General features: G+C 73.0%; 52 protein-coding genes (2 of these 52 running past the window's edge). 26 read left to right on the top strand and 26 right to left on the bottom strand.

From position 1 onward, the window contains the following. A protein-coding gene (nagB, locus tag ACZ66Z_RS06755) for a glucosamine-6-phosphate deaminase (protein WP_469932919.1) crosses the window boundary here: on the bottom strand, window positions 1-608 show its 5' portion. It extends 178 nt beyond the left edge of the window; the window shows 608 of its 786 coding nt (coding positions 1-608); it begins with the start codon at window positions 606-608; its stop codon lies off the left edge, out of view. A 218-nt stretch (window positions 609-826) separates the two neighbouring features. Between nagB and ACZ66Z_RS06750 the strand changes: the two genes are divergently transcribed. Both ACZ66Z_RS06750 and ACZ66Z_RS06745 read left to right on the top strand, forming a co-directional pair. Further along, on the top strand, window positions 827-991 hold the full coding sequence (locus tag ACZ66Z_RS06750) for a hypothetical protein (RefSeq protein WP_469932918.1): 165 nt from the start codon (window positions 827-829) through the stop codon (window positions 989-991). Window positions 992-1410: 419 nt separating this feature from the next. Continuing rightward, a complete protein-coding gene (locus ACZ66Z_RS06745; RefSeq protein WP_469932917.1) occupies window positions 1411-2877 on the top strand; it encodes a sensor histidine kinase in 1467 nt (488 codons plus the stop codon). Window positions 2878-3020: 143 nt separating this feature from the next. On the opposite strand, the gene ACZ66Z_RS06740 is transcribed toward ACZ66Z_RS06745, so the two are convergent. Next, complete coding sequence (locus ACZ66Z_RS06740) at window positions 3021-3278, bottom strand: WhiB family transcriptional regulator (RefSeq protein WP_003953983.1); 258 nt, start codon at window positions 3276-3278, stop codon at window positions 3021-3023. Window positions 3279-3595: 317 nt separating this feature from the next. Further along, complete coding sequence (locus tag ACZ66Z_RS06735; RefSeq protein ID WP_469932916.1) at window positions 3596-4564, bottom strand: diacylglycerol/lipid kinase family protein; 969 nt, start codon at window positions 4562-4564, stop codon at window positions 3596-3598. Between the two features lie 112 nt (window positions 4565-4676). Here ACZ66Z_RS06735 and ACZ66Z_RS06730 point away from each other — a divergent pair, with 112 nt between their 5' ends. Continuing rightward, window positions 4677-5099: a hypothetical protein gene (locus ACZ66Z_RS06730; protein ID WP_469932915.1), complete on the top strand. Its 423-nt coding sequence runs from the start codon at window positions 4677-4679 to the stop codon at window positions 5097-5099. 4 nt (window positions 5100-5103) lie between these two features. Here the strand turns inward: ACZ66Z_RS06730 and ACZ66Z_RS06725 are convergent, their stop codons facing one another. The 3 genes from ACZ66Z_RS06725 to ACZ66Z_RS06715 form a co-directional block, all read right to left on the bottom strand. Next, on the bottom strand, window positions 5104-6045 hold the full coding sequence (locus tag ACZ66Z_RS06725) for an RNA polymerase sigma factor SigF (RefSeq protein WP_469932914.1): 942 nt from the start codon (window positions 6043-6045) through the stop codon (window positions 5104-5106). A gap of 77 nt (window positions 6046-6122) precedes the next feature. Next, window positions 6123-6536: an ATP-binding protein gene (locus ACZ66Z_RS06720; protein WP_030688746.1), complete on the bottom strand. Its 414-nt coding sequence runs from the start codon at window positions 6534-6536 to the stop codon at window positions 6123-6125. Between the two features lie 292 nt (window positions 6537-6828). Further along, complete coding sequence (locus tag ACZ66Z_RS06715) at window positions 6829-7089, bottom strand: UBP-type zinc finger domain-containing protein (protein WP_469932913.1); 261 nt, start codon at window positions 7087-7089, stop codon at window positions 6829-6831. 40 nt (window positions 7090-7129) lie between these two features. Here ACZ66Z_RS06715 and ACZ66Z_RS06710 point away from each other — a divergent pair, with 40 nt between their 5' ends. Further along, window positions 7130-8725, top strand: a complete 1596-nt coding sequence (locus ACZ66Z_RS06710; RefSeq protein WP_469932912.1) for a Na+/H+ antiporter — start codon at window positions 7130-7132, stop codon at window positions 8723-8725. Here ACZ66Z_RS06710 and ACZ66Z_RS06705 read toward each other — a convergent pair. Together ACZ66Z_RS06705 and ACZ66Z_RS06700 are read right to left on the bottom strand one after the other, a co-directional pair. Next, window positions 8722-9726 carry a 1-aminocyclopropane-1-carboxylate deaminase/D-cysteine desulfhydrase gene (locus tag ACZ66Z_RS06705; RefSeq protein WP_469932911.1) on the bottom strand — a complete coding sequence of 335 codons (1005 nt, stop codon included), beginning with the start codon at window positions 9724-9726 and terminating at the stop codon, window positions 8722-8724. The two genes, ACZ66Z_RS06710 and ACZ66Z_RS06705, sit on opposite strands and share 4 nt — an antisense overlap. Window positions 9727-9767: 41 nt before the next feature. Continuing rightward, complete coding sequence (locus tag ACZ66Z_RS06700) at window positions 9768-10358, bottom strand: N-acetylmuramoyl-L-alanine amidase (protein ID WP_469932910.1); 591 nt, start codon at window positions 10356-10358, stop codon at window positions 9768-9770. Window positions 10359-10611: 253 nt separating this feature from the next. Between ACZ66Z_RS06700 and ACZ66Z_RS06695 the strand changes: the two genes are divergently transcribed. After that, on the top strand, window positions 10612-12024 hold the full coding sequence (locus tag ACZ66Z_RS06695) for a family 2B encapsulin nanocompartment shell protein (protein ID WP_469932909.1): 1413 nt from the start codon (window positions 10612-10614) through the stop codon (window positions 12022-12024). Window positions 12025-12178: 154 nt separating this feature from the next. Beyond that, the gene (locus ACZ66Z_RS06690; RefSeq protein WP_469933192.1) at window positions 12179-13222 is read left to right on the top strand and encodes a family 2 encapsulin nanocompartment cargo protein polyprenyl transferase; all 1044 of its coding nucleotides are present in this window, start codon (window positions 12179-12181) and stop codon (window positions 13220-13222) included. Between the two features lie 10 nt (window positions 13223-13232). On the opposite strand, the gene ACZ66Z_RS06685 is transcribed toward ACZ66Z_RS06690, so the two are convergent. Next, on the bottom strand, window positions 13233-13808 hold the full coding sequence (locus ACZ66Z_RS06685) for a TetR/AcrR family transcriptional regulator (RefSeq protein WP_469932908.1): 576 nt from the start codon (window positions 13806-13808) through the stop codon (window positions 13233-13235). 102 nt (window positions 13809-13910) lie between these two features. Here ACZ66Z_RS06685 and ACZ66Z_RS06680 point away from each other — a divergent pair, with 102 nt between their 5' ends. From ACZ66Z_RS06680 to ACZ66Z_RS06670, 3 genes are read left to right on the top strand one after another with little or no spacing between them, the layout of a single operon-like run. Next, window positions 13911-14492 (top strand): dihydrofolate reductase family protein, encoded by a 582-nt coding sequence (locus tag ACZ66Z_RS06680; protein WP_469933191.1) that lies wholly within the window; start codon window positions 13911-13913, stop codon window positions 14490-14492. Window positions 14493-14534: 42 nt separating this feature from the next. Then, window positions 14535-14774 carry a hypothetical protein gene (locus ACZ66Z_RS06675; protein WP_469932907.1) on the top strand — a complete coding sequence of 80 codons (240 nt, stop codon included), beginning with the start codon at window positions 14535-14537 and terminating at the stop codon, window positions 14772-14774. 42 nt (window positions 14775-14816) lie between these two features. Next, window positions 14817-15233, top strand: a complete 417-nt coding sequence (locus ACZ66Z_RS06670; protein ID WP_469932906.1) for a DUF6304 family protein — start codon at window positions 14817-14819, stop codon at window positions 15231-15233. A 58-nt stretch (window positions 15234-15291) separates the two neighbouring features. Here the strand turns inward: ACZ66Z_RS06670 and snpA are convergent, their stop codons facing one another. Further along, the gene (snpA, locus tag ACZ66Z_RS06665; RefSeq protein WP_469932905.1) at window positions 15292-15954 is read right to left on the bottom strand and encodes a snapalysin; all 663 of its coding nucleotides are present in this window, start codon (window positions 15952-15954) and stop codon (window positions 15292-15294) included. Between the two features lie 185 nt (window positions 15955-16139). On the opposite strand from snpA, the gene ACZ66Z_RS06660 reads away from it, so the two are divergent. Both ACZ66Z_RS06660 and ACZ66Z_RS06655 read left to right on the top strand, forming a co-directional pair. Continuing rightward, the gene (locus ACZ66Z_RS06660) at window positions 16140-17108 is read left to right on the top strand and encodes a LysR family transcriptional regulator (protein WP_469932904.1); all 969 of its coding nucleotides are present in this window, start codon (window positions 16140-16142) and stop codon (window positions 17106-17108) included. Further along, complete coding sequence (locus tag ACZ66Z_RS06655) at window positions 17105-17575, top strand: GNAT family N-acetyltransferase (RefSeq protein ID WP_469932903.1); 471 nt, start codon at window positions 17105-17107, stop codon at window positions 17573-17575. Before ACZ66Z_RS06660 ends, ACZ66Z_RS06655 begins: the two co-directional genes overlap by 4 nt. 81 nt (window positions 17576-17656) lie before the next feature. Here the strand turns inward: ACZ66Z_RS06655 and sodN are convergent, their stop codons facing one another. Next, a complete protein-coding gene (gene sodN / locus ACZ66Z_RS06650) occupies window positions 17657-18052 on the bottom strand; it encodes a superoxide dismutase, Ni (RefSeq protein WP_030688769.1) in 396 nt (131 codons plus the stop codon). A gap of 162 nt (window positions 18053-18214) precedes the next feature. Here sodN and sodX point away from each other — a divergent pair, with 162 nt between their 5' ends. Next, the gene (gene sodX, locus ACZ66Z_RS06645) at window positions 18215-18640 is read left to right on the top strand and encodes a nickel-type superoxide dismutase maturation protease (protein WP_469932902.1); all 426 of its coding nucleotides are present in this window, start codon (window positions 18215-18217) and stop codon (window positions 18638-18640) included. Here the strand turns inward: sodX and ACZ66Z_RS06640 are convergent. Next, complete coding sequence (locus ACZ66Z_RS06640; RefSeq protein ID WP_469932901.1) at window positions 18553-19173, bottom strand: CGNR zinc finger domain-containing protein; 621 nt, start codon at window positions 19171-19173, stop codon at window positions 18553-18555. The genes sodX and ACZ66Z_RS06640 overlap by 88 nt on opposite strands. Before the next feature lie 94 nt (window positions 19174-19267). Here ACZ66Z_RS06640 and ACZ66Z_RS06635 point away from each other — a divergent pair, with 94 nt between their 5' ends. Beyond that, window positions 19268-20017, top strand: a complete 750-nt coding sequence (locus ACZ66Z_RS06635) for a class I SAM-dependent methyltransferase (RefSeq protein WP_469932900.1) — start codon at window positions 19268-19270, stop codon at window positions 20015-20017. A 74-nt stretch (window positions 20018-20091) separates the two neighbouring features. On the opposite strand, the gene ACZ66Z_RS06630 is transcribed toward ACZ66Z_RS06635, so the two are convergent. From ACZ66Z_RS06630 to ACZ66Z_RS06620, 3 genes are read right to left on the bottom strand one after another with little or no spacing between them, the layout of a single operon-like run. After that, complete coding sequence (locus ACZ66Z_RS06630; RefSeq protein WP_469932899.1) at window positions 20092-20859, bottom strand: amino acid ABC transporter ATP-binding protein; 768 nt, start codon at window positions 20857-20859, stop codon at window positions 20092-20094. Then, window positions 20856-21806: an amino acid ABC transporter permease gene (locus tag ACZ66Z_RS06625; protein ID WP_469932898.1), complete on the bottom strand. Its 951-nt coding sequence runs from the start codon at window positions 21804-21806 to the stop codon at window positions 20856-20858. The genes ACZ66Z_RS06630 and ACZ66Z_RS06625 overlap by 4 nt, the downstream gene beginning before the upstream one ends. Before the next feature lie 31 nt (window positions 21807-21837). Beyond that, window positions 21838-22803 carry an ABC transporter substrate-binding protein gene (locus ACZ66Z_RS06620; RefSeq protein WP_469932897.1) on the bottom strand — a complete coding sequence of 322 codons (966 nt, stop codon included), beginning with the start codon at window positions 22801-22803 and terminating at the stop codon, window positions 21838-21840. A gap of 536 nt (window positions 22804-23339) precedes the next feature. On the opposite strand from ACZ66Z_RS06620, the gene ACZ66Z_RS06615 reads away from it, so the two are divergent. The 3 genes from ACZ66Z_RS06615 (at window position 23340) to ACZ66Z_RS06605 (ending at window position 27389) form a co-directional block, all read left to right on the top strand. Continuing rightward, entirely contained in the window at window positions 23340-24551 is a 1212-nt protein-coding gene (locus tag ACZ66Z_RS06615; RefSeq protein WP_469932896.1) for an NAD(P)-dependent malic enzyme, read from the top strand. A 405-nt stretch (window positions 24552-24956) separates the two neighbouring features. Then, on the top strand, window positions 24957-25922 hold the full coding sequence (locus ACZ66Z_RS06610) for a zinc-binding dehydrogenase (RefSeq protein WP_030688786.1): 966 nt from the start codon (window positions 24957-24959) through the stop codon (window positions 25920-25922). Window positions 25923-26012: 90 nt separating this feature from the next. Beyond that, the gene (locus tag ACZ66Z_RS06605) at window positions 26013-27389 is read left to right on the top strand and encodes a cellulase family glycosylhydrolase (RefSeq protein WP_469932895.1); all 1377 of its coding nucleotides are present in this window, start codon (window positions 26013-26015) and stop codon (window positions 27387-27389) included. Window positions 27390-27481: 92 nt separating this feature from the next. Here ACZ66Z_RS06605 and ACZ66Z_RS06600 read toward each other — a convergent pair whose 3' ends face one another. After that, entirely contained in the window at window positions 27482-28396 is a 915-nt protein-coding gene (locus ACZ66Z_RS06600) for a PadR family transcriptional regulator (protein WP_469932894.1), read from the bottom strand. A 1-nt stretch (window position 28397) separates the two neighbouring features. Then, a complete protein-coding gene (locus tag ACZ66Z_RS06595) occupies window positions 28398-29273 on the bottom strand; it encodes a DUF4097 family beta strand repeat-containing protein (RefSeq protein ID WP_469932893.1) in 876 nt (291 codons plus the stop codon). Window positions 29274-29434: 161 nt separating this feature from the next. Here ACZ66Z_RS06595 and ACZ66Z_RS06590 point away from each other — a divergent pair, with 161 nt between their 5' ends. Then, window positions 29435-30250, top strand: coding sequence for a hypothetical protein (locus tag ACZ66Z_RS06590; RefSeq protein ID WP_469932892.1), 816 nt, complete (start codon window positions 29435-29437; stop codon window positions 30248-30250). 33 nt (window positions 30251-30283) lie between these two features. On the opposite strand, the gene ACZ66Z_RS06585 is transcribed toward ACZ66Z_RS06590, so the two are convergent. Continuing rightward, a complete protein-coding gene (locus tag ACZ66Z_RS06585; protein ID WP_024761804.1) occupies window positions 30284-30469 on the bottom strand; it encodes a DUF6104 family protein in 186 nt (61 codons plus the stop codon). A gap of 99 nt (window positions 30470-30568) precedes the next feature. On the opposite strand from ACZ66Z_RS06585, the gene ACZ66Z_RS06580 reads away from it, so the two are divergent. The 7 genes from ACZ66Z_RS06580 to fxsT all read left to right on the top strand — a co-directional run bounded on the left by ACZ66Z_RS06580 (window position 30569) and on the right by fxsT (window position 42096). Next, the gene (locus ACZ66Z_RS06580; protein WP_469932891.1) at window positions 30569-30976 is read left to right on the top strand and encodes a CU044_2847 family protein; all 408 of its coding nucleotides are present in this window, start codon (window positions 30569-30571) and stop codon (window positions 30974-30976) included. Next, window positions 30973-33018, top strand: a complete 2046-nt coding sequence (locus tag ACZ66Z_RS06575) for a VMAP-C domain-containing protein (RefSeq protein ID WP_469932890.1) — start codon at window positions 30973-30975, stop codon at window positions 33016-33018. Before ACZ66Z_RS06580 ends, ACZ66Z_RS06575 begins: the two co-directional genes overlap by 4 nt. 121 nt (window positions 33019-33139) lie before the next feature. Then, complete coding sequence (locus ACZ66Z_RS06570) at window positions 33140-34156, top strand: AAA family ATPase (protein WP_469932889.1); 1017 nt, start codon at window positions 33140-33142, stop codon at window positions 34154-34156. A gap of 7 nt (window positions 34157-34163) precedes the next feature. Beyond that, window positions 34164-37274: an SAV_2336 N-terminal domain-related protein gene (locus ACZ66Z_RS06565; RefSeq protein ID WP_469932888.1), complete on the top strand. Its 3111-nt coding sequence runs from the start codon at window positions 34164-34166 to the stop codon at window positions 37272-37274. 114 nt (window positions 37275-37388) lie between these two features. Next, the gene (locus ACZ66Z_RS06560; RefSeq protein WP_469932887.1) at window positions 37389-37586 is read left to right on the top strand and encodes a hypothetical protein; all 198 of its coding nucleotides are present in this window, start codon (window positions 37389-37391) and stop codon (window positions 37584-37586) included. A 111-nt stretch (window positions 37587-37697) separates the two neighbouring features. Further along, window positions 37698-39014 carry an aKG-HExxH-type peptide beta-hydroxylase gene (locus ACZ66Z_RS06555; RefSeq protein ID WP_469932886.1) on the top strand — a complete coding sequence of 439 codons (1317 nt, stop codon included), beginning with the start codon at window positions 37698-37700 and terminating at the stop codon, window positions 39012-39014. A gap of 58 nt (window positions 39015-39072) precedes the next feature. Continuing rightward, the gene (gene fxsT / locus ACZ66Z_RS06550; RefSeq protein WP_469932885.1) at window positions 39073-42096 is read left to right on the top strand and encodes an FxSxx-COOH system tetratricopeptide repeat protein; all 3024 of its coding nucleotides are present in this window, start codon (window positions 39073-39075) and stop codon (window positions 42094-42096) included. A gap of 69 nt (window positions 42097-42165) precedes the next feature. On the opposite strand, the gene ACZ66Z_RS06545 is transcribed toward fxsT, so the two are convergent. The 6 genes from ACZ66Z_RS06545 to ACZ66Z_RS06520 form a co-directional block, all read right to left on the bottom strand. Continuing rightward, window positions 42166-45981: a multifunctional oxoglutarate decarboxylase/oxoglutarate dehydrogenase thiamine pyrophosphate-binding subunit/dihydrolipoyllysine-residue succinyltransferase subunit gene (locus ACZ66Z_RS06545; protein WP_469932884.1), complete on the bottom strand. Its 3816-nt coding sequence runs from the start codon at window positions 45979-45981 to the stop codon at window positions 42166-42168. A gap of 331 nt (window positions 45982-46312) precedes the next feature. Further along, on the bottom strand, window positions 46313-47425 hold the full coding sequence (locus tag ACZ66Z_RS06540) for a HAMP domain-containing sensor histidine kinase (RefSeq protein WP_469932883.1): 1113 nt from the start codon (window positions 47423-47425) through the stop codon (window positions 46313-46315). After that, window positions 47422-48159: a response regulator transcription factor gene (locus tag ACZ66Z_RS06535; protein ID WP_030688813.1), complete on the bottom strand. Its 738-nt coding sequence runs from the start codon at window positions 48157-48159 to the stop codon at window positions 47422-47424. Before ACZ66Z_RS06535 ends, ACZ66Z_RS06540 begins: the two co-directional genes overlap by 4 nt. Before the next feature lie 82 nt (window positions 48160-48241). Then, window positions 48242-48913, bottom strand: coding sequence for a spermidine synthase family protein (locus ACZ66Z_RS06530; RefSeq protein WP_469932882.1), 672 nt, complete (start codon window positions 48911-48913; stop codon window positions 48242-48244). A 112-nt stretch (window positions 48914-49025) separates the two neighbouring features. Further along, on the bottom strand, window positions 49026-49556 hold the full coding sequence (locus ACZ66Z_RS06525) for a hypothetical protein (RefSeq protein ID WP_469932881.1): 531 nt from the start codon (window positions 49554-49556) through the stop codon (window positions 49026-49028). A 155-nt stretch (window positions 49557-49711) separates the two neighbouring features. Continuing rightward, a complete protein-coding gene (locus ACZ66Z_RS06520; RefSeq protein ID WP_469932880.1) occupies window positions 49712-50350 on the bottom strand; it encodes a GNAT family N-acetyltransferase in 639 nt (212 codons plus the stop codon). A gap of 131 nt (window positions 50351-50481) precedes the next feature. On the opposite strand from ACZ66Z_RS06520, the gene lon reads away from it, so the two are divergent. Both lon and ACZ66Z_RS06510 read left to right on the top strand, forming a co-directional pair. Next, window positions 50482-52893 carry an endopeptidase La gene (lon, locus tag ACZ66Z_RS06515; RefSeq protein WP_469932879.1) on the top strand — a complete coding sequence of 804 codons (2412 nt, stop codon included), beginning with the start codon at window positions 50482-50484 and terminating at the stop codon, window positions 52891-52893. A gap of 111 nt (window positions 52894-53004) precedes the next feature. Further along, window positions 53005-53592, top strand: a complete 588-nt coding sequence (locus tag ACZ66Z_RS06510; protein ID WP_469932878.1) for a DUF4240 domain-containing protein — start codon at window positions 53005-53007, stop codon at window positions 53590-53592. Window positions 53593-53618: 26 nt separating this feature from the next. On the opposite strand, the gene ACZ66Z_RS06505 is transcribed toward ACZ66Z_RS06510, so the two are convergent. Further along, complete coding sequence (locus tag ACZ66Z_RS06505; RefSeq protein ID WP_469932877.1) at window positions 53619-54530, bottom strand: lytic polysaccharide monooxygenase auxiliary activity family 9 protein; 912 nt, start codon at window positions 54528-54530, stop codon at window positions 53619-53621. 193 nt (window positions 54531-54723) lie between these two features. Beyond that, a protein-coding gene (locus tag ACZ66Z_RS06500; protein ID WP_469932876.1) for a lysozyme crosses the window boundary here: on the bottom strand, window positions 54724-55067 show its end. The gene runs 496 nt beyond the window's last position; only the last 344 of its 840 coding nucleotides appear in the window; its start codon lies beyond the right edge, outside the window; its stop codon occupies window positions 54724-54726.

Here is a 55067-nt window from a genome sequence, read left to right as displayed (position 1 = left end):
TTGCCCTCGCCGGTGGCGAGCAGCACCAGGTGGCGGGCCTCCAGGATGGTGCCGATGCCCTGGGTGATGACGTGGTGCGGCACCTGCTCGATGTCGTCGTCGAAGAAGCGGGCGTTGTCCACGCGGGTCTGCTCGGTGAGCGTCTTGATCCGGGTGCGGGAGGCGAGCGAGGAGCACGGCTCGTTGAAGCCGATGTGCCCGTCGGTGCCGATGCCGAGGATCTGCAGGTCCACGCCGCCGGCGTCGACCAGCGCCTTGTCGTAGGCCTCGCAGGCCGCCAGGACGTCCTCGGCGGAGCCGTCGGGACCCATGAAGGCCTCCGGGGAGAGCCCGAGCGGCTCGACGACCTGGCGGAGCACGGTGGAGCGGTACGACTCCGGGTGCCCCGCGGGCAGGCCGACGTACTCGTCCAGCTGGGCGATCCGCGCCCGGGAGGCGTCCACGGCGCCGGCGGACACCCGGGCGACGAGGGCGTCGTAGATCGGGATCGGGGTCGAGCCCGTGGCCACGCCGAGCAGCGCGTCGGGCTTGCGGCGCAGGAGGTCGGCGATGCCGTCCGCGATGAGCTCGCCGCCGGCCTCGGCGTCCTTGACGATGACAACTTCCACGCTGTGCCTGCCGATCTGGTGAGGGGCTGCTGAAAGGACCGTGTGGTATAGACCAATCTAAGGTCAAATCTAGCAGAGGGGAGGCCCTCTCCTCATGCCGTTCCGCCCCGCGGACGGCGCCGCCTCCATCGTCGACCGCACCCGCCCCACCAGCCACTCGAACCCCGCCCCGCCCCGCCCGGGCCTCCTCGATCGCGGCGGCCGCGTCCTTCGCCGCCGTGCTCTTCACGGAGCCCGGCCATCCGCTCGGCCGGCCGGTGATCTCCGCGGCCGTGAACCGCCCGACCCCGGAGGTCGAGGAGTCCCTGCGGACCCGCGACGGGGCGACGGCGGAGGAACTGGCCGCGGTGGCGGAAACGGCGATGCGCGCCTGGCCGGCCTGAGGGGACGCGGTCCGCCTGGGGAGACTCGGTCCGCCTGGGGAGACTCGGTCCGCCTGGGGGGGGCGCGGTCCGTCGGCGGACCGGGGGCGAGAGGCCCCGGAAAACCCGCGGGCCGCGGCGCCCGGCGGGACCCTCGGCCCGCCCGGCACCGCAGCCCGGAGTTGCCCGGCCGGGGGTGTGCGGTCCCTCGGCCGTGGGGGAGGTCTCGGCGCAGTCAGGGCAGAGAGCGCCGGGTACCTCGTTCCATCCTCCTGTGCGGGGAGGACGGAGGCTCTGTATTTTTCATTGTGGACTAGACCATTATTGTCTGTCCATCCACAGGAACACGGTCCTTCCCGGCCCATCCTCCAACACGGAGCCCCGCAGATCCAGGTTCACGGCCCCTGTAATTCCGCAGGTACGCTCGCACCGTGCCCTCCATGAACGACCTCGTCCGCCAGCACACCGCCCTGAGCGACTCCGACCTCGAGTGGCTCCATCTGCTGGTGTCGGAGTGGCAGCTGCTCTCCGACCTCTCCTTCGCCGACCTCGTGCTCTGGGTCCCCACCCTCGACGGCACGCGGTACGTCTCCGTCGCCCAGATGCGGCCCAACACCGGCCCGACCTCCTACCAGGACGACATGGTCGGCCACCTGGTTCCGCGCGGCCGCCGCCCGCTGCTCGACGCCGCCCTCGACGAGGGCCGGATCGTCCGCGAGGGCGACCCGGAGTGGCGCGAGGAGGTCCCGGTGCGGGTCGAGTCCATCCCCGTGCGCCGCGAGGGCCGGGTGCTCGGCGTCATCGCCCGCAACACCAACCTGCTGACCGTCCGCACCCCCTCCCGACTGGAGCTCACCTACCTCCAGTCGGCCTCCGACCTCGCCCAGATGATCGCCGCCGGAGCGTTCCCCTTCCCCGGCGAGCAGGTCGACATGGACTCCTCGCCGCGCGCCGGCGACGGTCTCGTCCGTCTCGACGCCGAGGGCGTCGTCCAGTACGCCTCGCCGAACGCCCTCTCCGCGTACCACCGGCTCGGCCTCGCCGCCGACCTGGTCGGCCAGGACCTCGGCCAGATCACCGCCGAACTCGCCCCCTCCCGGGGCCCGGTGGACGAAGCCCTGGTCAAGCTGGCCTCCGGCTACGCGCCCCGCGAGTTCGAGGTCGAGGGCAACGGCGGAGTGATCCAGCTGCGGGCGATCCCGCTCAAGCCCAAGGGAACCCGGATCGGTTCGCTCGTCCTGCTCCGGGACGTCACCGAACTGCGCCGCCGCGAGCGCGAGTTGATTACCAAGGACGCCACCATCCGGGAGATCCACCACCGGGTGAAGAACAACCTCCAGACGGTGGCCGCCCTGCTCCGCCTCCAGGCCCGCCGGATGGACTCCGACCGGGGCCGCGAGGCCCTCAACGAGGCCGTGCGGCGCGTCGGTTCGATCGCCATCGTCCATGAGACGCTGTCCCAGAACCTGGACGAGCGGGTGCAGTTCGACGAGATCGCCGACCGGGTCATCGCGATGGTCGCCGAGATCTCCCCGGGCAAGGTCAGCTGCCGGCGCAACGGCCGCTTCGGCATCCTCGACGCCGAGGTCGCCACCCCGCTCTCCATGGTCCTCACCGAGATCCTGCAGAACGCGCTCGAACACGCCTTCGCGCAGGGGGAGCGGGGCACGGTCGAGGTCAGTGCCGTGCGGGGCGAGACCCGGACGGACGCCCGGCTCCTGATCACGGTCCAGGACGACGGCTGCGGCCTGCCCGAGGGCTTCGACCCGCAGCGGGCCGGCAACCTCGGCCTGCAGATCGTACGGACCCTGGTGGAAGGGGAGTTGGGCGGTTCCTTCGACATGCTGCCGGGCGCCGGGCGCGGCACGAAGGTGGTCCTCGACATCCCCGTACAGCCGCAGAAATAAGGGGAGTTCACAGCAGCGAGCCCCGGACCGAAGGGAATCGGTCCGGGGCTCGAATGCTGTGGGTTACTGCTGCGCGCTGCGGCTCGGGGGCGGTGATTGCGTACGCGATGTACGCGCCGCGTGCCTCAGGCTGTGCAGGTGGCTCAGGCGCTGGCGTTACGCGCCCGGTTGCGAGCGGCACGGCGCTTCATCGCGCGGCGCTCGTCCTCGCTGAGGCCACCCCAGACGCCGGAGTCCTGGCCGGACTCGAGCGCCCACTGCAGGCACTGCTCCATGACGGGGCAGCGGCGGCAGACGGCCTTGGCTTCCTCGATCTGCAGCAGCGCAGGACCGGTGTTGCCGATGGGGAAGAACAGCTCGGGGTCTTCCTCACGACAAACGGCGTTGTGACGCCAGTCCATGGCTGCTACCTCTCTCGGTGTTACGTGCGAGTTGCTTGTGAATGTGAACGCTTTCACGAATCCCTCCGCAAGGGAAGGGCCGACTGCCAGGTGAACTGGTGTGGTCCTTGTGCTGAGGAGGGGTTCTGGCTCTCAGTGGAGGCCGGTGTTGCGGGCCGTCCCGATCGCCAAGAAGAGACTCCCAAACCCCAGGGGCGGATACAACCCCTTCCGGAAAGTTTTTTTTGATTCCTCGGTGTCGGCTAGGTCACAGCCGTACTTCTAAGGGGTGGATGCGCGCCTAAACGTTCGAGTGAAAGGACTTTGGGCCCTTCCACTCACACAATCACACGCAGTGCACGGCGTACGCCTGTGAACGTCACGCTCGTACGCAGTCCGAGGTGGTCTCCGTCCATCTGCAGAGGGAGGGGAACCTTCGAATGCAAGGTGAAGTCGGTCAGGTCGTGCAGAGATACGGCATGCCTGCCGCGCGGACCCCGGTCCGGGGTCGAGGTGAGCAGCTGGGCACCGTAACGGGCCACCGCCGGGGTGGAGAGCCGGCGCAGCCCGAGCACGTCCAGCGCGGTCTCGAAGGACGCCTCCGGGGACGCGTACACCGGGCGATTGCCCAGGTAGGTCCAGGGGGAGGTGTTGCAGATTATGGAGAGGACCAGGTCCTCGACCGGCTCCGCGCCGGGGCGCTCCAAGGTGATCGTGCCGTGCCGGCGGTTCGGCTCCCCCAGGAACTGGCGCACCACCTGGCGCAGGTAGAGGGCGTGCGTCGATCTCTTCCCGCGCTCGCGCTGCTGTTCGACCCGGCCGATGACGCTCGCGTCGAAACCGAGCCCGGCGCAGAAGGTGAACCAGCGTTCGGGCACCGCCTCGTCCTCGGTTCCCGGCGTCCCGGACGCCAGCCCGAGGCTCACCGTCCGTGACCGCCGCTCACGCAACGCGTCGAGCAGGGCGCCGGTCGCCTCGACGGCGTCGTTCGGCAGTCCGAGGGCGCGGGCGAAGACGTTGGTCGAGCCGCCGGGGACCACCGCGAGGCTCGGCAGCCGGTCCGGATCGGGCCCGTCGTGCAGGAGTCCGTTGACGACCTCGTTCACCGTGCCGTCGCCGCCGAGGGCCACGACCAGGTCGATGTTCCCGGCCTCGGCGGCCCGTCGGCCCAGGTCACGCGCGTGTCCGCGGTACTCGGTGGTGACCGCCTCCAGCTTCATCTCGCTTGCCAGCGCGTGGATGAGCACGTCACGGGTGCGGGCACTGGTGGTGGTGGCTGCCGGATTGACCACGAGAAGTGCGCGCATGAGCGCCAGCGTACCTACCCGGCGGTACCGGGCCCAGTCCAGCCCGATCCCCGGACGTCTCCGCCGGGATCCCGGACCCGGTTCTCCGGCCGCCCCCGTTACGCTGCCCTCCATGAGCAGTACGGAGCAGACCCCCCGCCCCGCCCGCCTGACCGCCGCCGCGGGCGTGGTCCTCGTCGAGGCCCTCGGGCTCCTCGCCGGAGGCGTCTACATGCTGGTGCGGGCCCTCCTCGACGGGGGCTCCGGCGGCGGTGACCCCACCAGCGGCGTGACCGGCGGCGTGACGGTGGTCGCACTCGGCCTGATCCCGCTCGCCGCCGCCCGCGGGCTGTGGCGGATGCGCTCCTGGAGCCGCGGCCCGGCCGTGATCACCCAGGTCCTCGCCCTGCCGGTCGCCTGGCAGATGCTCCGGACCGACGGCGTGATCCCCTACGGCATCGTCGTCGCGGCCCTCGCCGTGACCGGCCTCGTCCTCCTCCTGAACCCGGCCACGACCGAGGCGCTCGGCATCCGGCGCCCCGGCCAGGAGGCCTGACGGGCTACTCCTCCACCAGAAGCTTCTCCCGAAGCGACGCCAGGGTCCGAGCCAGCAGGCGAGAAACGTGCATCTGTGAAATGCCCACCTCCTGCGCGATCTGCGACTGGGTCATGTTCCCGAAGAAGCGAAGCAGCAGGATCCGCTTCTCCCGCGGCGGCAGGTCCTCCAGGAGCGGCTTGAGCGACTCCCGGTACTCGACCCCCTCCAGGGCCTCGTCCTCCGCGCCCAGCGTGTCCGCCACCGCCGGCGACTCGTCGTCCGTGTCCGGGACGTCCAGCGAGAGCGTCGAGTAGGCGTTGGCCGACTCCAGCCCCTCCAGGACCTCCTCCTCGGAGATCCCGAGCCGCTCCGCCAGCTCGTGCACCGTCGGCGAGCGGCCGTGCTGCTGGGAGAGCTCCGCCGTCGCCGTGGTCAGCGAGAGCCGCAGCTCCTGGAGCCGGCGCGGCACCCGGACCGCCCACCCCTTGTCACGGAAGTGGCGCTTGATCTCGCCGACGACCGTCGGCGTCGCGTACGTGGAGAACTCCACCCCGCGCTCCGGGTCGAACCGGTCGACCGACTTGATCAGACCGATCGTCGCCACCTGCGTCAGGTCGTCCAGCGGCTCGCCGCGGTTGCGGAAGCGCCGGGCCAGGTGCTCCACCAGAGGCAGGTGCATGCGTACCAGCCGGTTGCGCAGCTCCCCCTTCTCCGGGGAGCCCTCGGGCAGCTCGCGCAGCCGGACGAAGAGGGCGCGGGCGCCGCTCCGGTCGTGCGGGTCCGGGACGGCGCGGGCGTCCGGCCCCTCGTCGTCGCCGTCCTCGTCGTCGTCCTCGGCCTTCTCCGCCACCGGAGCCGCCCCGGCCGCCCCGGCCTCGTCGGGGGCCGGCGCCTCGGGACCCGCGGGGGCCTCGGAGACTCCCGGTGCCTCGGGAACCTCGGGGTGCTGCTCGTGCTCGCTCATCTGGTCCGCCTGCTCCGTAGCGACCCTGTTCGGCCGCGCCTGCTGCTCAGGGATGCCGGCCGTCGCGTCCCCGCTCCTCACGCCGGGCCTGGCCCCGCGCCGCGCTGTTTGTACAGGCTGATCGAGACCGTGCGGTCATCGGCCACCGACGACTCCACCTTTCCGGCCAGCGCCGACAGCACGGTCCACGCGAAGGTGTCCCGCTCGGGCGCCCGGCCGTCCGTCGTCGGGGCGGAGACCGTCACGTCGAGGGAGTCGTCGATCAGCCGGAAGACACAGCTGAGGACGGACCCCGGCACGGCCTGCTGGAGCAGGATGGCGCAGGCCTCGTCGACCGCGATCCGCAAGTCCTCGATCTCGTCGAGGGTGAAGTCCAAGCGCGCCGCGAGGCCGGCCGTGGCCGTACGCAGCACGGACAGATAGGCACCCGCAGCGGGCAGCCGGACTTCCACGAAGTCCTGGGTCCCGGGCTCGCCTGCGATCTGGGACACCCTCACCTCCAAGGTGGCACAAGCTCATTCGGGGTCCGGGGGGAGAGGCCCCCGGACCGGGCGGTACGCAGGGAGCCTGCGCGGTCCGCCGTGACGCTATCGCGATCCATCCTGCCGTGTCGCCGTGAGCCCCGGAGACCGACGGTCTCCTCGCCCCCGCACCGGCAGCCGCGGAGAATCCGCGGAGGGGTGACGTACCCAGCGTCCGGGCGGTCGAACCGTCCGTGACCGCACCGGCCGCGGGACGACCGCGCGTCCGTGACCGCCGGCCGCGGGGACGGCACGCCCGCCGTCAGACGATCGAGCCGTCGACGAAGCACCAGCGCCAGGACTCGCCCGGTTCGAAGGTCCGCATCACCGGGTGCCCGGTCGAGGAGAAGTGCCCCGTCGCGTGCTGCCCCGGCGAGGAGTCGCAGCAGCCCACGTGTCCGCAGCTCAGACAGAGCCGCAGCTGGACCGGGTGCGTGCCGTCCGCCAGGCACTCGGGACAGGTGTCGGCCAGCGGCACGGGCTCGGGGCGCGGCATTTCGGCCAGGTGGAGGCACTCACTCATGATGGCCAGGTTACGTTGCGGCAGGGGAACGGGGTCGGAGATGGACGCACTACAGCTGGTGGCACTGGTGGCGGTGAGCGCCGCCGTGGCCGGGTCCGCCCGCAGGACCCCGGTGCCCGCCCCGCTGCTGCTCGTCGCGGTCGGCCTCGCCGCCTCGTACGTCCCGGGGGTGCCCGACTACACCCTCGACCCGCACATCGTGCTCCCGCTGATCCTGCCCCCGCTCCTCTACACGGCCGCGGTCGACTCCTCGTACCTCGACCTGCGGGCCAACATCCGGCCCGTCGCGCTGCTCTCCGTCGGGTACGTCCTCTTCGCCACCGTGGCCGTGGGCTGGCTCGCCTACGTCCTCGTGCCCGATCTGCCGCTCACCGCCGCCCTGGTGCTCGGCGCCGTGATCGCCCCGCCGGACGCGGTCGCCGCCACCGCCATCGCCCGCAGGCTCGGGCTGCCGCACCGGATCACCACGATCCTCCAGGGCGAGTCCCTCGTGAACGACGCCACCGCGATCACCGCGTACAAGGTCGCCCTCGCGGCCGCCGTCGGCGAGGGGGTCAGCTGGGCCGGCGGCTTCGGGGAGTTCGCGCTCGCCGCGCTCGGTGGCATCGGCATCGGCCTGGTCCTGATGGTCCCGATCCACTGGCTCCGCACGCATCTGCGCGAGGCCCTCCTCCAGAACACCCTGTCCCTGCTCATCCCGTTCATCGCGTACGCCGCCGCCGAGGAGGTCGGCGCCTCCGGCGTCCTCGCGGTCGTCGTGGTCGGCCTCTTCCTCGGTCACAAGGCCTGGAAGGTCGACTTCGCGACCCGGCTCCAGGAGGAGGCCGTCTGGAAGATGGTCGCCTTCGTCCTGGAGTCCTCCGTCTTCGCCCTGATCGGCCTCCAGCTGCCGTACGTCGTCGAGGGACTCGGCCGGTACGGCATCGGGGAGGCGGCCCGGTACGCGGTCGGGGTCTTCGTCGCCGTGGTCGTCGTCCGGTTCGTCTGGGTCTACCCCGCGACCTTCCTGCCCCGCTGGACCTCCCCGCGCATCCGGGAGCGGGAGCCCGAGGTGGACTGGCGGGCGCCGCTCGTCGTCGGCTGGGCCGGCATGCGCGGCGTGGTCTCCCTGGCCATCGCCTTCTCCATCCCCGTCGTCGCCGACGGGGAGCGGTTCCCGGCCCGCAACCTCGTCCTCTTCCTCACCTTCACCACCGTGATCGGCACCCTCGTGGTGCAGGGCCTCACCCTGCCGCCGCTCATCCGGCTCCTGAAGCTCCCCGGACGCGACCGGTACGCCGAGACCCTGGCCGAGGCGCAGGCCCAGAGCGAGGCCTCGCGGGCCGCCGAGGAGCGCCTCGACGCGCTCCTCGCCGACGAGCGCAACACCCTGCCGAAGCCCCTCGCCGACCGGCTGCGCACGGTCCTGGAGCGGCGCCGCAACGCCGTGTGGGAACGGCTCGGCGCGGTCAACGCGATCACGGGGGAGACCGCGGACGACACCTACCGGCGGCTCTCGCGCGAGGTGATCGACGCGGAGCGCGAGGTCTTCGTCCAGCTGCGCGACGCCCGCCGGATCGACGACGAGATGATGCGCACCCTGCTCCGCCGCCTCGACCTGGAGGAGGCGGCGGCCTACCGGGAGGCGGACGACTAGGAGACCTCCGGCGCCCGGCCCCCCGGAGCCCCGGCGTCCCGCGGCCCGCCCCCCGGAGCCCCGGCGTCCCGCGGCCCGCCCCCCGGAGTCCCGGCGTCCCGTGCCCCGGCCTCCGGGGCGCCCGTGATCACCGCCGCCAGCCGGGTGCCCGCCGGGAAGGCGCCCTCCTCCGCGAGGGTCGTCAGGCCGTACAGCATTTTGGCTACATAGAGCCGCTCGATGGCGAGTTCATGCCGCTCCTCGAAGTCCTGTGCGAACGCCTCCAGGGCGGGGGACACGCGCGCGTAGCCCCCGCCGTGGAAGCGCTCGTCCAGGCTCCACTCCCCGCGCGGTCCGCCGAAGGCCGCCTCCTGGAGGGCACGGACCTCCCCGCCGAGGAAGCCGCCCTTGAGGACCGGGACGCCCAACGCCCTCTGCCCGGGTGAGAGCCCGGCCGCGAGCCCCGCCAGGGTGCCGCCCGTGCCGCAGGCGACCGCGACCGCGTCCGCCGCCCCGGCGAGCTCGCGACCCAGCTCCACGCACCCGTGGACGGCGAGCGCGTTGCTGCCGCCCTCCGGGACCACGTACGCGCCCGCGGGGGCCCGCTCCAGGAGCGCCGCGAGCGTGGCCGGGTCGTTCTTCGCGCGGTACGTGGCCCGGTCTACGAACTCGAGGCGCATCCCGTCCGCCGCGCACCGCGCGAGCGACGGGTTGAGCGGCCGCCCGGCCAGCTCGTCGCCGCGGACCACCCCGACCGTGGGGAAGCCGAGCAGCCGGCCGGCGGCGGCCGTCGCCCGCAGGTGGTTGGAGTACGCGCCGCCGAAGGTGAGGACGGGCCGGCCGGCCGCCTCGCGCAGGTTGAGCACGAGCTTGCGCCACTTGTTGCCCGGCAGGTCGGGGTGGATGAGGTCCTCGCGCTTCAGCAGCAGCGTGAGGCCGCGCCGGGCGAAGCGCCCGTCCTCCACCGGCTCCAGGGGCGAGGGGAGCCGGGGCCGCAGACGGGACGGGTCGAACGCGTTCACCCGGCCATTCTCGCCGCCCCTCGGCCGGGCCGGCCGGCGGGTCAGCGCAGCAGGTCGGCGATCCGCTCCCGCATGGACGCCATCGTGAACCCGCGCGGGTCCGACTTGCCCGGCTGCCACTCCAGGTGTCCGATGACCGAGCGGTGCGTCCAGCCGTGCGCCCGGCAGACGGCCGCCGCCGCCTTCGCGATGGCCTCCAGCTGGACCTTCGGCCATGGGTCCTCGCCGTCGCCGAGGTTCTCGCACTCGAAGCCGTAGAAGTGCCGGTTGCCGTCCGTGGTGGCCTCGTCGTCCGGCGGCAGCCGCCGCTCGGCGATGACCGCCCGGAGGACCTCGTCGTCACCGAGCCCCGCGTGGTTGGCCCGCCCGTAGCCGACGAGGTGGACCGTGCCGTCCTTGGCGATCACGCCGTGGCAGAGCGGCCCCGGGAGGCCCTCGTAGCCGTCCCGGCAGATCCGGACGGTGTTCGCGGTGCCGCGGGTCACGGTGTGGTGGATCATCACGCCGTGCACCGGCCCCCAGGGGCCCTTGTGGTTGCGGTTGTGGGTGGACCAGGCGCCGACCTGGACGACCGCGAGGCCCTCGCCGCGCAGTGCGCCGAGGAATCTGTTCGCGGACATGGGTGAGGCCATGACCGACTCCTTCCGGAGGACGGGGTGGACCTCCGGAGTACCGGAGTCCGTCGCTCCGCTGCCATCCGTTCGGACCGCGTGCGAACCGATCCGGACAGGACGTCAGGGGACGCGTGGGGCTGCGCTGTTCGGATGGAAATCGCGTGACATGCCCCGAAGATCGTCGAACAGTCCCACTCGAATGTGTAATGGCGCGGGCACGTTCCGTGCTGAAAGGCTTCTCCCGCAACTCAGTCATACGAGAGGGAGTTCCATGTCCGTTGGTTCGGTTGGCGACGAGGTCCGCGCGGATCAGGCCCCGCAGCAGAGTCTCGGCACCGCCGCCGCGCGGAACCTCGCCACGACCACCAAGTCGGCCCCGCAGATGCAGGAGATCACCTCCCGGTGGCTGCTGCGGACGCTGCCGTGGGTCCAGGTGCAGGGCGGCACGTACCGGGTGAACCGGAGGCTCAGCTACTCCGTGGGTGACGGCCGCGTCACCTTCGTCCAGACCGGTGAGCGCGTCGCGGTGATCCCCGCCGAACTCGGCGAACTCCCCGCGCTGCGCGGCTACGAGGACGAGGCCGCGCTGACCGAGCTCGCGGCCCGCTGCACCCAGCGGGAGTACGCGGCGGGCGAGACCATCGCCGTGGCGGGTGCCCCCACCGACCGGGTGCACCTCCTCGCGCACGGCCGCATCGAGCAGATCGGCGAGGGGCCCTACGGCGACGAGGCCGTGCTCGGCGTCCTCGCCGACGGCGCCTACCTCGGCGAGTCCGCGCTGATCGGCGAGGGCGCCACCTGGGACTGGACCGCCCGGGCCGCCACCTCCTGCACGATCCTGGAGCTCACCCGGGACGACGTGCGGAACCTCGCGGAGCGCGTCGGCTCGCTCGCCGACCACCTCGCGGGCGTGGCGGCGATGCCCGAGCAGCGCACCAACACGTACGGCGAGGCGGCCATCGACCTCTCCGCCGGCCACGTCGGCGAGGCGGTCGTCCCGCACACCTACGTCGACTACGAGGCCTCGCCCCGCGAGTACGAGCTGAGCGTCGCCCAGACCGTGCTGAAGGTCCACAGCCGCGTCGCCGACCTCTACAACCAGCCGATGAACCAGACCGAGCAGCAGCTGCGGCTCACGGTCGAGGCGCTCCGCGAGCGCCAGGAGTACGAGCTCGTCAACAACAAGGAGTTCGGCCTCCTCTCCAACTGCGACTACGGGCAGCGGCTCCAGCCGCACGACGGCGTCCCCGGCCCGGACGACCTGGACGAGCTGCTCTCCCGCCGCCGGGGCTCCAAGATGTTCCTCGCCCACCCCCGCGCCATCGCCGCCTTCGGCCGCGAGCTCAACAAGCGCGGACTCGTGCCCGAGACGATCGAGATCGCGGGCAACCGCATCCCGACCTGGCGCGGGGTGCCGATCTACCCGTGCAACAAGATCCCGGTCTCGGACGCCCGGACCACCTCGATCATCTGCATGCGCACCGGCGAGGCCGACCAGGGCGTCATCGGTCTGCACCAGACCGGCCTCCCCGACGAGATCGAGCCCAGCCTCTCCGTCCGCTTCATGGGCATCGACGAGCAGGCGATCATCTCCTACCTGGTCACGGCCTACTACTCGGCGGCGATCCTCGTCCCGGACGCCCTCGGCGTCCTGGAGAACGTCGAGGTCAGCCGCTGGCGCTGAGCCGGCGGCGCCCGGGGGCGGGGACCGAACCTCCCCGCCCCCGGGCGCACCCCGGCCCCGGGCGCACCCCGGCCCCGGGCACACCCCGGCCCCGCACGGCGAAGAGCCGTCGTGCGGAACCGCCGCGAAGGACGTGAAGGAAAAGACCGTGACCATGACCAGCACGGGCGCCGCCGCCGGCGGCCAGGGGGCCGTGACGCTCCTGGACCGGACGCGCACCGCCGTCCATCCCCAACTGCGCTCGACCGTCGAGTCCCTGCCGGGCTCCATACGGCGGGTGGCGATGTACCACTTCGGCTGGGAGCGCGCCGACGGCACCCCGGACGCGGGGCGGCAGGGCAAGGCGATCCGGCCCGCCCTGGTCCTCGCGGCGGCCCGCGCCCTCGGCGCCGACGAGACCCGGGCGGTGAAGGCCGCGGCGGCGGTGGAGCTCGCGCACAACTTCACCCTGCTCCACGACGACATCGTCGACGAGGACCCGACCCGGCGGCACCGGCCCACCGCCTGGACCGTCTTCGGCGTCCCCGACGCGCTCATGGCCGGCGACGCCATGAGCGCACTGGCCCTGCGGCTGCTCGCCGAGGATCCGCACCCGGCCTCCGCCGCGGCCTCCGCGCGCCTCGCCGCCTGCATCATCGAGCTCTGCGCGGGCCAGCAGGCCGACTGCGCCTTCGAGCAGCGCGACCCGCGCGAGGTCTCCCTCGACGAGTGCCTGGCCATGGCCACCGCCAAGACGGGCGCCCTGCTCGGCTGTTCCTGCGCCCTCGGCGCGCTCTATGCGGGCGCGGGAGAGGAGGAGGTCGCGGCGATGGACGCCTTCGGCCGGGAGGCCGGTCTCGCCTTCCAGCTGATCGACGACCTCATCGGCATCTGGGGCGACCCGGACCGCACGGGCAAGCCGGCCGGCGCCGACCTCGTCGCCCACAAGAAGTCGCTCCCCGTGGTGGCGGCGCTCACCTCCGGCACCCCGGCGGGGGAGGAGCTGGCCGAGCTGTACTCCCGGCCGGCCCTCGACGCGGTGGCGGTACGGGCGGCGGCGGACGCCGTCGAGCGGGCCGGTGGCCGTGACTGGGCGCAGGCCCAGGCGGCCGAGCGCATGGGCCGCGCCGTCGAGCACCTGGACCGGGCGGTGCCGGACCTGGCGGCGGCGGAGGACCTGCTCGCCCTCGCGGAGTTCGTCACGCGGCGTACGTCCTGACGGTCCGGCCTCACATGGCGGGGACGATCCGGGCGACCACGGTCTCGATCATGTCGTCCAGGTCCCGGTCGCCCAGGACCCCCGGGACCGTGAAGTGGTCGAGGAGCAGCCCGGTGAGGGCGAAGTACAGCAGCCGGACCGTGTCCGCGTCGCCGGGCATCCCGGCGGCGAGGTGCCCCTGGACGTTCGCGTCCAGGTCGGACCGGAGCACCTTGGTGAGCTGGCTCCTCAGCTCGGGGCGGCGGACGGCTTCGAGGCGGAGCTCGAAGAGCCCGAGGTAACAGGTGCGTTCGGCGGCCAGTCGCCGGGCGATCCAGCGCATCAGGTCGAGCACCAGCTGCCGGCTGGGTGCGGGCCGCATGGCGGCCGCCGCGGCCTCCGGGTCCGGGGTGAGCCGGACGAAGATCCGGTCGCCGACCTGGGAGAGCAGCTGGTCGCGGTCGGTGAAGTAGTTGGACGAGGTGCCCGTGGGGACGCCCGCCCGGGCGTCGACCGCCCGGAAGGTCAGCCCGCGGGCGCCTTCGTCCGCCAGGACCTCGATCGCGGCGTCGAGCAGGGCCGTGCGGCGTTCCGGGTTTCTCGCCATGGCGGGCTCCTTCGGCAATGGGTCTTGCGCAACCACTACAGGTGAAGCACTATAACTGTCGTGGTTGCGATCGCAGCCGCTTCCCCGACGAAGAGGGCCGGTTTGCGCAAGCTCACGTACTACATCGCCTGCACCATCGACGGCTTCATCGGCGACCCCGAGGGCGACGCCACGTCCATGTACAAGTTCGTGGACGCCGCGTTCATGGACTTCATGAACGCCGAGTACCCCGAGACCGTCCCGACGCAGGGGCGCGAGACGTTCGGGATCGACGCCGACAACAAGCGCTACGACACCCTCGTTCAGGGCAGGAAGTCGTACCAGCTCGCCCTCGACATCGGCATCACCAGCCCGTACAACCACCTGCGCGAGTTCGTGGTCACCCGCTCGCTCGCCGAGTCGCCCCATCCGAACGTCGAGCTGATCGCCGACGACCTCGTCGGCCGCGTCCGCGAGCTCAAGGCCGAGGACGGCCCCCTGGGCATCTACCTCTGCGGTGGTTCCACCATCGCCGGCGAGCTCATCGAGGAGATCGACGAGCTGGTCGTCAAGACGTACCCGCAGGTCTACGGCACCGGCATGCCCATGTTCGGCGCCGGCTTCGAGCCCCGGGACTTCGAGCTCGGCGAGGTCCGCACCTTCGGGAACGGCGTGCTCGTCCGTACGTACACCAGGAAGCGGTAGCGACGGCGGGCGGCGTCGCGCGGGGCGTCCTACCCTGGACGCATGGGTGAGGAGACGCCTCGCACGACGCGGGACCCCCTGGCCGAGCGCCACTGCCCGGCCTGCGGCGGACCGCTCGGCACGGTGGCCACCCGGCACAAGGTCCTCGGGGCCTGGGTGCCGGAGTGGGAGGTGCAGCCCTGCCGCAACCCCGACTGCCCGCTCCACGAGGGGGCGGAAGCCGCCACCACGCACGTGACCGGCAAGAACGGCGAGATCGGGAGAAGTCCGGCCCCCGGGTGACCGGACGCGCGGCGAAGCCCGTCGTACGGCTACAGTCCGCGCATGTCATCGGAGTCGACGGAAGTCTGGACCGGCTGGTACCGGGACCGCAGCGGCGCGGAAGCGATCGTCATCACGGCCGACGGGCGGCGCGTCGCCACCCGGATCAGGGGGGTCGAGTACACGGGCGAGGGCTTCGCCGCGCTCGTCGCCGACGAGGGCGGACGGGCCCTCACGGGTTGCGTCCTGGAGTGGGACCTGCCGCTCCCCGTCGTCGTGGACGGCGCCGCCCAGCAGGCCACCCTGGCCTGCCTGCTGACGCTCGGCGAGCGCGCCGACCTCAGCCTGACGCTGCACTACGGCGGCACCGCCTTCGAGGCGTGCGTCGCGGGGGGCGACTTCGAGGAGGCCCTGGAGCGGGTGCGGCGCCAGCTGCCGCCCGGCGCGGACTTCGGCCGCGGGCTCCTCCGGACGGCCTGAGGCGGGGACGGCGGCGCCCCGGGGAGGGAGCGCCGCCGCCGTGCCCGCGCGGCTCCGGTCAGCCCTTGAACGCGGAGGCGAGGCCGTAACGCCACAGCTGGTCGACGCGGGAGCGCTCCTGCGCGTTCGGCTGGGCGTTCTGGCAGGACGTGCCGGGGCCGCCGCCCGACATCAACTCGCTGCACGGACCGCTGTAGTGGTCCGGCAGCCCGAGGACGTGCCCGGTCTCGTGGGCGGTGACCCGGGTGGAGTTGTACTGCTGGTTCTGCCGGTAGTCGAGGAAGATGTAGCCGCCGCCGTGGCCGTCGGTGCTGGCGTACGAGCCACGGGAGTCGTTGCCCTCGTAGTAGGCGAAGTCGGGGTTGCTGCCCTCGACGAGCCGGACGTTCACCACCGAGCTGTTCCATATCTGGGCGGAGCGGGCTATCTGGGTGCGGAAGGTCGGCGCGTTGGCGGCGCTGTAGACGACGGTGACGGCGGTCGCGCCGGGGACGGCGGCCCGCTTCTTCGCCACCGACTTCACGACGGCGTCGAAGAAGGCCTGGTTGGCCTTGGCCTCCTCGGCCGAACCGGCGTACGCCGCGGTGGCGTTGCCGGCACTGCCGAAGGTGCCGGTGGTGCCCGTGCCGACCGCTGCCGCCGGGGCCGTGCCGAGGGAAGCGGCGAGACCGAGACCGAGGGCGGCGGTCAGCACGGAGGTGAGGACCTTGGGGTGACGCATGGGGGGCTCCTCCTGTTGGTGTCGGGGAGAGTCTCGGGGGAACCGACCCGTCCGGGGATGATGCCAACCACCGATAGCTCCACCGCATCACGAGGACGATCTGTGTCAACTTCCTTGGAATGAAAGGATATTGACGAGCTCCGGGCGTCTGGTGTGACCAGGGGAGCCGCCCTACCCTCGGGGGCATGGAGCTGGAGGTGAGACATCTGCGCGTGCTCTGCGCCATCGCGGACACGGGCAGCCTGCACAAGGCGGCCCGGCAACTGGGCATGAGCCAGCCCTCGTTGACCACCCAGCTGCGCCGGATCGAGAACTCCCTCGGCGCCGAACTCTTCTCCCGCGGCCGCACCGGCTGCCACCCCACCCCCCTCGGCCGCTCCCTGCTCAGCAGGGCCCGCCCGCTGGTCGCCGACATGGCCGCGCTCGTCACCGAGACCCGGGCCGCCGCCACCCGCGCCGACGGGCCCGGGCTCCGCGTCGGCTCCACCGCCAGCCGGGCGCTCCCGGGCTGGCTGCGCCGGCTCCGGCAGCGGCTGCCCGGCACGGACGTCGGCCTCCGGGTGGACGTCTCCGCCAGCGCGCTGCTGCGCACGGTCGCCTCCGGGCAGCTCGACGTGGCCTTCGTGCACGAGGTGGAGGGCTGCCCGCTGCGGGTCCCCGAGGGCCTCACGGGCCGGGTCCTGGTCGCCCGCGAACCGCAGTTCATCTCCATGGCCCACGACCACCCGGCCGCGGCCGGACCCGTCGTGGACCTCGCCGACCTCGCCACCGACCACTGGATGGTCGACCCGACCGTCGACGGCGAATGGGACGGCCTCCGGCGGGTCCTCGGCGCCGCCGGCATCGACCCGCCCCTGCTGCACGGCGACTACCACACGGCCGCCTCGCTCATCGCCCTCGGCGAGGCCGTCGCCCCCTGCCAGCCCACCTCGGTCCCGCGCGAGGACATGGCCGTCCGGCCCCTGCGCGGCGATCCGCTGGGCGTCCGGCTCCTGCTGTACGCGCGCCCGGGCGCACCCCTGGACGTGCTGTACGCCGAACTCGCCGCGGCCTACCAGGAGGTGGCCCTGCGGGCGGCCCCGTACCGCGAGTGGCTCCGTCGCCAGGGCGCGACGGCCGCGCTGTCGGTGGGGCCGTGCATGATGACCGCATGAGCGAACGCGAGGCCGTGGTACGACACGCACACCCCGAGGACCTGCCGCGGGTCGTCGAGCTGATCACCGAGCACGCAGCGTACGAGAAGGCCGAGCCCCCGGCCCCCGGCCTCGCGGACCGCCTCGCCGGCCTCCTCTTCGGCCCCGGGCGCCCCCGCCTCCGCTGCTTCGTCGCCGCCCTCCCCGACGGCACCCTCGCGGGTTACGCCACCTGCGCCCCGGAGCTCTCCACCTGGGACGGCGCGGAGTACCTCCACATGGACTGCCTCTACCTCGCGGAGGCCTCCCGCGGCCACGGCCTGGGTCCCCTCCTGATCACCGCGCTCCGCACCGAGGCCCGCGCCCTGGGCCTCGGGGAACTGCAGTGGCAGACCCCCGTCTGGAACGAGGGCGCGATCCGCTTCTACGACCGCCTGGGCGCGACCTCCGAGGAGAAACGCCGCTACACCCTGCCGACGGAGCCGTAGGAGCGCCCGGAGCCGTGGAAACGCCCGGAGGGGTACGACCACCGCTCGGCGGTCGTACCCCTCCGGGTGGGAGTCGGAAGGTCAGGCCTTCTTCGTCTCCCAGAAGATGCGGTCGATCTCGGCGATGAGCTCCAGCGCCTTCTCGCCCGTCTTCGGGTCCGTCGACGCCTTGGCGGCCGAGAGGGCCTTCAGGGTGTCGTTGACCAGCTGGTTGAGCTCGGGGTACTTCTCGAAGTGCGGGGCCTTGAAGTAGTCGCTCCAGAGCACCGAGACGTGGTGCTTGGCGAGCTCGGCGCGCTGCTCCTTGATGACCGTGGCGCGCGCGCGGAAGTGCGGGTCGTCGTTGGCCAGGTACTTCTCCTGGACAGCCTTGACGGACTCGGCCTCGATGCGGGCCTGGGCCGGGTCGTACACGCCGCACGGGAGGTCGCAGTGGGCGCTGACCTTCACCTTGGGGGCAAACAGGCGGGAGAGCATTGAGCCGTCCTTCCTCGTGATCGTCTTCTCAGGTGGGACATTACTCGGTGAGAAGGGCGTTTTCGCGGGCGCCCCCTGGGGCTTAGGTCAAAAGTCCAGGGTCACCATGGGACTCGTGTACGAGTGGACGAGCCGACGCAGGCGCGGGCCGGGAGGTGCCGGATGACGGGAGAGGGGCGGGAGCGGGTGGCCGAGGCCGGTGCGCCGTTCGGGATCGCCGAGGTGACGGGGGTGTCGATGGTGCCCACGCTGCTCCACGGCGACCGGCTGCTCGTGCGGTACGGGGCGCGCCTGCGGGCCGGGTGCGTGGCCGTGCTGCGGCATCCCCTCCAGCAGGACCTGCTCATCGTGAAGCGGCTGGTCGAGCGACGTGACGGCGGCTGGTGGGTGCTCGGTGACAACCCGGACGCCGAGGGGGACAGCCGGGTCTTCGGGGCCGTACCGCCCGAACTGGTCCTCGGGCGGGTGTGGGCGCGGTACCGGCCGCTGACGCCGGGGCGTCAGCGTTCGCCGGGCGTGACGCTCTCCTGGCTGGTGTCCTCGGTGAGGCCCGTGCGCTCGGCCTCCAGGCGCTTGCGGGCCCGGTAGGCGGCCACGTTGGCGCGGGTCGCGCAGCGGTCCGAGCAGTAGCGGCGGGAGCGGTTGGTGGAGGTGTCCAGGTAGGCGTTGCGGCAGGGCGGCGCCTGGCAGAGGCCGAGGCGGTCGGCGCCGAACTCCGTCAGGTGGAAGGCGAGGCCCATCGCCGAGATCGCGGCGTAGCCCGTGGTCGCGTTCGAGGAGTGGTCGGCGAGGTGCATGTGCCACCGGGGCCTGCCCTCCTCGTCCAGGATGTCGTGGCCGGAGATCTGCGGGCTGACGGGGAACTCCAGGAGGAGCGAGTTCAGCAGGTCCACCGCCCCCGTGTGGTCGCCCTCGTCGGCCGCGGCGAAGACCGCCCGCAGCCGGGCCCGCACCGTGCGGAAGCGCGGCAGGTCCGCCTCCGTGACCCGCCGGGCCATCTGGGTGGCGGGGCCGAAGAGGTCCCGGAGCACCTCGACGGAGGTCAGCGCGTCCTTGTTGCGGGCCGGCTCCTCGGTGTTGACCAGACGTACGGCGAAATCCGAGTAATGGGCCAGTTCCACTTGTAGTCCTTACTTCGGCGGGCTAGTGTCCCGGTCGGAAGGGGTAACGCCTGTTTCCCCTTCGAGGGTATTACGAACGCGGGGAGGAACGACCATGACCGGAACCGACTGGGCGGCCTGGCAGCAGAGCTGGGACCGTCAGCAGGAGTGGTACATGCCGGACCGGGAGGAGCGCTTCCGCGTCATGCTCGACATGGTCGGGGCGCTGGTGGGGCCGAAGCCCCGTGTCCTCGACCTCGCGTGCGGTACGGGAAGTATCACGAGCCGGCTGCTCCGGAGGTTCCCCGACGCGACCGGTGTCGGCGTCGACCTCGACCCGGCCCTCCTCGCCATCGCCGAGGGCTCCTTCGTCGGCGACGAGCGCGTCACCTTCGTCACCGCCGACCTCAAGGACCCCTCGTGGGCCGCGAGCCTGCCGTACGACTCGTACGACGCCGTCCTGACCGCCACCGCCCTCCACTGGCTCCACAGCGAGCCCCTGACGGCCCTCTACGGGCAGCTCGCCGGCCTCGTCCGCGACGGCGGCGTCTTCATGAACGCCGACCACATGATCGACGGGGCCACGCCCCGCATCAACGCCGCCGAGCGCGAACTGCGGCACGCCCGCATGGACCGGGAGAAGGCCGACGGCGTCCTCGACTGGGCCGACTGGTGGGCCGTCGCCGCCGAGGACCCGGTCCTCGCCGAGCCCACCGCCCGGCGCTTCGAGATCTACGGCGAACACGCCGACGGCGACGCCCCCTCCGCCCGCTGGCACGCCGACACCCTCCTCGCCGCCGGCTTCGGCGAGGCCCGGACGGTCTGGGCCTCGCCCTGCGACGCCCTCGTCCTCGCCGTGAAGTAGCCGCGCACGCGCGAAAGGGGCGGTACGGGTCCTCCGTACCGCCCCTTTCCGTGCCTCTCACGGCACCGCGGGCCTTACAGCACCTTGGACAGGAACGCCTTCGTCCGGTCCTGCTGCGGGTTCCCCAGGACGTCCCGCGGGTTGCCCGACTCGACCACCACGCCGCCGTCCATGAAGACCAGCGAGTCGCCGACCTCCCGGGCGAAGCCCATCTCGTGCGTGACGACGATCATCGTCATGCCCGACTCGGCCAGGTCCCGCATGACGTCGAGGACGTCACCCACGAGCTCCGGGTCGAGCGCCGAGGTCGGCTCGTCGAAGAGCATCAGCTTCGGTTCCATCGCCAGCGCGCGGGCGATGGCCACGCGCTGCTGCTGGCCGCCGGAGAGCTGGGACGGGTAGTTCCCCATCTTGTCCCGCAGGCCGACCCGGTCGAGCAGGCGCTCGGCCCGCTCGCGCGCCACCGCCTTGGACTCGCCCTTCACCTGGACGGGCGCCTCCATGACGTTGGCCAGGGCCGTCATGTGCGGGAAGAGGTTGAAGCGCTGGAAGACCATGCCGATGTCACGGCGCTGGACCGCGACCTCGCTGTCCTTCAGCTCGTAGAGCTTGTCGCCCTTCTGCTTGTAGCCGACCAGCTCGCCGTCGACGGACAGCCGGCCACCGTCGATGCGCTCCAGGTGGTTGATGCAGCGCAGGAAGGTCGACTTCCCGGAGCCGGAGGGGCCGACGAGGCAGAAGACCTCGCCGTTCTGCACTTCGAGGTCGATGCCTCGGAGGATGTGGGCCGCGCCGTAGGACTTGTGGACGCCTTCGGCCTTGACCATGGGCTGACCGGTCATGCCGCTGCCTCCGGGGAACGCTTGAAGGTGGTGAGGTTCTTCTTGACGCGCTGCCACGGGGTGGGCGGCAGGTTGCGCGTCGAACCGCGGGCGAAACGGCGCTCCAGGTAGTACTGGCCGACGCTGAACACGCTGGTCAGCGCGAGGTACCAGATGGAGGCGACGAAGAGCATCTCCATGACGGCGCCCGCCGTGTTGCCGATGTTCGACGAGGCGCGCAGCAGCTCGGTGTACTGCACGGCCGAGACCAGGGACGAGGTCTTCAGCATGTTGATGAACTCGTTGCCCGTCGGCGGCACGATCACCCGCATGGCCTGCGGGAGCACGATGCGGCCCATGGTCTTCGTCGAGGACATGCCCAGCGCGTGCGCCGCCTCGGTCTGGCCCTCGTCGACCGACTGGATGCCGGCGCGGACGATCTCCGCCATGTAGGCGCCCTCGTTCAGGCCGAGGCCGAGCAGGGCCACCATGAACGGCGTCATGACGTCCACGGTCTCGTTCTTGTAGATCGGCCCGAGGTCGATGTAGTGGAAGATCAGCGACAGGTTGAACCAGACGAGCAGCTGGACGTAGACCGGGGTGCCGCGGAAGAACCAGATGTAGAGCCAGGCGACCGCGCCGGTCACCGGGTTCTTGGAGAGCCGCATCACGGCGAAGACGATGCCGAGCACGAGGCCCAGCGCCATGGACGCGATGCTGATGATGATGGTGTTCCACATGCCGTCGATGACGGAGGGGTCGAACACCTTGTCCCACACCGTGTCCCAGACGACGTCGCCCTGGGAGAAGGCGTAGACGAGCCACCCGAGGAGGACGACGACCACGACGGCGCTGACCCAGCGGCCGTAGTGGCGCACGGGGACGGCCTTGATCGCCTCGTAGGGGACGCCCGAGGGGGTGGGCCCGGCCGGAGCGGCGGCCGGGTCCTTGCTGATCTTGTCAGTCATGACGACTGCCCTTCAGTGGTACGAGGAGAGGTCACTTGCCGGCGTTGATCGTGGCCGACTTGACCGCGCTGTCCTCGACGTCCCACTTCTTCAGGGCCTCGGCGTAGGAGCCGTCCTTGATGATCGCGTCGAGGGCTTCCTTGACGGCGTCGCGCAGCTGGGTGTTCTCCTTCGAGACGCCGATGCCGAAGAGGCCGACGTCGCTCTGGTTGCCGACGACCTCGAAGTCCTTGCCGCCGCCGGAGGTCTTCGCGATGTACGAGGCGACCGGGTAGTCGTTCAGGTCGGCGACCGCGCCGCCCGCCTTCACGCGGGTCTGGGCCTCGGCGTCGGTGTCGAAGGCCTGGATGGTCAGCTTCTTGTCGCCGCACTTGGCGGCCTGCGCCTTGAAGGTGTCCTCGTAGATCGTGCCGCGCTGGACGGCGACGGTCTTGCCGCAGAGGTCGTCGAGGGAGTTGACGCCCTGCGGGTTGCCCTTCTTGACCAGCAGGGAGACGCCGGAGTTGAAGTAGTCGACGAAGTCGATGCCCTTGCCGATCTTCTTCCCGTTGTCGTCCAGGCCCTCCTGGCGCTTCTTGTTGTCCGTCATCGAGGACATGATCAGCTGCTGGCGGCCGGTGTAGATCGAGGTGATCAGGCCGTCGAAGGTGCCCGAGACGAACTGGAGCTCGACGCCGAGCTGCTTGCCGAGGGCCTTCGCGATGTCCGGGTCGACACCGACGATCTTGCCGCCCTCGGTGAACTCCATGGGGGCGTACGAGGCGTCCGTGCCGACCTTGATGACACCCGACTTCTGGATGTCGGCGGGGAGCTTCGAGAAGAGCGGGGCCTTGCTCGCGGCGGCGGAGGACGAGCCGCCCTCCTTGGTCGAACCGCTCTCGGTCTGGTCGCCGCAGGCGGTCAGCAGCATCGAGCCGGCGACCGCGATGGCGGCGACCGCGGCAAGACGGGACGTGCGGGTCTTGGCGGTCGTACAGCGCGTGGAGCGTGCGGTCATGGTCGGGTTCCTCCGGCGTGTGAGGTGCTGCCAGGTGGTCGCGTACGTACCTTCGAGTGTCGCGACCTCGTGTGATTACGGCATCTTGCCATTCGGACTGCCACAAACCGACGGCCTCGGATGTCAAAATCGGATAACAGGTGACCCCGAAATCCCGACAGGCCGGTACATCAGGGCCGGATCTTCTACGGAATCCCTTCCCTTCCACCGGAAAATCTGCGGTTGATCTCGCCATTCGGACGAACGGAAGGCCGCCAATCAGGTGCGGAAACCATCTATCGGGACATCGGGTGACGTGTCGTTCTCCTTCCCCGTCCGGATGCACTCGGTATGAGTCGCGTCACCGAACGGATATGAACTCGTCTGCGGTGCCGTCCGTCCGGTAAGAAGGATCCTTACACCCCTCATCCGGGGCTCAGGGCGCGTTGTGCGGCGCGCCCGCGCGGCTGCCAGACACGGCGGCCGCGGGACCCGCCCACCGCTCCACACCAGGAGCGGCCAACCCTCAGACGAAGCAGACTTAAGGGGTCAACCCAATGGCAGCGGAGATCGTCAATCCTCGCAACGACAGTGGTACGGACGGAGCTCCCGAGGAGCCCTTCGATCCTGTCTTCGCCCTTCACCGGGGCGGCAAGATGGCCGTGCAGGCCACCGTCCCCCTCCGGGACAGGGACGACCTGTCCCTCGCGTACACGCCCGGCGTCGCCAAGGTGTGCACCGCGATCGCGGAGCAGCCCGAGCTGGTCAACGACTACACCTGGAAGTCCCAGGTCGTCGCCGTCGTGACCGACGGCACGGCGGTGCTCGGCCTCGGCGACATCGGCCCGGAGGCCTCCCTCCCGGTCATGGAGGGGAAGGCCATCCTCTTCAAGCAGTTCGGCGGCGTGGACGCGGTCCCGATCGCCCTGGCCACCACCGACACCGACGAGATCGTCGAGACCGTCGTCCGGCTCGCCCCGTCCTTCGGCGGCGTGAACCTGGAGGACATCTCGGCCCCGCGGTGCTTCGAGATCGAGCGCAAGCTCCAGGAGCGCCTCGACATCCCGGTCTTCCACGACGACCAGCACGGCACCGCCATCGTCACCCTCGCCGCCCTGCGCAACGCGGCGAAGCTGACCGGCCGGACCCTCGGCGACCTGCGCGGCGTCATCTCCGGCGCCGGCGCGGCCGGTGTGGCCATCGCGAAGTTCCTCCTGGAGGCCGGCCTCGGCGACGTCTGCGTCGCCGACCGAAAGGGCATCGTCAGCCGCGACCGCGAGGACCTCACGGACGTCAAGCGCGAGATCGCCGAGCTCACGAACAAGGCGGGCCTCACCGGCTCCCTGGAGAGCGCCCTGGCCGGCGCGGACGTCTTCATCGGCGTCTCCGGCGGTACGGTCCCCGAGGCGGCGGTCGCCGCCATGGCGCCGAACGCCTTCGTGTTCGCCATGGCCAACCCGAACCCCGAGGTCCACCCCGACGTCGCGCACAAGTACGCGGCCGTCGTGGCGACCGGCCGTTCGGACTACCCGAACCAGATCAACAACGTCCTCGCGTTCCCCGGCATCTTCGCCGGCGCGCTCCAGGTCCGGGCCTCCCGGATCACCGAGGGCATGAAGATCGCCGCGGCCAACGCCATCGCTGACGTGGTCGGCGACCAGCTCGCCGCCGACTGCGTGATCCCGTCGCCGTTCGACGAGCGGGTCGCCCCGGCCGTCGCGGCCGCGGTCGCCGCCGCCGCCCGCGCCGAGGGCATCGCCCGCCGCTGACGCGCCCACCCGACCGCGCGGTCACCGCTGACGCGCCTCGGTCACGCCGAAGGGCCCCGTTCCGCACACCGGGACGGGGCCCTTCGGCGTGCGCGGCGGGTTCGGTGGACGGGAGCGGGCCCTTCGGCGTACGGGGTCGGTTCGGCGTGCGCGGTCCGTCCGGTGGACGGGGACGGGGCCCCTGGCGCACGTGCTCCGTCCGGTGGACGGGGACGGGGCCCTTGGCACACGTGCTCCGTTCGGTGGGCGGGGCGTGCGCCGTACGGGGGAGGCGGGGGCGCCGTCCCGGGTGCGGGGAGCCGCGGGGCGCCGGGCGGAGACGCCGTCGCGCGGGCTGTCCAGGCGACACGGGTCACACCGGGTCGTGGTTCCGTCGCGCACCGGCGGCGGCCTAGGGTCGGGGCCATGTTCGCTGCCTACGCTGCCCGAATCGACCGCGACCAGCCCCTGAACGGCCTCGAATTGGGCGAACGTCCCGAACCCGAGGCGCGGCCCGGGTGGACCACCGTCACCGTCAAGGCCGCCTCGCTCAACCACCACGACCTGTGGTCGCTGCGCGGGGTCGGACTGCCCGAGGAGAAGCTGCCGATGATCCTCGGCTGCGACGCCGCCGGGATCGACGAGGACGGCAACGAGGTCGTCCTGCACTCCGTCATCGGCCAGACGGGCCACGGCGTCGGCCCCGACGAGCCCCGGTCCATCCTCACCGAGCGCTACCAGGGCACCTTCGCCGAGCGGGTGACCGTCCCCAGCTGGAACGTGCTGCGCAAGCCGAAGGAGCTGTCCTTCGAGGAGGCCGCCTGCCTCCCCACCGCCTGGCTGACCGCCTACCGCATGCTCTTCACCAACGCCGGCGTGCGCCCCGGCGACTCCGTGCTCGTACAGGGCGCGGGCGGCGGCGTCGCCACCGCCGCGATCGCCCTCGGCAAGGCGGCCGGCCTGCGGGTCTTCGCCACCAGCCGCGACGAGGCCAAGCGGAAGCGGGCCGTCGAGCTCGGCGCCGTCGAGGCGTACGAGCCGGGCGCGCGGCTCCCGCAGCGCGTGGACGCCGTCATCGAGACCGTCGGCGCCGCCACCTGGTCGCACTCGGTCAAGTCGCTGCGGCCCGGCGGCACGCTGGTCATCTCGGGCGCCACGAGCGGCGACCGCCCCTCGCACGCCGAGCTGACCCGGATCTTCTTCCTGGAGCTGAAGGTCGTCGGCTCGACGATGGGCTCCAAGGACGAGCTGGAGGACCTGCTCTCGTTCTGCGCGGCGACGGGCCTCCGGCCGGTGATCGACGAGGTGCTGCCGCTGGACCGGGCGCGGGAGGGCTTCGAGAAGATGGCCTCCGGCGAGCTCTTCGGGAAGATCGTCCTGAAGACCTCGTGACGACCCCTTGATGACGCGTCAGTACTCCTGATGGGATCTCCGGCACGCGAAACGTGAACATCTCTCACTTCCTCGTGCCGGAGGTCTTCCTTGCAGCGAACGCGAACCACCCTCGCGGCGACCCTCGTCGTCGCCGCCCTGCTCGCCCCGACGGCCGCCCACGCGGAGCCGGCGGAGACCGGCATCCCCGTCCTCACCGACGAGCACGGCCGCGCGCTCACCCTGCGCGGCTGGAACGTCGAGGACAAGGCCAACCGCGGCGACGCCGCCCTCTCCGCGATCACCGAGAAGCACTTCCGCGACCTGCGGGCCAAGGGCTTCGGCTTCGCCCGCCTGCTCGTCTTCTGGGACGACCTGGAGCCCCGCCCCGGCCGGTACAGCCAGACCTATCTGCGGAAGATCGAACGCATCCTGGACTGGGCCGGGAAGTACGACGTCAAGGTCCTCGTCGACGCCCACCAGGACGTCTTCGGGCCCGCCTTCGGCCACCGGGGCGTGCCGGCCTGGGCGACCAGGACCGACGGGCTGCCCTTCACCCCGCACCCGGACGACTGGTTCTCCGAGTACTTCGAGCCCGCCGTCCAGCGGGCCTTCACCCACCTGTACGAGGACGAGGACCTGAGGCGCGCCCAGGCCCGCATGTGGCGGGTGCTCGCCGAACGCTTCGAGGACCATCCGGCCGTGCTCGGCTACGACCTCGTCAACGAGCCGATGGGCGAGCTGCGGGAGGGAGAGGACCTGCCGACGGCGGCCCGGCGCATCGAACGGGACCAGCTCACCCCGATGTACAACCGCCTCGCGGACGCGGTCCGTTCGGTCGACCGGGACGCCTGGGTCTTCGTCGAACCGACCCCGATCGTCGGCGAGGGCGTGCCCACCGGACTGGGCAGGATCGACGACCCGAAGGTCGTCTACGCCCCGCACTTCTACAACACCGGCATGGAGGCGGGCGCCGACTACGATCCCGCCGCCGGCTGGATCGAGAGCTACGAGCAGGCCGTCACCCTGTACCCCAAGGAGTACAAGGTGCCCGTGGTGGTGGGGGAGTGGGGACCGCTCAACAACTCCCTGCCGAACATGAACCGCTTCTACCGCGAGGCCATGGCCTCCCTGGGGCGCTACACCTCCGGCTGGGCGGGCTACGTGTGGTGCTACGGCGGCGGCTACTGCGCGGTGGACGGGTCCGGCGCCTTCCGTACGAACAAGGAGCTGACCGCCGAGCCGTACGCGGAGGCGGTCGCGGGCACGGTCCGCTCCGCCGGGTACGACTCCGGGGCCGGGGTCTACCGGCTGTCCTACGACGCGGCCGGCCGGCGCGGCTCCCGCGTCACCGAGCTCTCCCTCCCGCCCGGCGACTGGCGGGTCACCGCCCGCGGCGGCGCGCTGGTGCTCCGCACGGAGCGCGGCAGGGCCCGGATCCTCGCGGCCCCCGGCGCCCGGGTGACGGTCACGGTCGTCCGGGGCTGAGGACCCCGCCCGCCGGACGGACGGGGCCCCGGGTGGGCGGCGGCCGCCCCGCTCGTCCGGCGGGCGGGCCCGGTGCTCGGCCGGCCGGCCCCTCAGCCCTTTCTCGCCGGGTGGAGCAGGGCCGTGATCCGGGTCGCCGCCGCGGACAAGTGGCGGCGGGTCTCCGAGAGTTGGGACTCGGTCACGCCGTGGTCACGGGCCGCGTCGCGGATCTCGTCGCGGAAGCGGTCGAGGAGGCGGTCGAGGTCACGGGCCGGGTCGCCCGAACCCGCCGTGTCCCGCGCCCACTCCGGGGTCTCGCCGACCGGCGCCCCGTCGGCCGGGGACTTCGCGAACGGCGACTCCGGCGACGCGGCCTTCGGGTGGGTCGTGCCCGCCACCAGGTCGCCGAGCTGGGCCGTGATGCCCGAGATCCCCTCCCAGACCCCCTTGGGCCAGTCGCCCCGCGAGAACCGGTCCTGGACCTCCTCCTGCACCTGTCGGGCGACCCGCTGGAACTCCTTCGCCTGGCGGCGCGCCGAACGGGCCTCCGCGCGGGCCTCGCGGGCCTGCTCCTTCCACTCCTGCCCGACCCGGCGCAGCTCCTCCTTGGCCTCGGCGAACGAGGAGGGATCCGCCGCGCGGGTCCGGCCCGCGGCCGCGCGCATCTCGCTGCGCACCCGGCCGGCCGCGCCCCGCACGTCGTCGCGGATCTCCGCCGCCAGCTCCGAGACCGACTCGCGGATCTCCCGCTCCAGGTCGTCCAGTTCGGCCCCGCGCCCGGCCAGCTCGGCGCGGCCGGCGTCGGTGATCGAGTAGACCTTGCGGCCCCCCTCGCTGGCGTGGGTCACGAGGCCCTCGGCCTCCAGCTTGGCGAGGCGCGGGTAGACCGTGCCCGCCGAGGGCGCGTACAGCCCCTGGAAGCGCTCCTCCAGGAGCCGGATCACCTCGTACCCGTGGCGCGGGGCCTCGTCGAGCAGCTTGAGGAGGTAGAGGCGGAGGCGTCCGTGGGCGAAGACGGGCGGCATGTCAGAGCACCTTTCCGGTCGAGGAGGGGGCGGACGAGGGGGCGGCTTCGCCGTCCTCCTCGGACTCGGGGCGGCGCAGCAGGGCGATGGAGCCGGAGACGGTGGTCGCCTTGAGCGTCCCCCGGCCCGAACCGAGGGTGCCGGTGATGGACTTGGCGCCCCACTGGCCCCCCACCCGCAGGTCCTCGAAGGCGTTCGACACGGCGCCGCTCGTGGTGCTCGCCTCGACCCGGGCGTCGGCCGGGTGCGGGAGCCGGATGGCGACCTCGCCGGAGACGCTGGTGAGCCGGATGTCGGCGGGCGGTCCGTCGAGCCGGGCCGGGTCGAGGTCGATGACCATGTCGCCGCTGACGGTGTCGGCCTTCACGGAGGAGCCCGAGCCCTCGATCACCGTCACGTCCCCGGTCACGGAGTTGACGCGCAGCGCGCCGGTGACCGACTGGGCCTCCAGGCTCCCCGAGACGGTCTCGGCCCGGACCGGGCCGGAGAGCCCGAGGAGGGTGGTGTCGCCCGTGACGCCGCGCACCTCCGTACGCCCTCTGATCCCCGTGACGACCGCCTCGGCGCCGACCACGCCCACCTCGACGTCGACGCCCGCGGGGACGGCGACGGAGACGACGGCCCGGCGCCGGTACTCCTTGCGCTCGAACCACTTGAGGACGCTCTTCCAGTGCAGGTCCTCGTAGGTCACGGTCAGCGTGGAGCCGTCCTGCGTCACGATCAGGGGCGGTCCCTCGATCTCGGAGACCTCCACGCGGGCGGAACCCCCGTCCGTCCCCACCACGTTCACCGCGCCGTTGACGATGCGGACCCGCAGCAGCGTCACGGGGTCGGCCGGAACCAGCTTCGTCGGCTCGGTGACGGACCACTCTGTCATGGTGCTGACCTCCCGTATCGGCAACGCAACATATCGCGTCTCTCACCATTCACGATATATCGCGGCCCGGTGAAGTCAACCCCGACCCCACCCCCATCCATCCCTGACAGGGGAGGGGGCAATTACCGCCATACATGAACAAATTGCCCTAGCGTGGAGCCATGAACGCGACATCCGGACCCCACTCCGCCGGAGCCCTGCTGCTCTGCCGCGGCGAGCCGCCGGAGGTCCGGCCGCCGGCCCGGCTCCTCCGGGAACGACTGCTCCTCGCCCCCGCGGGTGCCGAGTGGACCGTGCTCGTGCCCGAGGGGAAGCCCTGGCTGCACGGAGGCGAGTCCGTCGAGCAGGTCGTCACCGGCTGGGCCACCGCCCTCGCCGTCCCGGCCGGCGGCCGGCCCGTCGTCGCGCTCTGGTGGGACCGCGACCGCGCCGGCCTCACGCTCGCCGCGGGCTTCCGCCGCACGGTCGGCTACACCTGGCTCGCGGACGGCACCCCCGTCGGAGAGGACGAGGCCATGCGCACCTTCGCCGCCCGGCTCGCCCTCGACCCCGTCCTCGACGTGCAGGCCCTCGGACCGCTCACCGAGCCCGACCCGGACGCCGACGCCCACACCCGTCTCGTCGGGGTCGTCGCCGTCCTCGCCCGCGCCGGACTCTCCCTGCCCGCCGGCCTCGTCCCCGGCGAGAGCGCCGACCGGCTCCGCTCCGCCGCCCTCGGCCAGGGCGCCGAGCAGCTCGAAGGGCACGGTTGGCGCGACGCCGTGCGGGCGGAGCTGGACGTGGTGGAGAGCAGCCCTGTCGGCCCGTACCTGCGCGGCCCCAAGGCACGCGTCCTGGGCGGGGCGCAACTCCTCGTGGGGGTGCCGCTGCTGCTCTGGGGCGCGGGCCGGCGCAGCGGCGGCTGGGCGACGGCCGGCGCCCTCCTCGTCGCGCGCGGCGCGCTCGGGCTCGTCTACGACCGGCTGCGGGAGCGGTGACCGGGCCGCCGGCACCGCGGCCGGGCACGTCCCCTACTCGTCGTCGTCCTCGTCGTCGTCCAGACGGGCCAGCCAGGTCGCGAGGCGCTCGACCGGCACCTCGAAGTCGGGGTTGAGGTCGACGAACGTCCGCAGCTGCTCGGCGAGCCACTCGAAGGTGACCTCCTCCTCGCCGCGCCGCTTCTCCAGTTCCTCGATGCCACGGTCGGTGAAGTACATGCGATCAGGATAGGCCGTGCCCCTCACGTCCCCTGTCGCCCGTCGGTCCCACCGATTAGCCTTCTGGATCCAACATCGCTTCGGGGAGCGGGGGCCGCTGTGGCACACGGGATCGCTCGGATCCGACTGGACGACGGCACGCCCGTCTGGGCGCGGATCAGCGACGCGGAGGAGCTCGGCCGGGGCGGCGGCTTCCAGGACACCGGCGTCAGGGACCGGGTCGTCTCGATGGCCGGCGGGCTCACGGACGTGGTGCGCGGGGTCGTCGGCTCCCTGCGCGCCGGCCTCGATCCGCAGGGGCCGGTGGAGGTCGCCGTCAGCTTCGGCATCGAACTGTCGGCACAGTCCGGCAAGGTGATCGGCGTCCTCGCGGACGGCGCGGGCAAGGCCTCCGTGAACGTCTCCCTCACCTGGACCGAACCGGGCCCGACCGCCGGAGGAGGTACGACGGACGCCGCCGCGCCCCCGGTGCCGAGTGCGCGCCCGGCGGCCGACGGGATCGCATGAGCGCCTTCGACGCTCTCGTGCGCCCCGCACTGGTACGCATCGCGGCGCCCGGCCGCGGGTATGACCCGCACGGCGAACGGTACTGGGGCACCGGCTTCTTCATCGCCCCCGGCTGGGTGCTGACCTGCGCCCATGTGGTGGCCGAGGGGGGAAGCGCGGTGTGGAGGAGCGAGCCGGCCGTCGGCATCGCGTGGGAGGACGGCAAGACCACCCGCGAGACCACCGGCACCGTCGTGCTCGCGCTGCCCCGCCCCGACCGGCCCGACGACCCGCCCGGCCGGTGGGCCTTCCCCGACATCGCGCTCGTCCGCGTGCCCGGCGCGCGGCAGGCGTCCTGCGTGCGCCTCGGCGAGCGCCCGCCCGTGCCGCCCACCGCCGTCGGTCTGCACGGCTGGTCCCGCGAGACCGGCGAGCTCGGCATCCGGCACGTCCACGGCACCCTGATCGGCAGCGACGGACAGGCCCTCGTCACCGACTGGGTCATGCCCGTCGAGGGCTGTTCCGGCGGCCCCGTCGTCGACCACGCCCAGGGCGCCGTGGTCGGCCTCAACAAGGGGCGCGGCCGCGACGGCGGGGCCGTCGTCCCCGTCACCGCCCTGCGCCGGCTCCACGACCTCCCGGGCGGCGAGGTGCTGGGCGAGGCGCTGCGCGCCCACGACCGGTACCACCTCGCGCGCTACCGCTCGCTCGACGACCGGCCCGACTGGACCCGCGCCCAGCGGCTGCTGCCCGCCGCGAGCGGCGTCAGCCCCGGACTGCGCACCCAGCTGTACGGACACTTCGCCGAGCTGCCCGCGCCCACCGCGCCCGGCGAGATCATGGACCTCGTCGACCAGGTCAAGGCCTGGATCAGGGACGACGACCTGCCGGACGCACTGGAGGACGACCCGCGCACCTGGAGCGAGGGCGCCGGACTGCTGCGCGGACTGCGCGCGCCCCGCAGGGACGGCGTCCGCGACCTCGACCTGGACGCCGTCCTGCTGTACGCGGCGCACGTCGTCCGGCACGTCTCCGGGCGGTACGGCGAGCGGGCCGACACCGCCGCCCTCACCCGCTGGATCGTCGACGAGTCGGGGGACGCCGACCGCCACCTCCGGCGCGAGATCGACCGGCTCGTCACCCCCGGCCGGCCCGCGCCCCTCTCCGTGCGCGAACCCCGCGCGCGTGCCGACGTCCTCCTGGAGATCGACACCCCCCGCTACGACCGGCGCTACCCCTGGCGGGTCAAGCTCCTGCTCGACGGGCGCACCGTCACCCCGCTCCACTGCGACGACCGGGGCGTGGAGCGGGCCGGGCTCAGGGAGACCCTGCGGGAGCCGCTCGCGGACGCCCTGCGGCGCGGCGACAGCGGACCCCACCTGGCCGCCGTGGAGGCGGTGCTGCCGCGCGAGCTCTTCGACGAGCCCCTCGACACCTGGCGGCTGGAACCTCCCCACGGGCCCGACGACGCCTGGGCGACCACCCTCGGCCAGCGCAGGATGGTGGTGATCCGCGACGCCCGCCGCCACGACCGGGAACCGGCCCCCGAATGGCGCGAGCGCTGGGCGGCCGGCGAGCGCGGACCGCTGCGCGCGGCCCCGCTGCGCGCCGAGGCGCCCGGCGCGGGCCCGGACGCCCACACCCCGCGCGTGCGGCGGGAGACCTGGGCGGAGACGTACGACCGGCTCCGCGAGGCCGAGGGCGGCACCGTCCCCGTCTACTGCGGGCCGGTGGGCAGCGGCGACGGACTCATGGCGATGAACGCGGCGCTCGCCGCCGGCCACCCCATGGCCCTCTGGCGGACCGGCGCCCACGACCACACCGACTGCGCGGAGTTCCACGAGCGCGCCGAGCGGCTGCTCGCGGGCGCCGCCACCGCCTGGGACGTACGCGGCCCGGTCCGCTCCCTGCGCACCCGCGCCCAGGACCGGGCGGCCGGCCCCGAGGCGCGCGCCGCCTACGCGTGGGCCGATTCCCTCGCCGTCCTGCTCGACCCGCCGGACCGCCCGCCGCACGGCGGGCGCCTGGAGGCGCCGCCCCTGCTCGGGGAGGGGGAGCAGTGACCGGAGCGACCACCGTGACGGGAGCCCCGCGATCCGTCCGATTAGCCCATCGGCAGGCCCCGCCCCCGGGCGGTACGGTCGACGGACCCGGCATCGACACCACAGCCAGGAGGAGCCCCTCGTGAACGATTGGCGGATCTACCGTGGTGCCGGTCTTCCGCACGACGAGATACGACGCCTGCCGGCCCCGCCGCCCTGGCGCGACTTCTCGACGGGCGACGCCGACGACACCCTGGCCGGCTCCGACCGACGGCTCGGCGTCAAGCGCAGGCTCGTCCAGAACCACCACCCCCGGCCCGCCGAGACCGACGCGGTCAACGCCGCCCTGTACCTGCGGCGCCCGCTCCTCGTCACCGGCAACCCCGGCACCGGCAAGTCCACCCTCGCGCACGCCGTCGCCCACGAGCTGCGCCTCGGCCGCGTGCTGCGCTGGCCCATCGTCAGCCGCTCCACCCTCCAGGACGGCCTCTACCGGTACGACGCCATCGGCCGCCTCCAGGACGTCCAGCTGGAGCGCGCCCGGACCGGGGCGGCCGGCTCGGCGGCCGCGGCCCCGGCCGGCATCGGCTCGTACATCCGGCTCGGACCGCTCGGCACCGCGCTGCTCCCCTCCGAGCAGCCCCGGGTGCTGCTCATCGACGAGCTCGACAAGAGCGACCTCGACCTGCCCAACGACCTCCTGAACGCCTTGGAGGAGGGCGAGTTCGCCATCCCCGAGCTGGAGCGGCTCGCCGACCGGGAGCCCGTCGTCGAGGTGCTCGGCGACGACGGCCGCAAGGTGCCGGTGCACGGCGGCCGGGTCCGCTGCACCACCTTCCCCTTCATCGTGCTCACCTCCAACGGCGAACGGGACTTCCCCGCCGCCCTGCTGCGCCGCTGCATCCGCCTGGAGCTCGAACCGCCCGGCGAGGAGCAGCTCGGCGCGATGATCGAGGCCCACCTCGGGACCGACGCCACCGCCGGCGACGGCGAACAGGGCCTCGTCCAGCGGTTCCTGAACCGCGAGCCCGGCGAGGTGATCGCCACCGACCAGCTCCTCAACGCCCTCTACCTGACCCAGCACGCCTCCCGCGCCGAACGGGTGACCAGGGAACGCATCGCCGACATGCTCATGCAACCACTCGATCAACCGAGGTGACGGTCGGATGCACCGGATGCATCTGGAAGAGCTCACCCGCAGACTGCGGGCCGGCGGACAGGACCCGACCGCCGAGGACATCGCGGACGCCCTGTGGCTCTCCCGGTGGCTCCCCGGCCCCTCCCCGGAAGCGCCGGGGACCGGCCCGCCGCCGGGCACGACCGGGGACGCCCCCGGCACCGAGGCGCTCCCCGCCGGGAGCCGGGACCCGGCCCGCCGCGAGGACGAGGCCGTACGGGGCGGGCCGGGCCGGCCGGCCGCGCCCGAGAGCACGGCCCGCGAGACCGTCTCGCTCCACATGAGGGCCGGGGCCGGCGGAGCACGCGGCGGCCCGGGGCGCCCGGAGCGGGGCGCCGGCCTGCCCGTCCGCGCCCCCGGCGCCAACGCCCTGCCCGGCCTCCTCGGCCTGCAGAAGGCCCTCCGCCCGCTCCGTGCGTACGCGCCCGCCCCGCCCCGCTCCGACGAGGGCACCCTCGACGAGGAGGCCACCGCCGAACGCAGCGCCGCCGCGGGCATCCTGACGCCCGTCCTGCGCCCCGCCGCCGGCCGCCGCCCCGACATCCAGCTCCTCATGGACACCGGCCCCGCCATGGTCGTCTGGGACCGCATGGTCGAGGAACTCCGCCAGGCCTGCCAGCAGTCCGGCGCCTTCCGCGACGTCCAGGTGCACCGCCTGTACGACACCGGCGAAGGGCCTCCGCTCGTCACCACCACCTCCGGCGCCGACGGCCGCCCCCGACTCCGCCCCGTCGACCAGCTCCACGACCCCACCGGACGCCGGCTCACCCTCGTCGTCAGCGACTGCGTCGGGCCCCTCTGGCAGCGCGGCGCCGCCCAGCGCTTCCTGCGCCGGTGGCCCCACCACTCCCCGCTCGCCCTCGTCCAGCCGCTGCCGCCGCGCCTCTGGCCGCGCACCGCGCTCCCCGCCGAACCCGGAACCTTCCAGCGCTCCGCCGCCCCCGGCGGCCACACCGTCTTCCGCTCCGACGACGAACCCTGGGGCCCCCTCGCCGCCGGCCGCCGGGCCGTCCCCGTCCTCACCCCCACCCCCGAGGCCTTCGCCTCCTGGACCCGGCTCCACACCGGCCACGGCGGCAACGCGGTCCGCGGCTGGGCCGCCTGGCTCCACCCCGAACCGGCCGGCCCGCGCCCGTCCGGGCCGCCCCGCGCCCCGCGCGGCGACGAGGAACTCCTGCGCGCCTTCCGCGCCGGTGCCTCCCCGGGGGCGCTCCGGCTCGCCGTCCACCTCGCGGCGGCCCCGCTGACCCTGCCCGTCATGCAGCTCGTCCAGCGCGCGATGCTGCCCGACACCGGCCCGATGGAGCTGGCCGAGGTCCTGCTCAGCGGGCTCCTGCGGCGTCTGCCCGGCCCCACGCCGTACCCCTGCTTCAGCTATCCGCCCGGCGTCCAGCAGCACTTCCTCGGCTCGCTCGACCCGAGTGCCGCCGCCCTCGTCCTCAAGCACTGCTCCGCCTACGTGGAGCGCAATTTCGGCCAGGGCATGCGGAACTTCCCGGCGCTCGCCGCCGCCCGCCTGGCCGGCACGGGGACCGGGACCGACGACGGGGCGGCGGACGGCACCGGCCGTCCCACCGGAAGCCCCGCCGGCCCGCCCGACGCGACCGACGAACCCCTCGGGCCCGAGGGCGCCGAGACCGAGCTGTTCGCGCGCATCCCCGCGCGCGTGCTCCGCTTCTACCACCCCGACCTCATCACCCCCGACCCGCTCACCGAGGCCCGCCGCCTGCTCGAACAGGGCCGCGGCCAGTCCGACCCGGCCCTCCTCGCCGGCGCCCGCGAGCGCGCCGAGGCGGCCCTCCCCGCCGAACCCGTCGAGGCCCGGATCGTCCTCGCCCGTGCCCTCCACGCCGAGGCCGGCACCGCCGCGGCCCGCCGCTCCGAGCGCCGCCGGGAACTCCTCGCGCGGGCCGCCGACACCCTGGCCGCCGCCGGGGAACTGGCCCGGCCCGGCGACGAGGCATGGGCCGCGTCGCGGCTCGAACTCGCCGTCGTCCACCACGCGCTGTGGCGGGACACCGACGAACCCGGCCACCTCGACGCGGCCCTCGCCGCGCTCGCCGAGGACGCGGACCGCTGGCCCGAGACCGCCCGCCACACCCTCCACCTGCGCCGCGGCCGACTGCTCCTGGCCCGCGGCGACGGCGCCGCGGCCGCCGGGGAGCTCACCGCCGCCCTCGCCCTCCGGGAGAGCGCCGGCGCCCTCCTCGACCTCGCCGACGCCCTGCACCTCGCCGAGGCCGGACCCGACCGCATCGGCCCCGTCCTCGACCGCGCGGAACCCCTCGTCGGCGACGCCCGCGCCCTGCGGCTGCGGTTCGCCACCGCCCGCGCCCGCCTGTACGACACGGTCGGGGACGGCGCCGCGGCGGACGCGGCCTACGAGGAGGCCACCCTGCTCGCCCCCGCGGAGAGCGAGCAGCGCGGCAGGACCCTGCTGACCTGGGGCGGATCGCTGCTGCGGCGCGCCGCGGACGGCACCGGCACCGCCCCCGTCGACCGGGCCGAAGGGGTGCTGCGCGAGGCCCTCACCCGGCTGCCCGCCGGCGCGCCCGAGCGGGCCACGGCGCGGACACTGATCGGCAGCGTCCTCGCGCTCCGCTTCCACCGCGCCGGCTTCCTGCCCGACCTCTTCGAGAGCCGCCACCTCCTCGAGCAGGCGCTCAGGGGGACCGACGACCCCGGGGACCGCGCCGGTATCTGGCTGCAACTGGGGCGGGTGCGCCTGGAGTTGGCCAAGACCGCGCGGGACGGCGTGCTCGGCGACGCCCTCACCGCCTACCGGAACGCCGCCGAGGACTCCCGTACGGCCCACGGCGACGGCCCGGGCACGGTCACGCTCGCCCGCGCGTTGCACGCCCAGGGAGCGGTGCTCGTCCTCATGGGCCGGCCGCAGCGGGCACGGACGGTGCTGCTCGCCGCGACCGCGCAGTGGCGACGGCTCACCGGGGAGCTGGTGGAGGTCGACTGGGACGACGTGGAACGGACCCGGGCGCTGATCGCGGGGGTGGAGAGCGCCGGGGCGAGGGAGGGCACGCCGCTCACGTCGGAGGAGCGCCGCCGTGTCGCGCCTCCGTGGTGGTCCTGGACGGCTGGATGACGGGGGCGCACATGGGGGCAGTTGAATCGAATGGGTTTCCGGTCTCGTGGGGTCGGGAAGAACCGCCGCACCGCTACGACCGTGGGGGACAGCTTCGGTGAGGAGGAGCCGAGAGTGTGCGAGCGCACGGGGTGGGCGACCGGTGTCGGCCGGGATGCCGTCAGGTCTTCGCAGCTGTCCGATCTCGCGGCCGTCGACCTGCGGACCTTGCGGGTCATGGACGACACCGCCCTCGGGGCGGCGGTGGAGAGAGTGCTGCTCCGCCCCTCGGACCTCGTCGAGGCCTGGAAAGAGGACGAGTTCGTCGGCTGACGACCGGGCCCCCGCGCGGGACGTCCGTACGGGACGATCGTTTTCGGCCGTTTCGACGCGCGCCACCCGTCAGGCCCCCGCCCCACCGCCCGGTCCGTACGGTGGCCGTCCGTGGCTCCGGGGCCGGGAGTGATCGGCGCCCCGGTGGACCCGGTGGTGCTCGCCGCTCTCGCCACCACGCGCCCCGGGCCGGCCGGGGCGTCCTTCCTGCGGTCCGGGCTGCACGCCCGCCGGCTGCTCCTGCTCAAGTCCCTCCTGGTGCGGACCCGGCGCCACCGCGAGACCGTGGCGCCCCCGGCGCTGCGCCGCTTCGAGGCGGGCTGGCTCCTGCTCGAACGGGCCGAGCGCGCCCGCCCGGACGTCGTGCGCGCCGTCCTCGACTACCCGACCACCGGGACCTGGCTCGCCGCCGCGCTCACCGAGCCGCTCGGGACCGGATTCGACCGCCACCTCGCCCATCTCGAACTGCTCGCCGTCACCGCCGCCCTGCGCGCGGGACTGACCGTGGACCTGGTGGTCGAGGCCCCCGGCGGGGTCCTCTCCCTCCCCGGTCTCGGCCGGGTCGAGGCGGGCGGCGCGAGCCGGGTCCGGATCGACGCCCGCTCCCGCGCGGTACGGATCGGGAACGGGGACGGCACGGGCTCCCGCGCCGTGCTCCGCCGCCACGCGCACGGCCCCGGGAGGACGCTGACGGGCAGCGGCCCCGGCTGGCGCGGGCTGTGCGCCCTGCCGGGCGGCGCGACCCGGCTGGAGGACCTCGACCCGTACCGGCTGCCGCCGGGCATGGGCGTGCCCGCCCGGGCGGCGGCCGACCGGGCCGACACCGACCACGCCGGCTGGGCCGGCCGCTGGAGCGCCGCCCGGAGGCTGCTGCGCGGAACCGACCGGGCCCGGGCCGTCGAGGTGGGCCGCTCGGTGGACGCCGTCGTGCCGCTCCACCCGCGCGGGACGCGCTCCATCGGGGTCACCCTCAGCGCCGCCCCGGGGGCCGTCCTCATGACGCCCGCCGCCGGCGCCGTGGACATGGCCGAGACGCTCGTCCACGAGCTGCACCACAGCAAGCTCGCCATGCTCCACGAGCTGGTCCCGCTCTACCGGACCCACCCGTCGGACCGGCCCGCCCCCGTCCACCGGGTCGGCTGGCGCAGGGACCCCCGTCCGGTCGCCGGCGTCCTCCAGGGCGCCTACGCCCACCTGGCGCTCGCCGACCTGTGGCACCGGGCCGCCCGGGCCCCCCGCGCCTCGGACGTGCCCGGCCCGTGGCGCGCACGCTCCGCGCACCAGTTCGACCATGTCCACGATCAGGTGGCCGAAGCGCTCGCGTTGCTGCTTGAATCCGATGAACTGACCAACGAGGGAAGGGAGTTCGCCCGGCAAATGAGGAAGCACCATGCGAGCCTCAGCTCCGCCCGGCGAGCCCTTGGGTAACACTGTGCCCACGGCACACGACACTGCGTGGCGCGTGAGCGGGACGGGAGATGCACACATGGCGGAACAGCGGTCGGGCGGCGCTTCGGCGGACCACGGTGGCAGAGCCGCTCCCGAGCACGTCCTCGTCGTCTTCCCCGGCTACCACCGGCCGTGGGCGGCCTGGATCAACCAGCGCCTCGACACCCACGGCGTCCGGGCCACCCTGCAACGCTGGGACCCGCCCCGCGAGGTCCCCCTGGAGGACTCCCTCGGCGACCTGCTCCTCGCCCGGGGCCAGGTCCTCCTCGTCCTCGACGACTGGTTCTTCGAGCTCGGCCCGCGACCCGCCGGCGAGTGGAACGACGTCCTGCGCAGCTTCGTCGCGAGCCACGCGGACCGCTTCGCCGCCGTCAACCTGACCAACCGCACCCTGCTCCCGGCCACCGCCGTCCTCGAACCCGTCAGCCTCTGGGGCGTCGGCGAGGAGGAGGCCGAGGCCCGGCTCCTCAGCAGGCTCGGCATCGAACCGCGCCGTTCCCCCGCCCGGCGGATCGCGCCGGCGGCCCTCGTGCGCTACCCCGACACCCCGCCGGACATCTGGGGCGAGGTGCCCCGCCGCAACCCGCGCTTCACCGGCCGCGACGACCTCCTCACCGAGCTCCAGGAACGGCTCATGGACGCCGAGCGCGGCAACGCCGCGTACACCCTCCTCGGCATGTCCGGCATCGGCAAGACCCAGATCGCCGCCGAGTACGCCCACCGCTTCAGCTCCGACTACGACGTCATCTGGTGGGTCAGCTCCGACGACCGGAACGTCCAGCGCGACCGCCTCGGCGAACTCGCCGTCGCCCTCGAACTGCCCACCGGCAGCGAGCCCGGCGAACGCATCCGCGCCGTCCGCGAAGCCCTCCGCCGCGGCGACCCGCACGGCCGCTGGCTCGTCGTCTTCGACGGCTGGGACGACATCGAGGGCGTCAACGTCATGCTCCCGCAGGGCTCCGGACACGTCCTCATCACCTCCCGCAACCACGCCTGGCGCGAACACACCGACGTCCTCCCGGTCCGCAACTTCGACCGCGCGGAATCCACCGGCTACCTGATGCGCCGCGCCCCGCACATCACCGCCGCCGAGGCCGACGAGGTCGCCGCCGAGTTCGGAGACGTGCCCCTGCCCCTCGTCCAGGCCGCCGCCTGGCTCGGCGAGTCCGGCATGGAGGTCTCCGAGTACCTCCGCATGGTCCGCGAAGGCAGGCTCTCCACCGTCGACGAGCCGAGCACCGGCGACGGCATGCCCAACACCTCCCTCACCTCCTGGTCGATACTGATCAACCGGCTCCGGCGCGCCCAGCCCCAGGCGATCGACATCCTCAGCCTCTGCGCCTCCTTCGCCCCCGGCCGCATCCCCCTCGGCATCGTCCGCGCCCACCCGCAGGCACCCCTCCCCGAGGACCTGCGCTGGATGGCCACCGACCTGCCCGCCTGGTCCCGGGCCCTGGACACCCTCGTCAACTACTCGGTGCTCACCCGGGAGACCCGCGGCCCCGTCGTCAGCGAGGAGGCCGCACCCCAGCAGGAGTCGGTCCACATGCACCGGCTCGTCCACGACATCGTGTCCCGGCTCACCGACGGCGAGCACCGCGACGCCCACCGCAAGGCCGTCCGCACCCTCCTCGCCGAGGCCGACCCCGGGAACCCGACGGACAGCCGGAACTGGCCCCGCTACTCCGAGCTCCTGCCCCACCTGGAGCCCTCCGGGGCGCTGCGCAGCACCGACGCGCGCATCCAGACCACCGTCCTCAACTGCCTGCGCTACTGCGACCGCAGCGGCGAGTACAAGGCGGGCACCCGGCTCGCCGAACGCATCCGCGGCAGCTGGAGCGGCCTCATGGACCCGCTCTCCCCGCACATGCAGGAACTCACCACCCTGGAAGGCGACATCCTGCGCCGCAGCGGCGGCTTCCGCGAGGCGTACGAACTCGACCTCGCCCGCCGCAACCTGCTCGCCTCGGCCGAGCACCCCGACGAGCTCGGCGACCTCCAGTCCAAGATCTGCATCGCCCGCGACCTGCGCTTCCTCGGCCAGTACAAGGAATCGGAACGGCTCCAGCGCGAGGTCCTCGCCGAGGCGCAGAGCCTCCTCGGCGAGACCCAGCAGCTCACCCTCGCCGCCCGCCACAACGTCGGCGTCGTCCTGCGGATGCTCGGCCGCTACCAGGAGGCGTACGAGCAGGACGCCGACACCCTCGCCCGCTGCGAGAACATCCTGCGCCCCCACCACCCCTCCACCCTCAACTCCAACAACGCCGTCGCCCAGGACCTCCGGCTGCTCGGCCGCTACCGCGAGGCCCTCGGCCGGCAGGAGGCCAACGTCCGCCTCCACGTGAAGATCCTCGGCGCACAGCACCTCCAGACCCTCTACGCGCGCAGCCAGCTCGCCCTCTGCCGACGCCGCGAGGGCGGCTTCAAGGAGGACATCGGCGCCGTCATGGCCGGAGTCCTCGACCACCTCGAACAGGCCCAGGGCCGCGGCCACTACATCACCCTGTCCGCCGTCACCAACTACGCCAACTACCTGCGGGAGCACGGCGACCTGGACCGGGCCCGCGACCTCATCAACGAGGCCGAGTCCGGCTACCGCGCCCTGCTCGGCCCCGCGCACCCCGTCTCCACCGGCGTCCTCGCCAACACCGCCCTCGTGATGCAGGCGGCCGGCGAGCGCACCGAGGCCATGACCATGCTGGAGGCCGCGCTCGCCGGCCTCACCGCGGCCCTCGGCCCCGACCACCCCTGGGTCCTCGGCTGCGCCCTCAACGCCACGGCCGCCCGCAACTTCAACGGGCGCGTGTCCGACGCCGCCGAACTCAGCCGGGAGACCCTGCGCCGGGCCCGGCACGTCATGGGCCACGAGCACCCCCTGACCCTCTCCTGCCAGGTCGCGCTCGCCACCGACCTGCGCGGCCTCCGCGAGACCGAGGAGGCCGGGAAGCTGGAGGAGGACGCCCTCCTCGTCCTCACCAGGACCCTCGGCGCGCAGCACCCGCACACCCTGTCGGCACGTCAGCGGAACCGCCCGTACTGGGACTTCGAGGCCAACCTCTGACCGACCCCGGACACGCCGGAGGCCCGGCACCCCCCAGGGGGTGCCGGGCCTCCTCGCGCGGTACGACGATCAGGCGTCGAAGACCTCGTTGACCAGCTGCTGCTGCTCCGCCTGGTGGCGCTTGGCCGAGCCGACCGCCGGGGAGGAGGAGTGCGGACGGGAGATCCGGCGCAGGCGCTCGCCCGCCGGGATGTCCGCGCCGACCGCCAGGTCGAGGTGGTCGATCAGGTTGAGCGCGATGAACGGCCAGGCACCCTGGTTCGCCGGCTCCTCCTGGGCCCAGATGTACTTCGCGGCGTTCGGGTACTTGGCGATCTCGGCCTGCAGCTCGGCACCCGGCAGCGGGTACAGGCGCTCCAGACGGATGATCGCGGTCTCCGTGTCGCCGCGCTTCTGGCGCTCGGCCTCCAGGTCGTAGTAGACCTTGCCGGCGCAGAAGACGACCTTGCGGACGTCGGCCGGGTCACCCGCCCCGGAGGAGGTGAGCGTGTCGCCGATCACCGGGCGGAAGCCGCCGGTGGTGAACTCCTCCACCTTGGACGCCGCGGCCTTCAGACGCAGCATCGACTTCGGGGTGAAGACGATGAGCGGCTTGTGGTGGGGGTTGTGGACCTGCCAGCGCAGGAGGTGGAAGTAGTTCGACGGCAGCGTCGGCATGGCGACCGTCATGTTGTCCTGGGCACACATCTGGAGGAAGCGCTCGGGACGCGCCGACGAGTGGTCCGGGCCCTGGCCCTCGTAGCCGTGCGGCAGGAGCAGCGTGACGCCGGAGGTCTGGCCCCACTTCTGCTCGGCCGAGGAGATGAACTCGTCGACGACGGTCTGCGCGCCGTTGACGAAGTCACCGAACTGGGCCTCCCAGATGACCAGGGAGTCCGGGCGGGCCAGCGAGTAGCCGTACTCGAAGCCCATCGCCGCGTACTCGCTGAGCAGCGAGTCGTAGACGTTGTAGTGGGCCTGGTCCTCGGTCAGGTAGAGCAGCGGGGTGTAGTCCTCGCCGGTCTCCTGGTCGACCAGGACCGCGTGGCGCTGGCCGAAGGTGCCGCGGCGGGAGTCCTGGCCCGACAGGCGGACCGGGGTGCCCTCCATCAGCAGGGAGCCGATGGCGAGGGTCTCGCCGAAGCCCCAGTCGATGGTGCCGTCGTCGATGGAGGCGGCGCGGCGCTGCATCTGCGGGAGCAGGCGCGGGTGGACCGTGATCCGCTCCGGGACGTTGACCTGCGACTCGGCGATCCGCTTCACGACCTCCTGGGAGACCGCGGTGGTGACGGCGACCGGGAACTCGGCCTGCGCGTCCGGGACGGTCGTCGACGCCGGGGCGGCGGTGGCCTCGCGGACCTCCGCGAACACCTTCTCCAGCTGGCCCTGGAAGTCCTGGAGCGCCTGCTCCGCCTCTTCGAGGGTGATGTCGCCGCGACCGATGAGCGACTCGGTGTACAGCTTGCGCACCGAACGCTTCTTGTCGATCAGGTTGTACATCTGCGGGTTGGTGAACTGCGGGTTGTCGCCCTCGTTGTGACCGCGGCGGCGGTAGCAGATGAGGTCGATCACGACGTCCTTGTTGAACGTCTGGCGGAACTCGAAGGCGAGCCGCGCGACGCGGACCACGGCCTCCGGGTCGTCGCCGTTCACGTGGAAGATCGGCGCCTCGATCATGCGGGCCACGTCGGTCGCGTACATCGAGGAACGCGAGGACTCCGGGGCGGCGGTGAAGCCGACCTGGTTGTTGATGACGATGTGGACCGTGCCGCCGGTGCGGTAGCCCCGCAGCTGCGACATGTTCAGCGTCTCGGCGACGACGCCCTGGCCGGCGAAGGCCGCGTCGCCGTGGAGGGCGACGGGCAGGACGGTGAAGTCCGTGCCGCCCTTGTTGATGACGTCCTGCTTGGCGCGGACGACACCCTCCAGGACCGGGTCGACCGCCTCCAGGTGCGAGGGGTTGGCGGTGAGCGAGACCTTGATCTGCTCGCCGTCCAGGCCGGTGAAGGTGCCCTCGGCGCCCAGGTGGTACTTCACGTCGCCGGAGCCGTGCATCGACTTCGGGTCGAGGTTGCCCTCGAACTCGCGGAAGATCTGCGCGTACGACTTGCCGACGATGTTCGCCAGGACGTTCAGGCGGCCGCGGTGGGCCATGCCGATGACGACCTCGTCGAGGCGCGACTCGGCGGCCGAGTCGATGACCGCGTCGAGCAGCGGGATGACGGACTCGCCGCCCTCCAGGGAGAAGCGCTTCTGGCCGACGTACTTCGTCTGCAGGAAGGTCTCGAAGGCCTCCGCGGCGTTCAGCCGGCGCAGGATCCGCAGCTGCTCCTCGCGCTCCACGCGGGAGTGCGGGCGCTCGACGCGGTCCTGGATCCACTTGCGCTGCTTCGGGTCCTGGATGTGCATGAACTCGACGCCGGTGGTGCGGCAGTACGAGTCGCGGAGCACGCCGAGGATGTCGCGGAGCTTCATCATCGACTTGCCGGCGAAGCCGCCGACCGCGAACTCCCGCTCCAGGTCCCACAGGGTGAGGCCGTGCTCGGTGATGTCCAGGTCGGGGTGCTTGCGCTGCTTGTACTCCAGCGGGTCGGTGTCGGCCATGACGTGGCCGCGGACCCGGTAGGAGTGGATGAGCTCGAAGACGCGCGCGGCCTTGGTGACGTCGTCGTCGTGCGAGGCGTCGATGTCCCTGAGCCAGCGGACCGGCTCGTAGGGGATGCGCAGGGCCTTGAAGATCTCGTCGTAGAAGCCGTCCTCGCCGAGGAGGAGGTTCGACACGATCCGCAGGAACTCGCCGGAGGCGGCGCCCTGGATGACGCGGTGGTCGTACGTCGAGGTCAGGGTCATGACCTTGGAGATGCCCAGCTTGTTCAGGGTGTCCTGGGAGGTGCCCTGGAACTCGGCCGGGTAGTCCATCGAGCCGACGCCCATGATGACGGACTGACCGGGCATCAGACGCGGCACGGAGTGGACGGTGCCGAGGCCGCCGGGGTTGGTCAGGGAGACCGTGACGCCGGAGAAGTCCTCCATCGTCAGCTTGCCCACGCGGGCGCGCTTGACGATGTCCTCGTACGCCTGCCAGAACTCGAAGAAGTTGAGCGTCTCGGCCTTCTTGATGCCCGCGACGACGAGCTGGCGGTCGCCGTTGGGCTTCACCAGGTCGATCGCGAGGCCGAAGTTCACGTGCTCCGGCTTGACCAGGGTCGGCTTGCCGTCCTTCTCCGCGAAGGAGTGGTTCATCGACGGCATGGCCTTGATCGCCTGCACCATCGCGTAGCCGATGAGGTGCGTGAAGGAGATCTTCCCGCCCCGGGCGCGCTTCAGGTGGTTGTTGATCACGATCCGGTTGTCGAAGAGCAGCTTCACCGGGACGGCGCGGACGGACGTGGCCGTCGGCACCTCCAGGGAGGCGTTCATGTTCTTCGCGACCGCGGCGGCGGGGCCGCGCAGCGTGATCAGCTCGGGGCCGGCGGGGGCCTCGGCGGGCTCCTTCGGCTTGGCCGCGGCCGGAGCGGCGGCGGGCTTCGCGGCGGCGGGCTGCGCGGCGGCCGGCGCGGGAGCCGCGGCCGGCTTCGTGGGAGCCGGGGCCGCGACCGGAGCGGGCGCGGGGGCCGGAACGGCCGCCGGAGCGGCAGGCGCGGCCTGTGCGGGGCCCGCCTGCTGCGCGGCGGGCGCGCTCTGAGTGGTGGTGGGGGCCGGGGCGGTCGGGGTCTCCGACGCTCCCGGCTTGTAGTCGGCGAAGAAGTCCCACCAGGCACGATCGACCGAATTCGGGTCCTGGAGGTACTGCTGGTAGATCTCGTCGACGAGCCACTCATTGGCACCGAAGGCGGCTGCAGGGTTCTGGCCCTGCCCGTCTTGGTCGGTCGGGGAGCTCGGGGTACTGGGGGACTGAGACGACACGGCGGCAACCGCCCTCTTCCGCTTCACAAGGTGATGGACAGCGGAAATAAAGGCTACGCCTGTCCGGCCAGGAGGTGCAGGCCGGGCAGTCCAACGTTGCGCAAGTCACACTTGACAGCGTGTTTCGACGCCGTGAATGGCGGGAAACAAGCGTGGTTCCGCAGGGGTGAGGGTACGGAGAAGCGCGAGCACGGCCCGGTTCGGCCGCACTCCTGATCGCGTCCCGCTCATGTGGACGCAGGGCTCGCTCACGGAAGCGCACTCCCGCTCACGTGGGCGCAGGTCCCGCTCACGTACACGCAGAACGTGCGCTTCCGGTTCGAACCCTACGTCAATCTCTACGGGGAAGCCTGCCCGGAAGAGTGACTCTGATGCGGCATCCACGTGACGATTCGGCCACTCCGATCCCGCCGCCGTGCAGATCCACCGCCCAGCGGGCGATCGCGAGCCCGAGGCCCGTGCCGCCGTCGCTGCCCGGCCCCTGCCGGTCCTTGGCCGAGCCCCGGTCGAACCGCTCGAAGACCCGGTGCCGCTCCGACTCCGGGATGCCGGGCCCCTCGTCCTCGACCTCCAGCTCCAGCGAGTCCGGATGCGGGCCGCGCCGGGCCCGGACCGTGACCCGGCCGTGCGGCGGGGAGTGCTTCACCGCGTTGTCGATCAGGTTCGCCATCACCTGGTGCAGCCGCTCCGCGTCCGCGTGCGCGACCAGCTCGGGCGGCGACACGTCCAGGTGCAGGTGCACGTCCGTACGGCGGTGCAGTCCCGAGGTGGACGAGAGGCCGCGCTGGGACGCGGCCAGGTTCGCCTCCCGCAGGATGCCCGACAGGTACGGCCAGACCTCGAAACGGCTCGCCCGGAGCGCGACGACACCGTTGTCAAGACGTGACAGGTCGAGCAGCGTCTCCACCAGCCGGCCGAGCCGCTCCGTCTGCTTCAGGGCCGACCGCATGGTCTCCGGATCGGCCTCGGACACCCCGTCCACGACGTTCTCCAGGACGGCCCGCAGCGCGGCGATCGGCGTGCGCAGCTCGTGCGAGACGTTGGCCACCAGCTCCTTGCGGTGCCGGTCGACGGCCTCCAGGTCGTCCGCCATGCGGTTGATCGTCGAGGCGAGGTCGCCCAGCTCGTCCCGCCGGTCCGCGCCCCGCACCCGGCGGCTGAAGTCCCCGCGCGAGATCGACCCGGCCACCGTGTTCATCTCGTCGAGCGGCGCCGTCAGGGACTGCGCCACGAACTGGGTGATCAGCAGGGTCGCGATCATCGCGAAGATCGTGATGTACCGGAACTCGGTGGAGGTGCGGATCGCCACCAGGGCCAGGCAGGAGGTCAGCAGGACCGCCCCGACGACCAGGGCGCCCAGTTTGGTCTTGATCGAGATCACGATCCGGCGGGGCCGGCGCGCTCCCCGTCCCGTGTGCGGCCTCCCGGGCCCCGGCCGGCTCACGGCGCCGGGGTCTCCAGCGCGTAACCGACGCCGTGGACCGTACGGATCCGCTCGGCCCCGATCTTCCGGCGCAGCGCCTTGATGTGGCTGTCCACGGTCCGGGTGCCCGAGGCGTCCGCCCAGTCCCACACCTCCGCGAGCAGCTGCTCGCGGGAGAGGACCGCCCGGGGGGTGCTCGCCAGGCAGACCAGCAGGTCGAACTCGGTCGGGGTCAGGTGCACGTCCTCCGCGCGGACCCGCACCCGGCGCTGCGCGTGGTCGATCTCCAGCTCGCCCAGGCGCAGGATCCCGCTGCGCGGGGTGACCGCCGCGAGCGCGGCCCGCTCCACGCGGCGCAGCAGCACGTGCACCCGGGCGGCCAGCTCGCGCATCGAGAACGGCTTGGTCATGTAGTCGTCCGCGCCGACGCCGAGGCCGACCAGCATGTCGGTCTCGTCGTCGCGGGCGGTCAGCATGAGGACCGGGACGGGGCGCTGGGCCTGGACCCTGCGGCACACCTCCAGGCCGTCGAAACCGGGCAGCATCACGTCCAGGACCATCAGGTCGGGCTGCCAGGCCTCGGCCGCGTCGACGGCGGCGGGACCGTCGGTCGCGGTCTGCACGAGGAAGCCCTCGGCGCGCAGCCGCGCGGAGATCGCCTCCACGATCGTGGCGTCGTCCTCGACCACCAGGACGCGCCGCTGGGCCCCCGGAGTGGCCGCCGCACCGTGGTGAGTGGTGTGTGTCTGCTCCATTGCCCCGCCTCGCGTCGCCGATGTCGGTGCAGCAGCCTAGAGGTACCGGCGGCGTCCCGGCTATCCAGGAGCCGTCCGGGGGCTATCCGGGACGGACGGCGAGGTGGACCGCGTCGGGGACGCCCCGGGCAACGGGGATCTCTTCCGTCCGTACCCCGCTGAATCCGGCATTCCGCAACGACTCTTCGAAATCGCCGGACGGTCGCGCGGACCACACGGCGAGGACCCCGCCGGGGTTCAGCCGGGCCGCGCAGGTCGCCAACCCCTCGGCCGAGTACAGGGATTCGTTGTCCTCGGTGACCGTCCAGTCGGGGCCGTTGTCGATGTCGAGACAGAGGACGTCGTAGGTGTCGGTGGTGGCGCGGAGGTGGTCCACGAGGTCCGTGTGCAGGATCACGGTCCGCGGGTCGGCGAGCGCGGCGCCCGAGATCGCCGCGAGCGGCCCCTGCCGGTGCCAGTCGATGATCGCCTCCTCGCGCTCGGCGACCGCGATCCGGCTCCAGCGGGGGTCGGCGGCGGCGTGGGCCAGGGAGAAGCCGACGCCGAGGCCGCCGACGAGGACGGAGGCGCCGGTGCGGGACTCCTCGGGGAGGGCGGCGAGGGCCGCGTCGACCAGGAGCCGCTCGGAGCGCCCGTCGGAGGTGTCCATCAGGAAGGTGCCGTTGGCGATGATCTCGTAGTGCTCGGCGCGGCGCCGGAGCACCACTTCTCCGTACGGTCCTTCGCGTCGGTCGAGGATGACGGGGCTGTTCATGATCACTCCGTGGTCTCGTGTGCGTCCGGTTCGTCCCGGCCGTCCTCGCGGGGCGCCGGCGGCCGGGACGAACGCATGGCGGGTCCGCGGCCGGTCACCGGCCCGGCCCCGCTCAGGGGTTCGTCGGCGGGCCGCCCCCGGGGAGGGCGGCGAAGACGCGCTGGAGGGCGGGCGGCCGCTCGCCGTCGTCCGCGACGACCAGGTGGTGACGGTACGTCACGTAGTACTGGAAGCCGTCCCGGATCGGGTTGCCCGTCGGGCGCTCGGGGACCAGGGCGAACGCGGGGTCCTCCAGGGCCGCCCGGAGCTCCGCGGCCTCGGCGGGGGTCTGTCTGCCGGTCCGGGGCGGCTTGGTGCCGGAGCTGCTGGTCCAGCCGCCGTCGTAGTGGACGACGAGCTTGTTGCGGACGCCCGCGAAGCCGCCGTTGACGACCACCTCGACGAGGACCTCGCCCGGCTGGGGGTCCGCCGCCGGTGTGCCGGGGTCCGTCGCGGGGCCCGGCACGGCCGGCGCGCTCGCGCTCGACGACCCGCCGGGCTCGGGCGGCGTCCCGGGGCCGCAGCCGCTCGCACCGCCGACCAGGGCCCCCGCCAGCAGCAGGGCCCCGCACCACGTCCCCACGTCCCGTACGCCTCGCACCATGGGACGAGCATGCCCGCTCCGGGGCCCCGCACGCAGCCGGACGCGGCAAGGCGGGCCGGAGGCCGTCGGGGCATCGGGGGCCGTCAGGGGCGCCGGGGAGTGCCGGGGGCGCCGGGAACACCGGGGAGCCAGGGGCGTCGGGGGCATCGGGACCGTCAGGGTTCCGTCCGGACGATTCCGGTGAGCGGCCCCCGGTAGCGCCAGTCCAGGGCGTCGTAGAGCGCGAGGCCGTCCGTGGTCGCGGCGAGCACGCCGGTCTCGGCGCCGGCCTGGGCGGCGGCGGCCTCCAGGGTGCGCACGACGTTCGCGCCCAGGCCCCGGCGCCGGTGCGCGGGGTCGGTCTCGATCTGGTCGGCGACGGCGGTGGAGCCGGTCGGGGCGATCTGGCCGCGCGCGGCGAGGGTGCCGTCGGGGGCGAGGACGCGGACCCGGATGACGCCGTCGTCGACCTCGGTGGTGCGCGCGTAACCCTCGGGCGGGGCGGGGCGGACGCCGGGGTCCAGCCGCTTGACCATCATGAAGCCGGGGTCGTCGGGGACCGTCCATCCGTCGGTGATCCAGGACGCCGCCTCCTCGGGGTCCGCCATCACCTTGAGCCAGCTGTACGGCGTGGTCAGCCGGGCGCAGAGCGCGCCGACGGTGGCCGCGTCGGGAGCGGGCAGGACGTGCCGCACGACGTGCCGGGGCAGCCCGACGTCGATCCGGTGGCCCCAGGGCTCGGCGACGGCGGGCGGGGTGCCCCGGGAGACGGTCCAGCCCGCCACCCAGGCGGAAGTAATGGCTGACATATCCATGCAGGCATTACATCCCCTCTCCATGGGCGCGTGGGGGAGTGATCGCTCAGAGCGAACGGGCGTCCGGGAACATCCCCGGGCTCACAAGCATTGAGTGCACATAGCTCAACTTGACTGCCGAAGGGGAGATCATGGCTTCTGAGTCCATGGCGTCCGTGCCGCTCACTCTGCCTGTGCTGCCGCTCGACGACGAGGTCGTGCTGCCCGGAATGGTGGTGCCGCTGGACCTGTCCGACACCGACGTACGGGCCGCCGTCGAGGCCGCCCGGGCCGCGGCCCGCACCGGCACGGGCAAGCCCCGCGTCCTGCTCGTGCCGCGCGTCGACGGGACCTACGCGGGCACCGGCGTCCTGGGCGTCGTCGAGCAGGTCGGCCGCCTGTCCGACGGCGACCCCGGCGCGCTGATCCGCGGCGTCGGCCGCGTCCGCATCGGCGCCGGGACGACCGGTCCCGGCGCCGCCCTCTGGGTCGAGGGCAGCACCGTCGAGGAGACCCTGCCCGACCCGCTGCCCGGCGCCGTGACCGAACTGGTCAAGGAGTACAAGGCGCTGGCCACCAGCTGGCTCAAGAAGCGCGGCGCCTGGCAGGTCGTCGACCGCGTCCAGCAGATCGACGGCGTCGGCGCCCTCGCCGACAACTCCGGCTACTCGCCCTTCCTCAGCGTCGAGCAGAAGGTCGAACTCCTGGAGACCGCCGACCCGGTCGCCCGCCTCAAGCTCGCCACCGCCCAGCTCCGCGAGCACCTCGCCGAACAGGACGTCGCCGAGACCATCGCCAAGGACGTCCAGGAGGGCGTCGACAAGCAGCAGCGCGAGTTCCTGCTCCGCCGCCAGCTCGAAGCCGTCCGCAAGGAGCTCCGCGACCTCAACGGCGAGTCCGAGGGCGACGAGTCCGACGACTACCGCGCCCGCGTGGAGGCCGCCGACCTGCCCGAGAAGGTGCGCGAGGCCGCCCTCAAGGAGGTCGAGAAGCTGGAGCGGTCCAGCGACCAGTCCCCCGAGGGCTCCTGGATCCGCACCTGGCTCGACACCGTCCTCGAACTGCCGTGGAACGAGCGGACCGAGGACGCGTACGACATCCGGGGCGCCCGCGGGGTCCTGGACGCCGAGCACGCCGGCCTCGACGACGTGAAGGAACGGATCACCGAGTACCTCGCGGTGCGCAAGCGGCGCTCCGACCGCGGCCTCGGCGTGGTCGGCGGGCGTCGCGGCGGAGCCGTCCTCGCCCTCGTCGGCCCGCCCGGCGTCGGCAAGACGTCGATCGCGGAATCGGTGGCCCACGCCATGGGCCGCAAGTTCGTCCGGGTCGCCCTCGGCGGCGTGCGCGACGAGGCGGAGATCCGCGGCCACCGGCGCACGTACGTCGGCGCCCTGCCCGGCCGGATCGTCCGCGCCGTCAAGGAGGCCGGGTCGATGAACCCGGTGGTCCTGCTCGACGAGATCGACAAGGTCGGCTCCGACTTCCGCGGCGACCCCGCGGCGGCGCTCCTCGAAGTCCTCGACCCCGCGCAGAACCACACCTTCCGCGACCACTACCTGGAGGTCGAACTCGACCTCTCCGACGTCGTCTTCCTGGCCACCGCCAACGTCCTCGAAGCCATCCCCGAGGCGCTCCTCGACCGCATGGAACTGGTGCGCCTCGACGGCTACACGGAGGACGAGAAGGTCGTCATCGCCCGTGACCACCTGCTCCCGCGCCAGCTGGAGCGGGCCGGTCTGGAGCCGGGCGAGGTCGTCCTGGAGGAGGCCGCGCTGCGGAAGCTGGCCGGCGAGTACACCCGCGAGGCCGGCGTCCGCACCCTGGAGCGTTCGATCGCCCGGCTGCTCCGCAAGGTCGCGGCCCAGCACGAACTGGGCGACCGCGAGCTGCCGTTCGCGATCGGTCCCGACGGCCTGCGGGAGCTCATCGGACGCCCGCACCACGTGCCGGAGTCGGCCCAGGACCCGGCGGAGCGGCGGACGGCCGTGCCGGGCGTCGCCACCGGGCTCGCCGTGACCGGAGCGGGCGGTGACGTCCTCTTTGTGGAGGCGTCCCTCGCCGACCCGGAGACGGGCGCCGCCGGCCTGACCCTCACCGGTCAGCTGGGCGACGTGATGAAGGAGTCGGCGCAGATCGCGCTCTCCTTCCTCCGCTCGCACGGCGCGGAACTGGAGCTGCCCGTCACCGGCCTGAAGGACCGGGGCGTGCACATCCACTTCCCGGCGGGCGCGGTCCCGAAGGACGGGCCGAGCGCGGGCGTCACGATGACGACCGCCCTCGCCTCGCTGCTCTCCGGCCGGCTGGTCCGCACGGACGTGGCCATGACCGGCGAGGTCTCCCTCACCGGCCGGGTGCTGCCGATCGGCGGCGTGAAGCAGAAGCTCCTCGCCGCGCACCGGGCGGGCATCACGACCGTCGTGATCCCCAAGCGGAACGAGGCCGACCTGGACGACGTCCCGGCCGAGATCCTGGAGAAGCTGGAGGTCCACCCGGTGACGGACGTCCGCCAGGTCCTGGAGATCGCCCTCGCGCCGGCGGCGGTGCCGGTGGAGGTGGCCGCGTAACTCCCCCCGGTGGGCGGGGTGTCCCTCCGGGGCACCCCGCTCCGGCGCGCCCGGGCCCCGCGCCCGGATCTCGTTACCCGGATGTCAGTCGGGGCTGGCATGCTCGTACGCATGAACGACGACGCCTTCTGGGCTCTCATCGACGAGTCGATCCGCCGGTCCGGCGACCGGGACGAACGCCTGGAGTGGCTGCGGGCGGAGCTGGTACGGCGTCCGGTGGCCGAGAGCGTGGACTTCCAGGTGCGTCTGGAGCGGGCGTGCGAGAGGGCCGACACGCGCGCGATGTGGACGGCGGCGAACCGGATCGAGGGCGGCGCCTGCACGGACGACGGCTTCCACTGCTTCACGCTGTGGCTGGTGGGCCAGGGCCGGAAGGTGTACGAGTCGGTCCTCGCCGACCCGGACGCGCTGGCCGACGTGCCCGGGGTGCGCGCCCTCGTGGGCCGGCACCACGACGAGTGGGACGACGACGAGTGGCCCGAGTGGGAGGAGCTCGACTACGTCGCCCAGGACGCGTACGACGAGTCGACGGGCCAGGAGGACGACGACGGCGAGGAGTTCCTCGACGCCGTCGAGGAGGCGGAGGACGCCGCGGAGGCGGCGGGGGAGTGGGACGAGGAGGACCGGGAGCCCCGGCCGGAGGGGACGGCGATGCCCCGGCTCGCCGCCCTCTTCCCGCCCGGTGCCTCCGGCTCCTAGGAGCCGGAGGCACCGGGGCGCGGGGGTCAGGAGGCGGACGTGCCGCGGCGGCGGCCCAGGAGCAGGCTGCCCGCCGCGAAGACGGCGAGGGCGCCCGCGCCCGCGAGGGCCGTCGGCAGCGGCGAGGAGGGGGCCTCGGCGGTGTCGGCGGAGAGGGCCGGGGGCTGCTCGTCGCCGCCGTGGCCCGCGTGGCTGACGGTGGACAGCTCGGCGCCGGCCGCGATCTTCGCCTCGGTCGGGGCCTGCGCCCCGGCCCCCGTCGCCGTTCCCGTCCCCGTCGCCGTGTTCGCGCCCGTGCCCGTGCCGCCGAAGGTGACGTCCGAGCAGCTGTAGAAGGCCTCGGGGCTGTCGTTGCGCTGCCAGATCTTGTAGACGACGTGGCGGCCGGTGCGGGCCGGGAAGGTGCCCGTGAAGGCGTAGTAGCCGTCGGTCGCGGTGCGGGTCGTGTCGTGGACGGCGACGGGGGTCGGGTCCAGGTCCGACCACTTCAGGGGCCGGGTCGGGTCGAAGCCGGCCTTGGTGATGTAGACGGTCATCCTGCCCGCGTGCGGGGCCGTCACCCGGAACTTGAAGTCGAAGGGACCGGCGGCGACCGCCGTCGCCGGCCAGTCGGTGCGCGCCCAGTCCAGGGCCCGGTACTTCTCGCGGTTGGCCGAGCAGAGCCTGCCGTCCGGGATGAGGGCCTGGTGCTGCCCGGCGGCGTTGGCGATGTTGACCTCGTTCCAGTCGTAGAGCGGCTGGGTGCCGGAGTCGGCGACGAGGTCCTTGCACACCTGCGACCTGGGCGTCTCGGGGCCCTCGGCGTAGCAGGCCGCGATCCGGCTCACGGGGTTGAAGACGGCCCCGTGGGCGCTCGCGGTGGCGGGGGTGAGGCTGACCAGGGCGGCGGCGGTGGACAGGGCTGCGACGCCGGTGACGGTGCGGCGGGAGGACGGCATGCGGGGGCTCTCTCTCGTGCGTGGGGGAGTACGGGGTGAGCAACGCGCGCCGGAAGCACGGGAGTTGGACCCGGGGCGACCGGCGGGGGAAGCCTCGCATTGGTCCATACCAATGAGCAAGGGGGGAGCGGAAAAAGGCGGCTCCCCGGGGTGCCGCACACCCGGGGGCCGCCGTGGGGCGGAGAGGGCCGGCTCAGCCGTTCGCGAGCGCCTGGACCCGCGAGAGGTCCCCGTTGAAGTGGTTGTGGTCGCCGACCGTCGGGCCGGACGAGGTGTACTGCCAGATCGTGTGGTACGCCCAGCCGGCCGGGAGTTCGCCGACCTCGGCGGCGTACCGCGCGATCCACAGCGGGTTGGTGGAGGCGAAGGCCGCGGAGTTGCCGGTGCACTGCTTCCACCAGCTCGTCGCCGTGTAGATCACCGGGTCGCGGCCCGTGCGGTACCGGTACCGGTTCGCGAAGTCCTGGATCCAGGCGACCATCCCGGACGCCGTCTTGCCGTAGCAGGTCGCCCCGTACGGGTTCCACTCGATGTCGA

The organism is Streptomyces sp. NPDC107498, assembly GCF_055582805.1.
Note: the sequence above shows the minus strand (reverse complement) of the source record. Positions and strands in the feature narration are given on the sequence as shown.

Excerpts from the sequence above, each read along its gene's own strand:
- ACZ66Z_RS06745 (WP_469932917.1), top strand. The coding sequence starts at position 1,411 with ATGAACGACCTCGTCCGCCAGCACACCGCCCTGAGCGACTCCGACCTC.
- ACZ66Z_RS06740 (WP_003953983.1), bottom strand. The coding sequence starts at position 3,278 with ATGGACTGGCGTCACAACGCCGTTTGTCGTGAGGAAGACCCCGAGCTG.
- ACZ66Z_RS06735 (WP_469932916.1), bottom strand. The coding sequence starts at position 4,564 with ATGCGCGCACTTCTCGTGGTCAATCCGGCAGCCACCACCACCAGTGCC.
- ACZ66Z_RS06730 (WP_469932915.1), top strand. The coding sequence starts at position 4,677 with ATGAGCAGTACGGAGCAGACCCCCCGCCCCGCCCGCCTGACCGCCGCC.
- ACZ66Z_RS06725 (WP_469932914.1), bottom strand. The coding sequence starts at position 6,045 with ATGAGCGAGCACGAGCAGCACCCCGAGGTTCCCGAGGCACCGGGAGTC.
- ACZ66Z_RS06715 (WP_469932913.1), bottom strand. The coding sequence starts at position 7,089 with ATGAGTGAGTGCCTCCACCTGGCCGAAATGCCGCGCCCCGAGCCCGTG.
- ACZ66Z_RS06710 (WP_469932912.1), top strand. The coding sequence starts at position 7,130 with ATGGACGCACTACAGCTGGTGGCACTGGTGGCGGTGAGCGCCGCCGTG.
- ACZ66Z_RS06700 (WP_469932910.1), bottom strand. The coding sequence starts at position 10,358 with ATGGCCTCACCCATGTCCGCGAACAGATTCCTCGGCGCACTGCGCGGC.
- ACZ66Z_RS06695 (WP_469932909.1), top strand. The coding sequence starts at position 10,612 with ATGTCCGTTGGTTCGGTTGGCGACGAGGTCCGCGCGGATCAGGCCCCG.
- ACZ66Z_RS06690 (WP_469933192.1), top strand. The coding sequence starts at position 12,179 with ATGACCAGCACGGGCGCCGCCGCCGGCGGCCAGGGGGCCGTGACGCTC.
- ACZ66Z_RS06685 (WP_469932908.1), bottom strand. The coding sequence starts at position 13,808 with ATGGCGAGAAACCCGGAACGCCGCACGGCCCTGCTCGACGCCGCGATC.
- ACZ66Z_RS06675 (WP_469932907.1), top strand. The coding sequence starts at position 14,535 with ATGGGTGAGGAGACGCCTCGCACGACGCGGGACCCCCTGGCCGAGCGC.
- ACZ66Z_RS06670 (WP_469932906.1), top strand. The coding sequence starts at position 14,817 with ATGTCATCGGAGTCGACGGAAGTCTGGACCGGCTGGTACCGGGACCGC.
- snpA (WP_469932905.1), bottom strand. The coding sequence starts at position 15,954 with ATGCGTCACCCCAAGGTCCTCACCTCCGTGCTGACCGCCGCCCTCGGT.
- ACZ66Z_RS06660 (WP_469932904.1), top strand. The coding sequence starts at position 16,140 with ATGGAGCTGGAGGTGAGACATCTGCGCGTGCTCTGCGCCATCGCGGAC.
- ACZ66Z_RS06655 (WP_469932903.1), top strand. The coding sequence starts at position 17,105 with ATGAGCGAACGCGAGGCCGTGGTACGACACGCACACCCCGAGGACCTG.
- sodN (WP_030688769.1), bottom strand. The coding sequence starts at position 18,052 with ATGCTCTCCCGCCTGTTTGCCCCCAAGGTGAAGGTCAGCGCCCACTGC.
- sodX (WP_469932902.1), top strand. The coding sequence starts at position 18,215 with ATGACGGGAGAGGGGCGGGAGCGGGTGGCCGAGGCCGGTGCGCCGTTC.
- ACZ66Z_RS06635 (WP_469932900.1), top strand. The coding sequence starts at position 19,268 with ATGACCGGAACCGACTGGGCGGCCTGGCAGCAGAGCTGGGACCGTCAG.
- ACZ66Z_RS06630 (WP_469932899.1), bottom strand. The coding sequence starts at position 20,859 with ATGACCGGTCAGCCCATGGTCAAGGCCGAAGGCGTCCACAAGTCCTAC.
- ACZ66Z_RS06625 (WP_469932898.1), bottom strand. The coding sequence starts at position 21,806 with ATGACTGACAAGATCAGCAAGGACCCGGCCGCCGCTCCGGCCGGGCCC.
- ACZ66Z_RS06620 (WP_469932897.1), bottom strand. The coding sequence starts at position 22,803 with ATGACCGCACGCTCCACGCGCTGTACGACCGCCAAGACCCGCACGTCC.
- ACZ66Z_RS06615 (WP_469932896.1), top strand. The coding sequence starts at position 23,340 with ATGGCAGCGGAGATCGTCAATCCTCGCAACGACAGTGGTACGGACGGA.
- ACZ66Z_RS06610 (WP_030688786.1), top strand. The coding sequence starts at position 24,957 with ATGTTCGCTGCCTACGCTGCCCGAATCGACCGCGACCAGCCCCTGAAC.
- ACZ66Z_RS06600 (WP_469932894.1), bottom strand. The coding sequence starts at position 28,396 with ATGCCGCCCGTCTTCGCCCACGGACGCCTCCGCCTCTACCTCCTCAAG.
- ACZ66Z_RS06595 (WP_469932893.1), bottom strand. The coding sequence starts at position 29,273 with ATGACAGAGTGGTCCGTCACCGAGCCGACGAAGCTGGTTCCGGCCGAC.
- ACZ66Z_RS06590 (WP_469932892.1), top strand. The coding sequence starts at position 29,435 with ATGAACGCGACATCCGGACCCCACTCCGCCGGAGCCCTGCTGCTCTGC.
- ACZ66Z_RS06585 (WP_024761804.1), bottom strand. The coding sequence starts at position 30,469 with ATGTACTTCACCGACCGTGGCATCGAGGAACTGGAGAAGCGGCGCGGC.
- ACZ66Z_RS06575 (WP_469932890.1), top strand. The coding sequence starts at position 30,973 with ATGAGCGCCTTCGACGCTCTCGTGCGCCCCGCACTGGTACGCATCGCG.
- ACZ66Z_RS06565 (WP_469932888.1), top strand. The coding sequence starts at position 34,164 with ATGCACCGGATGCATCTGGAAGAGCTCACCCGCAGACTGCGGGCCGGC.
- fxsT (WP_469932885.1), top strand. The coding sequence starts at position 39,073 with ATGGCGGAACAGCGGTCGGGCGGCGCTTCGGCGGACCACGGTGGCAGA.
- ACZ66Z_RS06535 (WP_030688813.1), bottom strand. The coding sequence starts at position 48,159 with ATGGAGCAGACACACACCACTCACCACGGTGCGGCGGCCACTCCGGGG.
- ACZ66Z_RS06530 (WP_469932882.1), bottom strand. The coding sequence starts at position 48,913 with ATGAACAGCCCCGTCATCCTCGACCGACGCGAAGGACCGTACGGAGAA.
- ACZ66Z_RS06525 (WP_469932881.1), bottom strand. The coding sequence starts at position 49,556 with ATGGTGCGAGGCGTACGGGACGTGGGGACGTGGTGCGGGGCCCTGCTG.
- ACZ66Z_RS06520 (WP_469932880.1), bottom strand. The coding sequence starts at position 50,350 with ATGGATATGTCAGCCATTACTTCCGCCTGGGTGGCGGGCTGGACCGTC.
- lon (WP_469932879.1), top strand. The coding sequence starts at position 50,482 with ATGGCTTCTGAGTCCATGGCGTCCGTGCCGCTCACTCTGCCTGTGCTG.
- ACZ66Z_RS06510 (WP_469932878.1), top strand. The coding sequence starts at position 53,005 with ATGAACGACGACGCCTTCTGGGCTCTCATCGACGAGTCGATCCGCCGG.
- ACZ66Z_RS06505 (WP_469932877.1), bottom strand. The coding sequence starts at position 54,530 with ATGCCGTCCTCCCGCCGCACCGTCACCGGCGTCGCAGCCCTGTCCACC.